Consider the following 57,671-nt stretch of genomic DNA (forward strand, 5'->3'; position numbering starts at 1 on the left):
CTCGTGCCTGGCCTGCACGAACTCGAACTTGTCCCCCGCTCGCGCGAGCCCGCCCAACAGTCCGTTGATGCCATCGCCCGGATAGCCGAAGATACGGCGGACGCCCCATTGGTGCAGGCGCTGCCAGAAGAAATCGGAAACTTTTTCAGCCATGCTTGCATGGTCATACAGGGCGACGGTGCCCGCGGTCTGTCGGACATACTCGATGGATTGCAGCAGGCGGGTGGGGGCGGCTGCCGTTACCCGCGGTCGGTGGTCCCGGTGGTCGCCTGCCCTTTGCAAGGCTCGATGCGCCACTGGAGGCGCATCTTCAGCGTCTCTCCCGTCTCCAGCAGGCGCAGCCCCGGCCGGCCTTCCAGGTGAAAGGCATCGATGGGCTGCGTGATCGGCTCGAAGCAGAAGGCCTGCCCCTCGCGCGGCCGGTACATGAGGCAGTAATGGCGCTCGGCACCGCCGTCCCCGACGAAGTCCGGCATCGTCAGGCTGAGCTGCAGGCCGTGCTCCGGCCATTCGATGCGCGCGTGGCCGCCCCAGCCCGTGTAGGCGTTGTCGACAAAGCTGCCGAAAGCGGATGCGCCTTGCCCCAGGTCCCAGTCCTGCGGAATCTCCCGCGTGTGCCGGGTCGGCAGCGGGTCGCTGCCACAGAGCCAGACGCCTTGGACCGGCGCGACGATGCGCGTGCTGCCCGTCCGCATGAACCAGGGATGCACGCCCAGGCCGTAGGGCAGCGGCGCCTCGCCCAGGTGCCGCACTTCGAGCGTCTGGTCCAGGCCGTCATCGACCAGGTGAAAGTGCTGCGTGGCCAGGTATTCGTACGGGTTGCCGTCGAATCGCCGCGACTGCAGCGTCATCGTCGCGGAATCCTCCGCGTCGCGGTCGAGCTGCCAGCCTTGCAGCCAGCCATCGCCGTGGATCGGGTAGGGCTCGCCCGCGCGATTGGGGCGCACCGGATGAAATGCCCCCGCCGCCTCGAAGCCGCCGCCGCTGATGCGGTTGGACCACGGCACCATGGGAAACGAGGCGAGTCGGTAGAGATCGGGGGTGAGCCCGTCCCATGGCCGCCACAGGTCGAACAGCCCCTCTGGGCGTTCGATCTGCCAGGCAGCAACGCTGCCGCCCAGAGAGGGCACGAGGCCCAGGCGCTGATCACCATGGCGCAGCCAGACGACAGGGTGCACAGTGCCGGCCGTCATGGGCTCAGCCTCCGAAGCGGAAGGCCGGCAGGCCCGGGCTGTCCACCTCCACCGCGAACAGCCCGCCGGCCAGCGGCTCAGCGGCAAGGCGGGCTTCGTCCAGGCCGGTCTTGGCGGACGTGACGTACAGCGTGCGCAACTCGGGTCCTCCGAAGGTGCAGTTGGTGACCTGGCTCACCGGCAGTTCGATGCGCCCCAGCTCCCCGCCGCTCAGTGGATGGTGGCAGCTCACGCAAGCACCGCCCCAATGGGCGATCCAGAGCCGGCCCGCCGCGTCGGTCGTCATGCCGTCGGGCAGGCCGTCGCGGCGCGCGAAGCGCAGCCAGAGCCGGCGATGGGCGAGGCTGCCATGCTCCGGATCGAAGTCATAGGCGTGGATGCCGCCCTGGGCGGTGTCGTTGAAGTACATCGTGCGGCCGTCCAGCGACCAGGTCGGTCCGTTGGTGACTGCGAAGCCGCTGTCATGCTGCGTGCACTGCCCGTCGGGGTCGAAGCGGTACAGCGCCCCGCTCGGCGCCACGCAGTCGAAGTCCATGGTGCCGCCCCAGAACCGGCCGCGCGCATCGCACTTGCCATCGTTGAAGCGGTTGCTGAGGAGCGCCGGCTCGGGCCGGTGCAGCCACTGCGGCCCTGCGTCGGGCATTGTCGGGTCGAAGAAGGCGAAGCCACGACGCAGCGTCACGATCAGGCCCGGCGCGTTCTCGCGTTCGGCCAAGGCCGAGATCTCCTCGTCGAACTCCCACCGGTCCTGCGCGCCGGTGGCGGGATCGAGTCGCCACAGGCGCTTTTCGAGGATGTCCACCCCGTACAGCTTCTGTTCGCGCACCGACCACATCAGCCCTTCGCCGAGGCTTGCCCCCGCGGCGTGGATGCAACGCAGCGCGCTTTCGAAGCGCGGTGCCGGAAAGGTCGAGGAAGGGTTCACGGCGGGTCTCCGATGCAATGCGTCCGGGGCATTCGGTGCCCTTGACGCGCCGCATCGTAGCAAGGCATATTGATAAGAGAAAGAAGGCAAACGCGTATAGATCGATACGAAGTTTGCAATGTCAATTCCACTGGAGACTCTCTTTGACAGCCACCGTTGCACGCGCGCCCGCTTCTTCTTTTTCCACCTACCCCAGCCTCCGCGACAAGGCTGTCTTCGTGACGGGCGGCGGCAGCGGCATCGGCGCCGCGTTGGTCGGCGCCTTCGCGGAACAAGGTGCGCGGGTCGCCTTCGTCGACATCGCGGAGCAAGCCAGTGCTTCACTGGCGGCGCAGATCGCCGAGGCAGGCCATCGCGCACCGTGGTGGAGGTGCTGCGACGTGCGCGACATCGCCGCATTGCAGGCCGCCATCGCCGATGCGGCAGGCGAGCTGGGCGACTTTTCCGTGCTCGTCAACAACGTTGCCAGCGACGACCGCCACACCCTCGAGTCCGTCACGCCCGACTACTACGACGAGCGCATGGCCATCAACGAGCGTCCGGCCTTCTTCGCCATCCAGTCCGTGGTGCCCGGCATGAAGCGCCTGGGGGGCGGCGCGATCGTCAATCTGGGCTCCACCGGGTGGCAAGGCAAGGGCGGCGCGTACCCCTGTTATGCGATCGCCAAGTCTTCGGTCAATGGCCTCACGCGCGGCCTGGCCGTGAACCTCGGGCGCGACCGCATCCGCATCAACACCGTGTCGCCCGGGTGGGTCATGACCGAGCGCCAGGTGCGCCTGTGGCTGGACGCCGAAGGCGAGCAGGCCCTCGCGCGCAACCAGTGCCTGCCGGACCGGCTGCAGCCGCACGACATCGCGCGCATGGTGCTGTTCCTGGCCTCGGATGATGGCGCCATGTGCACCGCGCAGGAGTTCAAGGTCGACGCGGGCTGGGTTTGACGCGGGCCGGATCGCCCATCGAAGTTCAGGCTTCGACCTCCAGCCGCCTTCCATAGACCGTCAGGCTCGCCGCCTTCAGCGCGCGCATCATGACCTTCGCGGCCGGTGAGAGCAGCCGGTCGGTGTGCGTGATGATGCCGAAGGCGTCCATGTGGCAGGGCACCGCCACCGGCAACACGGCGCCCAGGCCGTGCGCGGCGTAGTAGCGCGCCACGTCGGTCGCCAGCACCGCGAGCATGTCCGACTGCTGCAGCATGCGGGTGATGAAGAGCAGCGCCGAGCTCTCGATCACGTTCATCGGCGGCGCCAGTCCTTCTTCCCTGAACATGAGCTCGAAGCGGTGCCGCAGCACGCTGCCTGCGGGCGGCACGATCCAGCCGGCGCTCACCAGGTCGCGCAGCGTGAGGCCGGTCATTCCCAGCAACGGGTGGCCCGTGCGCACCAGCGCCGACACCGGTTCTTCGGTCAGCGGCTCGTAGTGCAGCTTGGCCTTGTCGTGCTCGGCGGACAGCCGCGCCACCAGGATGTCGAGCTTGCCTTGCTCGAAGCGCTCCATCAGCACCCGGCTGGTCTCGATCTCGAGTGCGACGCGGAGGTTCGGCTGGTCGCGCTTGACCAGCGCAATGGCAGGCGGCATCAGGGTCAGGCCCGGCGCGGTGATGGTGCCCACGCTGACCTGACCGAAGCGCCCGGCCTTGAGCGCCACCAACTCATCGTGCGCCTCGTTCAGGCTGGCCAGCGCCATGCGCGCGTGGCGAATCATGCTTTCGCCATACCAGGTCGGCCGCATCCCCCTCGGCAATCGCTCGAAGAGCGGCACCTCCAGCACGTCCTCCAGGTCCTTGAGCAGCTTCGACGCGGCCGGCTGCGTCATGTTCAGCACCTGCGCGGCGCGGTGGATGTTGCCTTCTTCCGCGAGCGCGACCAGCAGCAACAGCTGCCGCGTCTTGAGCCGCGCGCGAATGAACCAGTGCGTGTAGTTCGTCATCGGGTTTTCCTGAATCCTGTTTCGGGTATCGATTCGATCCAAATCTCTATTGGAAAGATATCGGTGCGATTCCTACACTCCGCCCCACTCGTCCATCAGGAGTTCCGACGTTGAAGCGCAGTCCCGAGGTCCAGCTCAGTGCCCGCCATTACATCAATGGCCGCTGGGAGACGGGCGTGACCAGCGGGCAGAGCACCAACCCCTCGGACCTGCGCGAGACGGTGGCCGAGTACGCCCGCGCCGACCGCAGCCAGACCGAGCTGGCGGTTCGCGCCGCGGCCGATGCCTTCCGCGCCTGGAGCATGACCACCCCGCAGCGCCGCGCCGATGCGCTCGACCAGATCGGCAGCGAGATCCTCGCGCGCAAGGACGAGCTGGGCCTGCTGCTGGCGCGCGAGGAGGGCAAGACGCTGCCCGAGGCCGTGGCCGAGGCCGCGCGCGCCGGGCAGATCTTCAAGTTCTTTGCGGGCGAGGCCCTGCGTGTCGGCGGCGAAACCATCGCCTCGCTGCGGCCCGGGGTGCATGTGGATGTCACCCGCGAGCCGGTGGGCGTGGCGGGCCTGATCACGCCCTGGAACTTTCCGCTCGCCATCCCCGCCTGGAAGATCGCGCCGGCGCTCGCCTGCGGCAATGCGGTGGTGTTCAAGCCTTCCGAGCTGGTGCCCGCCTGCGGCTGGGCGCTGGCCGAGATCATCAGCCGCGCCGCGCTGCCTGCTGGCACCTTCAACCTCGTGATGGGCAGCGGCCGCGAGGTCGGCCAGGCGTTGGCCGAGCATCCGCTGGTCGACGCGATCAGCTTCACCGGCTCGGCGCCCACCGGCGAGCGCGTGCTGCAGGCCGCCGCGGCGCGGCGCGCCAAGGTACAGCTCGAAATGGGCGGCAAGAACCCGCTGGTGGTGTTGGCCGACGCGGACCTGGAACTCGCCGTCGACTGCGCGGTGCAGGGCGCCTACTTCTCGACCGGCCAGCGCTGCACGGCCTCGAGCCGCCTCATCGTCGAGGCGCCGGTGCATGACGCGTTCGTCGCGCGGCTCAAGCAGCGCATGGCCGCGCTGAAGGTCGGCCACGCGCTGGAGCCCGGCGTGGACATCGGCCCGGTGGCCGATCGCGCGCAGCTCGAAGCCAACATGGCTGCCATCGGGAGCGCGCGCGAGGAGGGCGCCGAGCACGTCTGCGGCGGCGACCTGCTGCAGCGCCCGAGCGAGGGCCACTACATGAGCCCGGCGCTGTTCCTTGCCCGGCCCAGCCACCGGATCGCCCGCGAGGAAGTCTTCGGCCCGGTGGCCTGCGTGCTGCGGGCCGACGATTCCGAGCATGCCCTCGCACTGGCCAACGACACGCCCTTCGGCCTGTGCGCCGGCATCTGCACCAACTCGCTGCGCCATGCCATGCACTTCCGCCGCCACGCGCGCGTGGGCATGACGATGGTCAACCTGCCGACCGCCGGCGTGGACTACCACGTGCCCTCCGGCGGGCGCAAGGCGTCGAGCTACGGTGCACGGGAGCAGGGGCGCCACGCCGCCGAGTTCTACACCACGGTGAAGACCGGCTACATGCGCGCTTGAGGACCTTTTCAGCCATACCAACCAGGAGACGACAGCATGAAACTGAACCGCCGCACATTGACCACCGCCATCGCCGCGGCCTCCCTGGCCGCGCTCCTGCCGGCCACCGCGCTGGCACAGAAGAAGATCGTCCTGGGCTTCAGCCAGGTCGGCGCCGAAAGCGAATGGCGCACCGCCAACACCGAGTCGATCAAGTCGGCCGCGAAAGAGGCCGGCATCGAGCTCAAATTCTCGGACGCGCAGCAGAAGCAGGAGAACCAGATCAAGGCCATCCGCTCGTTCATCGCGCAGAAAGTGGACGTGATCGCGTTCTCGCCGGTGGTCGAGTCGGGCTGGGAGACGGTGCTGCGCGAGGCCAAGGCCGCCAACATCCCGGTCGTGCTGACCGACCGTTCCGTCAACACCAAGGACGACTCGCTCTACGTGAGCTTCATGGGCTCCGACTTCGTCGAGGAAGGCCGCAAGGCCGGGCGCTGGCTGGTGGAGAAGATGAAGGACCAGAAGGGCGAGGTCAACATCGTCGAGCTGCAGGGCACCGTGGGCTCGGCGCCGGCGATCGACCGCAAGAAGGGCTTCGAGGAAATCATCAAGGCCGACCCCAAGTTCAAGATCATCCGATCGCAGACCGGCGACTTCACGCGCGCCAAGGGCAAGGAGGTCATGGAAGCCTTCCTCAAGGCCGACGGCAAGAAGATCAATGTGCTCTACGCGCACAACGACGACATGGCCATCGGCGCCATCCAGGCGATCGAGGAGGCGGGGCTGAAGCCGGCCAAGGACATCACCATCATCTCCGTCGACGCGGTGAAGGGCGCCTTCGAAGCCATGATGGCGGGCAAGCTGAATGTGTCGGTCGAGTGCAGCCCTCTGCTCGGCCCGCAGCTGATGGCTGCCGTGAAGGACATCAAGGCCGGCAAGGCGCTGTCCAAGCGCATCGTGACCGAGGAAACGATCTTCCCGATGGAAGTCGCGGCCCAGGAATTCCCCAAGCGGAAGTATTGAGCTCGCCCCCAGGTTGGCTCACTTCGTATAGCCGCCCACCCCCCTACCGGGGGCAACACCAGCGGCCCGGCAAAGCCGGTTCCGCGGTGTTCCTGGAATGGGATCGATCAACGTCAGGAGACACAGTTCATGAAACGCAATTTCCTCAAGTCCGCGCTTGCCGCGGCCGCCTTCGCCATCGCCGGTGCGGCCGGCATCCCTTCGCTCGCCCAGGCCCAGGACAAGGGACCTATCGCGATCTCGATGCCGACCAAGTCCTCGGCGCGCTGGATCTCCGACGGATCGAACATGGTCAAGTACTTCAAGGAGAAGGGGTACAAGACCGATCTGCAGTATGCCGACGATGACATTCCCAACCAGCTCGCGCAGATCGAGAACATGGTGACCAAGGGGTCGAAGGTGCTGGTGATCGCGGCCATCGACGGCAGCACGCTCTCGGACGTGCTGCAAAAGGCGGCTGACAAGGGCGTGAAGGTCATCGCCTACGACCGGCTCATCAAGGGCTCGAAGAACGTCGACTACTACGCGACCTTCGACAACTTCCAGGTCGGCGTGCTGCAGGCGCAGTCGATCGAGAAGGCGCTCGACCTGAAGTCCGGCAAGGGGCCCTTCAACATCGAGCTCTTCGGCGGTTCGCCCGACGACAACAACGCCTTCTTCTTCTACAACGGCGCCATGTCGGTGCTGGAGCCGTATATCAAGAGCGGCAAGCTGGTGGTGCGCAGCAAGCAGATGGGGATGGACAAGGTCGGCACGCTGCGCTGGGACGGCGCGGTCGCGCAGGCGCGCATGGACAACCTGCTGTCGGCCTACTACACCAAGGAGCGCGTGGACGCGGTCCTGTCGCCCTACGACGGCCTGTCGATCGGCATCCTTTCCTCGCTCAAGGGCGTGGGCTACGGCACGCCGCAGCAGCCGATGCCGGTGGTGTCGGGCCAGGACGCGGAGGTGCCTTCGGTCAAGTCGATCCTGCGCAAGGAGCAGACTTCGACCGTGTTCAAGGACACGCGCGAGCTGGCCAAGGTCACGGTCGCCATGGTCGACGCCATGCTCGCCGGCAAGACGCCGGAAGTGAACGACACCAAGACCTACAACAACGGCGTGAAGGTGGTGCCCTCGTACCTGCTGAAGCCGGTGAGCGTGGACGCCTCGAACTGGAAGCCGGTGCTGATCGACAGCGGCTACTACAAGGAAAGCCAGGTCAAGTGAGCGTGTGGCAGGACGAGCGGGCCGCCGGGCCCGCAGCTGCGAAGGAGGCCTCTTGAGCGAAGCGATGGAAGTGAGCGAGGCGCCCCCTGCGAAGAACGCCGTTCTTCTGGAGATGCGCGGCATCACCAAGACCTTCCCCGGCGTGAACGCGCTGGACAAGGTCAACCTCGCCGTGCGTCCGGCCGAGATCCATGCGGTGGTGGGCGAGAACGGCGCCGGCAAGTCCACGCTGATGAAGGTGCTCAGCGGCGTCTACCCCTGCGACTCCTATGCCGGCGAGATCCGTTTCGACGGCGAGCCGCGGCGCTTCCGCGGCATCGCCGACAGCGAGGCCCTGGGCATCATCATCATCCACCAGGAGCTGGCGCTGGTGCCGCTGCTGTCCATTGCCGAGAACATCTTCCTCGGCAACGAGACGGCGCGGGGCGGCGTCATCGACTGGAGCGAGGCCTGGCGGCGCACGCGCGAGCTGCTGGCCAAGGTGGGCCTGAACGAGCGGCCGACCACGCTGGTCTCGGACCTGGGCGTGGGCAAGCAGCAGCTGGTCGAGATCGCGAAGGCGCTGTCCAAGCGGGTGCGGCTGCTGATCCTGGACGAGCCCACCGCCAGCCTCAACGAGAGCGACAGCGAAGCGCTGCTGGCGCTGCTGCTGGAGCTCAAGGCACAGGGCATCGCCTCGATCCTGATCTCGCACAAGCTCAACGAGATTGCCAAGGTGGCCGATGCGATCACCGTGCTGCGCGACGGCAGCACGGTGGAGACCATCGACTGCCGGCGCGAACCGATCAGCGAGGACCGCATCATCCGCGGCATGGTCGGGCGCGACATGGCGCACCGCTACCCGCAGCGCACGCCGCGCATCGGCGAGCGCATGCTCGAGGTGCGCGACTGGCGCGTGCACCATGCGCTGCACGCCGACCGCGAGCAGATCAAGGGCGTCGACCTGCACGTATGCCGCGGCGAGATCGTCGGCATTGCGGGCCTGATGGGCGCCGGGCGCACCGAGTTCGCGATGAGCGTGTTCGGCCGCTCCTACGGCCAGCGCATCAGCGGCACGGTGCGCATGCATGGCAAGGAGGTCGATGTCGGCACCATCCGCAAGGCGATCGACCAGGGCATCGCCTACGTCACCGAGGACCGCAAGGGGGCCGGCCTGGTGCTGGAGGAAGACATCCGCACCAACATCAGCCTCGCGAATCTCGAGGCCGTGTCGAGCGCGATGGTGATCGACGAGGGCCGCGAGTACCAGGTGGCGAACGACTACCGCAAGGCGCTGCGCATCCGCAGCGCCGATGTCTACCAGCAGGTGGTGAACCTCTCGGGCGGCAACCAGCAGAAGGTGGTGCTGAGCAAGTGGCTCTTCGCCAACCCGCAGCTGCTGATCCTCGACGAGCCGACGCGCGGCATCGACGTCGGCGCCAAGTACGAGATCTACAGCCTCATCGACCAGCTCGCGAGCGATGGCAAGGGCATCCTGATGATCTCCTCCGAAATGCCGGAGCTGCTCGGGATGTGCGACCGGATCTATGTGATGAACGAGGGACGCTTCGTCGCCGAATACCCGGTGGCCGAAGCGTCGCAGGAGCGCATCATGCGCGCAATCGTGAATTCGGGAGGTGGCGTCCATGGCCAATGAAGCACAGGCGGCGCAGGCCGCGACGGGCGTGGAGAGCGTGGCCGCGAAGGCCTCCATCCATCCTGGATTCCTGAAGAGCAACCTGCGCGAGTACGGCATGCTGATCTCGCTGGTCGCGATCATGGTGCTGTTCCAGGTGCTGACCGACGGCACGCTCTTGCAGCCGCTCAACCTCACGAACCTCGTGCTGCAGAACAGCTACATCGTCATCATGGCGCTGGGCATGCTGCTGGTGATCGTCGCCGGCCACATCGACTTGTCGGTGGGCTCGGTGTGCGGCTTCATCGGCGCGCTGGCCGCGGTGCTGATGGTGGAGTACGAGTGGCATTTCGTCCCCACTTTCCTGGCCTGCCTGGTCGCGGGCGCGGCGGTCGGCGCTGCGCAGGGCTGGTTCGTCGCCTACTTCCGCATTCCTTCCTTCATCGTCACCCTGGCCGGCATGCTGGTGTTCAAGGGCCTGACGCTGGCCTTGCTGGCGGGGCAGTCGGTCGGGCCGTTTCCAGTGGCTTTCCAGCGCCTCAGCTCCGGTTTCATCCCCGAGGCCCTGGCCACCGACGGGCTGCGGATGACCTCGCTGCTTCTGGGCGCGCTCGCTGCAGCGGCGCTGGTGTTCTTCAAGCTGCGTGGGCGTGCCCGGCTGGCGCGCCACGGCATGGAGGCGGAGCCCTTCGCCTTCTTCCTGCTGAAGAACGTGCTCTTCGCCGGGATCATCCTGTTCTTCAGCTGGCTGCTGGCCTCGTACAAGGGGCTGCCCAACGTGCTGATCGTGATGGCGGTGCTGATCGTGGCCTACGACTTCGTGACCACCCGCACCACCGTCGGGCGGCGCATCTATGCACTCGGCGGCAACGAGAAGGCGGCTCGGCTCTCGGGCATCAAGACGCAGCGCCTGGCCTTCCTGGCCTTCGTCAACATGGGCGTGCTGGCCGCGCTCGCGGGGCTGGTGTTCGCCGCGCGACTCAACACCGCCACGCCCAAGGCCGGGCTGGGCTTCGAGCTGGACGTGATCGCGGCCTGCTTCATCGGCGGCGCGTCGGCCTCGGGCGGCGTGGGCAAGGTCATGGGCGCAGTGATCGGCGCCTTCGTGATGGGCGTGATGAACAACGGCATGTCGATCCTCGGCATCGGCATCGACTACCAGCAGGTCATCAAGGGCCTGGTGCTGCTGGCGGCGGTGTTCGTCGACGTGTACAACAAGAACAAGTGAGGCCGTGATGAGCGCAGAGATGCAGCCGGTGCTGGAGCTCTCGGGCATCCACAAGCAGTTTGCCGGCGTCAGCGCGCTGCGCGACGTGCAGCTGCGGCTGCATGCGGGCGAGATCCATGCGCTGATGGGGCAGAACGGCGCGGGCAAGTCCACGTTGATCAAGGTGCTCACGGGCGCGCTGCCCTCGGGCGGCGGCACGATGCGGCTCGATGGGCAGCCGATCCGGCCCGCCTCGCCGCTGGAGGCGCAGAAGCTGGGCATCAGCACCGTCTACCAGGAAGTCAATCTCTGTCCCAACCTCTCGGTGGCCGAGAACGTGTTCGCCGGCCGCTATCCGCGCCGCGGCGCCGTCGAGGGCTTTCGGATCGACTGGTCGGCCGTGCACCGGCGTGCACGCGATCTGCTGGCGCGCATCGGGCTGGAGATCGACGTCGGGCGGCTGCTGTCGAGCTACCCGGTGGCGGTGCAGCAGATGGTGGCGATCGCGCGCGCACTCGGCCTGTCCTCCAAGGTGCTGATCCTCGATGAGCCGACCTCCAGCCTGGACGAGGACGAGGTCCGAAAGCTCTTCGACGTGCTGCGCCGGCTGCGCGGCGAGGGCCTGGCGATCGTGTTCGTCACGCACTTCCTGAACCAGGTGTACGAGGTGTCCGACCGCATCACCGTGCTGCGCAATGGCGCCTGGGTGGGCGAATGGCGCGCGAGCGAGCTGGGCCCGCAGGCGCTGATCGCCGCGATGCTCGGGCGTGAGCTGGCGGCGCAGTCGGCGCGGCCGGCCGCGCTGCCCGTGGTGGCCATCGACACCCCCGCCATGCTGGAAACACAAGGACTCGGCCAATCGGGGCTGCTGCAGCCGGTCGACCTGCGCATCCGCGCCGGCGAGATCGTCGGGCTCGCCGGCTTGCTAGGCGCCGGGCGAACGGAGCTGGCGCGCCTGCTGTTCGGGCTGGAGGCGCCCGATCGGGGGCAGCTGCGCATCGATGGCGAGGTGGTGCGCTTCGCCAGCCCGGCCGACGCGATACGCCAGGGACTCGCGCTGTGCCCCGAGGAGCGCAAGACCGACGGCATCGTGGCCGAGCTGTCCGTGCGCGAGAACATCGCCCTGGCGCTGCAGGCCAGGCTCGGCACCCGGCGCTTCCTCTCGCGCGCGGAGCAGACCGCGCTGGCCGAGCGCTACGTGGCCGCGCTCGGCATCAAGACGGCGAGCGTGGAGACGCCGATCGGCCTGCTCTCCGGCGGCAACCAGCAGAAGGCCATGATCGCGCGCTGGCTTGCCACCGAGCCGCGCCTGCTGATCCTCGACGAGCCGACGCGTGGCATCGACGTCGGGGCCAAGCAGGAGATCATGGACCAGATCCTGCGGCTCGCGCAGGCCGGCATGGCGGTGCTCTTCATCTCGTCGGAGATGAGCGAGGTGGTGCGCGTGGCGCATCGCATCGTGGTGCTGCGAGACCGCCGCAAGGTGGGCGAACTGCCCGCCGGCAGCAGCGAGGACGAAGTATGCGAACTGATCGCGGCCACACCATGAGCCGCACGGCCATGAGCACTGCCTCCTCGTCCGGCTTCGCAGCGATGGCCCTGCGCCATCGGCTCGCCTGGCCGCTGCTCACGCTGGTGCTGCTGCTCGCGCTCAACGCGGCATTCAATCCGGGCTTCCTGCATCTGGAGTGGCGCGACGGGCACCTCTACGGCAGCCTGATCGACATCCTCAACCGCGCGGCGCCGCTGGTGCTGGTCTCCCTGGGCATGACGCTGGTGATCGCGACGCGCGGCATCGACATCTCGGTGGGCGCGGTGGTGGCCATTGCGGCGGCGCTCGCGGCCTGGATGATCGGCGGCGCCGTGTCGGGCAACGTCAGCCGCTTCCCGATGCCGGTGGCCATCGCTTCGGCCATCGGAGTTGCGCTCGTCTGCGGGCTGTGGAACGGACTGCTGGTCGCCCGCGTGGGCATGCAGCCCATCATCGCCACGCTGATCCTCATGGTGGCGGGGCGCGGCATCGCGCAGCTCATCACCGGCGGGCAGATCATCACCATCTACTACCAGCCCTTCTTCTTCCTGGGCAGCGGCTATCTGCTGGGCTTGCCGTTCTCGCTCTTCGTCGTGGCGCTGGTCTTCATCGCGCTCTCCCTTGTTCTCACGCGGACCGCGCTCGGACTGTTCATCCAGGCGGTGGGCATCAACCCCACGGCCGCACGCGTGGCCGGCGTGCAGGCGCGCCGCCTGGTCGTGGGGGCCTACGCTTTCTGCGGCGCGTGCGCGGGCGTCGCGGGCTTGTTGATCAGCTCCAACGTGAAGAGTGCCGACGGCAACAATGCCGGCCAGCTGCTCGAGCTCGATGCCATCCTGGCCGTGACCCTGGGCGGTACCGCGCTCACCGGCGGGCGTTTCAGCCTGGTGGGCAGCGTGATCGGCGCGCTCATCATCCAGACGCTGACCTACGCCATCTACTCATTGGGTGTGCCGCCCGAGATCAACCTGGTGGTGAAGGCGGCGGTGGTGTTCGCGGTGATGCTGCTGCAGTCACCGGAATTCCGCGCCACGGTGGCCAGCCTGGCGCGACGCCCGGCGCTCGAAGGAGCGGATCGATGAGCGCGGTGATGCGAGATCGGCAGCCGTCCGCGGCCGGCGCCGCGAGCGAGGCGGGGCGGCGGGCGCGTTTCAATCCCAAGTACCTGCCGCTGGCCGCCACCATTTCGCTCTTCGTCGCGATGGCGGCGCTCGGCTCGGTGCTCTACGACGGCTTCTTCTCGGCGCAGGTCTTTCTCAACCTGTTGATCGACAACGCCTTCCTGATCGTGGTGGCGGTCGGCATGAGCTTCGTGATCCTGTCCGGCGGCATCGACCTGTCGGTGGGCTCGGTCATCGCATTCACCACGATGGTCTCGGCCTCGCTGGTGGAGAAGCATGGCTGGCCCCCCGCGGCCGTGATCCCGCTGGTGCTGGTGCTGGGCACCGCCTTCGGTGGGCTGATGGGCGTGCTGATCGAGCGCTTCCGGCTGCAGCCCTTCATCGTCACGCTCGCGGGCATGTTCCTGGCACGCGGGCTCTGCTACCTGATCAGCATCGACTCGATCAGCATCACGAACGAGTTCTACGCGTCGGTCTCGCAGCTGCGCATCCCGGTGGGCTTCGGGGCCTCGCTGTCGGTCAGCGCGGTAATCGCGCTGGCCGTGCTGGTGCTCGCCGTGTTCGTCGCGCACTGGACGCCCTTCGGCCGCACCGTCTACGCGATCGGCGGAAGCGAGCATTCGGCCATGCTGATGGGCTTGCCGGTGCGCTCGACGCTGGTGGGCGTGTATGCGCTGTCGGGCTTCTGCTCGGCGCTGGCCGGCGTGATCTTCACCTTCTACATGCTCTCGGGCTATGGGCTGCATGCGATGGGCCTGGAGCTCGACGCCATCGCGGCCGTGGTGATCGGCGGCACGCTGCTGACCGGCGGCGTGGGCTATGGGGCCGGCACGCTGTTCGGCGTGCTCACGCTCGGGATCATCCAGACGCTGATCGCCTTCGACGGCACGCTGAGCTCCTGGTGGACGCGCATCGTCGTGGGCGCCTTGCTCTTCTTCTTCTGCCTGCTGCAGCGCTTCTTCACGGCGCGCGCGCCGCGGCGCTGAGTCCTCCGACAACCGTTCCCAGAAAGCCCGCCCCATGCCGGATGCCCCCAAGAAACTACGTTCCGCCGAATGGTTCGGCCCCGCCGACAAGAACGGCGTCATGTACCGCAGCTGGATGAAGAACCAGGGCATCCCCGACCACGAGTTCGACGGCCGCCCCATCGTCGGCATCTGCAACACCTGGTCGGAGCTCACGCCGTGCAACGCGCACTTCCGCAAGATCGCCGAGCATGTGAAGCGAGGCATCTCGGAGGCTGGCGGCTTTCCGGTGGAGTTCCCGGTGTTTTCCAACGGCGAGTCGAACCTGCGTCCGACCGCGATGTTCACCCGCAACCTCGCGAGCATGGACGTGGAGGAGGCGATCCGCGGCAACCCGATCGATGCGGTGGTGCTGCTCACGGGCTGCGACAAGACCACGCCTGCGCTGCTGATGGGCGCGGCCAGCTGCGACATCCCCGCCATCGTCGTGACCGGCGGGCCCATGCTCAACGGCAAGCTCGAGGGACGCAACATCGGCTCGGGGACGGCCGTCTGGCAACTGCACGAGTCGTTGAAGGCGGGCGAGATCGACCTGCACCACTTCCTCGCGGCCGAAGGGGGCATGTCGCGCTCGGCCGGCACCTGCAACACCATGGGCACGGCCTCGACCATGGCCTGCATGGCGGAGGCGCTGGGCGCCTCGCTGCCGCACAACGCGGCAATCCCGGCGGTGGACGCGCGGCGTTACGTGCTGGCGCAGATGTCCGGCGCGCGCGCCGTCGCGATGGCACGCGAGGGCTTGACGCTGTCGAAGATCCTCACCCGCGAGGCCTTCGAGAATGCCATCCGCGTGAATGCGGCGATCGGCGGCTCCACCAACGCGGTGATCCACCTCAAGGCCATTGCCGGACGCATCGGCGTCGAACTGGCCCTGGAGGACTGGACCCGCATCGGCCGCGGCACGCCCACCATCGTCGACCTGATGCCTTCGGGGCGCTTCCTCATGGAGGAGTTCTATTACGCCGGCGGCCTGCCCGCCGTGCTGCGCCGGCTGGGCGAGGCGGGATTGCTGCCGCACCCCGGCGCGCTCACCGTCAACGGCCACACGCTGTGGGACAACGTGCGCGATGCGCCCAGCTACGACGACGAGGTGATCCGCCCGCTCGACCGGCCGCTGATGGACGACGGCAGCATCCGCATCCTGCGCGGCAACCTGTCGCCGCGCGGCGCGGTGCTCAAGCCCTCCGCCGCGACGCCCGAGCTGCTGCAGCATCGCGGCCGCGCGGTGGTGTTCGAGGACTTCGACCACTACAAGCGCCGCATCGGCGACGAGTCGCTGGAGGTCGACGCGAGCTCGGTGCTGGTGATGAAGAACTGCGGCCCGCGCGGCTACCCCGGCATGGCCGAGGTCGGGAACATGGGCCTGCCGCCCAAGCTGCTGCGCCAGGGCATCAAGGACATGGTGCGCATCTCCGACGCGCGCATGAGCGGCACGGCCTACGGCACCGTGGTGCTGCACGTCGCGCCCGAGGCCGCGGCGGGCGGCCCGCTTGCGGCGGTGCGCGATGGCGACTGGATCGAGCTGGACTGCGAAGGCGGCCGCCTGCACCTGGACATCAGCGACGAGGAACTCGCCGCCCGCCTGGCCGCGCTGGCGGCGCCGGTCGAGGAACCGCCCGCGGCACAGGCGCGGGGCGGCTACCGGCGCCTGTACATCGACCATGTGCTGCAGGCCGACGAGGGCTGCGACTTCGACTTCCTGGTGGGCTGCCGTGGTGCCGAGGTGCCGCGCCACTCGCACTGAACCGCCGTTTCTGCCTGGAGCCTGCATGACCCTGGACAACCCCCGCCATCGCGGCATCTATCCCGTCGCGCCCACCACCTTCACCGAATCGGGCGAGCTCGACCTCGAGAGCCAGAAGCGCTGCATCGACTTCATGATCGACGCCGGCTCGGACGGCATCTGCATCCTGGCGAACTTCTCCGAGCAGTTCCTGCTGTCGGACGAGGAACGCGAGGTGCTCACGCGCACCGTGCTCGCGCATGTCGCGGGCCGGGTGCCGGTGATCGTCACCACCACGCACACCAGCACCCGGGTCTGCGCCGAACGCAGCCGGCGCGCGCAAGACATGGGGGCTGCCATGGTGATGGTGATGCCGCCGTACCACGGCGCGACCTTCCGCTTCATCGAGCCGCAGATCCAGCAGTTCTATGCGCAGCTGTCGGACGCCATCGACATTCCCATCATGATCCAGGACGCACCCGCGAGCGGCACGCCGCTGTCCGCGTCGTTCCTCGCGCGGCTCGCGACGGAGATCGAGCACGTGGCCTACTTCAAGATCGAGACCGCGGGCGCTGCATCGAAGTTGCGCGAGCTGATCCGCCTGGGCGGCCAGGCGATCGAAGGCCCGTGGGACGGCGAAGAGGCGATCACCCTGCTGCCCGACCTGGACGCCGGCGCCACCGGATCGATGACGGGCGGCGGCTATCCGGACGGCATCCGGCCCATCATCGAGGCGCATCGCAACGGCGACCGCGAGCGGGCCTACGCGCTCTACCAGCGCTGGCTGCCGCTGATCAACTTCGAGAACCGGCAGGCCGGCTTCCTGGCTGCCAAGGCGCTGATGAAGGAGGGCGGCGTGATCGCCTGCGAGGCACCGCGCCAGCCATGGCCGGCGCTGCATCCCGAGACGCGCAGGGGGCTGATCGAGACGGCCAGGCGTCTCGACCCCTTGGTGCTGCGCTGGGCGCGTTGACGGCGGAGCGTGGCGCGATAGCATGCGCGCGAAAGGACGCGACGTGACCTATCAGCTTCACTACTGGCCCACCATCCAGGGCCGCGGCGAATTCGTGCGGCTCGCACTCGAGGCGGCCGGCGCCGACTATGTCGACGTCGCGCGAGAGCCGGCAGGCCGGGGCGGCGGCGAGGCGGCGCTGCTGCGGCGGCTCGGCGATGCGGACAATCCGCGGGCGTCCTTCGCGCCGCCTTTCCTGGTCGATGGCGACATCGTGGTCGGCCAGACCGCGGCCATCCTCCTGTACCTGGGCCCGCGCCTCGGGCTGGCAGGCACCGGCGAGCGCGATGCGCTCTGGACGCACCAGTTGCAGCTCACCATGGCAGACGTGGTGGCAGAGGCCCACGACACGCACCACCCGATCTCCACCAGCGCCTACTACGAGGAGCAGCGCGACGCGGCGCAGGCGCGCGCCAAGTACTTTCGCGAGGAGCGCATCCCGAAGTACCTCGACTGGTTCGAGCGGGTGCTGCAACGCAACCCTGCGGGCGACCTGCACCTGGTGGGCGACAGCCTGACCTACGCCGACCTCTCGCTGTTCCAGGTGGTGGCGGGCCTGCGCTATGCCTTTCCGAAGGCGACGGCGCGCGCATTGGCGCGCACCCCGGCCGTGGTGAAGCTGCACGCCAACGTCGCTCGGCGACAGCGGCTGCGCGAGTACCTGCAGAGCTCTCGGCGGATTGCGTTCAACGAGGAGGGCATCTTCAGGTGTTATGCGGAGCTGGATGGTTAGGCAAGGATCTACCCGATCACGATCCGCAAGGCCTGCAAGGATGCGCGGTTTGCCGGTGCGCGCATAGCGCAGACCCATTGCTTCTCGCCGCCGCACACCAGCACTTGCTCACCGCGACTTGTTGCCGTCCACTGGGCAAGACGGCCCACCGCGTTGTTGACGCCCCAGGGCGATGCGCCGAAGCGCCGTTCGCCACGCGCGTTGTTTCCCCAGGGAAAGCGTCTCGCGTCCGGGCCGCGGGCGGCCATCTCCCATTCGTCGGCAGTCGGAAGGCGCAGCGTGAGTCCGGTGGTGGCGCTGAGACGCCGACAGTGCTCAAGCGCCGAGCGGTGATCCCACAAGAATCCCGCTTCAGCATCTGAACGGCCCGGCGCCGCGAGCAAGTCGCGAGCGATGAAGAAACCTTCGCTCGACTGAAGACGGATGGGGTTCGCGACCGGCATCTTCGGCAACTCCTCGCCCAGCCAGTGATCGATCGGCGGGACCCAGCACAATGCAATTCCGCAGCCACGGAGCACGTAACCGTGGTCCGTGGTGTCTATGCCCTCAGGCAATATCCCAGGCGGCGGCACCGCATCGGGCAATGGCGTGCTCAGCGACGCAACGAAGAGGAATGCCTTCTCGTGCCACCGAACCCGCTCGCCAGCGAGGCAGCGCAACAGGTGTTCGCGCATCGCTGCCTTGGTCGTCGGCGGGGATTCAGAGGCCGGCGGAACAGCGACGCCCTCGAGCAACTCGATGGCGCACAGCTGGACGGTGCGCAACATGCGCCGCTCGTCAACATTGACGCCGTCTGCGGTGTCTTCTGGCAATCGTACGCGGGCGACCTCGCCCACCAGGCCATCGGCGCGCAATCGTGCAGCGACCACCAGCGCGGTGACCCGCACTTCCCAATCCGGATCCTCGAACGCGGTTCGAAGCACGGCCTCGATGTGTTCGTTGCTCTGCCGTCGGTCGTGCGCGAGCCAGCGCAGGATCTGCAACTTGTTGTGCGTGCTGCCTGCGAGCAGGAAGATCGCCGACTTGTCGGGGTTGTCTTGCTTCCAATGCCCGACCGCGCGCAAGGCAGCGCCGCCCGGCTGCGCGATCAGGCGCCCGAAGGTGCGCATCGCCTGCCGGGCAATGGTCGGTGTGGTGCCGCTCATGAGGGCGGCCACATCGCCGAGCAGTTCCGGGGCGTCGAGCGCCTCGGCCATGCGAAGGCCGAGCAAGCGGGATTCGACATCCGGGAAACGCAGCAGGTCGCGGGCGTCCTCGACGCCGAGGCAAGGCAGGCTTGACGCAAGGGCCGCGAGCTCATCGTCGGCAAGCGCCCCCGAGACGCGCAGCTGGCGCATGCCCATGGCTGGATCGAAGTGATATTGCAGCCGCGCACCTGCACGCTGGAACTGTGCGGCCTCCGGCTCACCCTCGATCAGCGGCGGGGGCGCCGTGGCATCGGCCGCGAGTTGCCAGCCGCCCGCTTGCAAGCGCGCCGCCATGTCGGCAAAAACCAACCGCCGGTCGACGATCAGGACCTTCATTGGCCCCCGCTGGCGAGCAGCCTGACACGTGCGTGCAGGTCATCCGCCATGTCACCCACCCGGTCGCCACGGGCATTGGCGAGAACGCGCGCGAAGTAGAAGATATCCGGCCACTCGGCTGCATCGGCCGCGAGATGCATCGGGAATCCGGCGAGGTACTCGCCCCAGGCCGGCTCGATCCAGTCTGCAGGTCGGCGGTGTTCGATGACATGGGCAAGGTATCGGATCAATTCGTAGAGATTGAACTCGAAACGCACAACGGGTTGCTCGTACGACACCGGTTCGGCGTCGATCAGTGCGCGCGCCGTGTCGGGATCACCGAAGGCAAGTGCGAGAAGCGCCGCCGAGCGCTGCTCGGTGTCGCTGAGACTCTTGCGTCCCGCAGCCAGCGACTTGAGGGGCGTGGCGTCGAGGCCGGAGGGAGTCTTCGTGCCAACGCCTTCGGCGAGAAGGGCGAAGCTCAGAATCCGCTTTGCGGCCAGAGAATTGCGTCGATCGTTGTCGCTCACCGCGCCCAGTGCACGCCTCAGCATGGGATGCATGAGCTCGACCAGCGGGACGACCTCCGCTTTGCCGCACGCGAGAATGCCGCGCGCAACCACGTCGTCCTCGCCGGCGAAGGCGCTCGGCAGGTCTTCCGCTTCGCGCTGGGCCACGTCGGCAAAGTCTTGCAACTCCTGCTCGACAAGCGCATGAACGGCCGGTGCGTGACGCGCCAACAACTCACGCCATGTGGTATCCGCTGGGCTGATCATGAACCCTCCTTCGGGTCAAACGGCTTCATCTCATTGTTCGCACGATCGTGAATCAGGATGTTCTGCGCGCGCCTCATGGCCCTCGGATTTTGTTCCAGAAGCTTGAGCACGTCACGCTGCATGGCGGCACTCAGACTGCTCAGGTCGAGAATGACCATGCGTTGTCCCTTGGCACCGACGGGCGCGGGTGCGTGGAGCCTTCGCACGACTTCTGCCGCCAGCGTCCGTGCAGTGGTCACGCCCGCCCTTGGCGTGAGCACTTCAAAGAGCGTGCCGGCTTCATCGACGAATTTTCCTTCGCCCCCTGCGTGGGGTTTTACAAGCCCCTTGGAAAACGCCCCCTCCGCCAGCAGCATCGATTGTGCGTGCCGATGCGCAAGCGAGTTCTCCTTCGCGCCCTCGCCGGCAAGTTGCTTGAGGCGCACGGAAGTCTCGCCGATGGCGTCGCGCTTCTGCACCTCCTTCGTGGCGCGTCGGGTGACCGATTCCTCGAGCGGCACATGCACGACTTTGACAAAGCCAGCATTGATGCCGCGTTCGTTCACACTCTCCTCGAGCTTCTGCAAGATGGTGGAGCTCGGATGGTCGCGATGGCCCAGCGGCGTCTCGGGCGTCGTGTGCACCTGGATTTCCACGTTGGGTGATCTCGCATTCACGGCCTTGAGCATCAAGGCGTGGTCCTGGGCCGAAATTCCGAGCTGCTCCGGCGCATTGCTCTTCAACAGCCTGCGCAAGTTGTCCAGATTCTTCTTGAACTGCTCGCCCTTCACCGCGGTGAAGCTTTCGAGACTGAGCCCACTGGGTTGATTCTTCGCCTCGACCACGACCATGGTGGCACTGCCGTCTGCATTGATGCGCAGGAATGCCCCGTCGAAGCCATTGTTCGACGCATTGCGCAAGAGGCCTTCATCGAGTGCCACCCGACGCGTGCCCGCCGCTTGCTCCTGGCGTGCCTTCTGCATCGCCGTGCCGGTTTGGCCGCGTTCATCCGCCATGGCGCCGAAGCGGCCTTCCTCGACCGTGATCTGCGATGCCCTTTCGCCTACGACGCCCATGCCTTGCAGGCCGGATGCCTCCGAGCCGCGCTGGACCCAGATGCCGTTGGGGTGCTCGGTGTGCGGGTCCAGCAGCTGGATCTCTTCGCGAACCCTTTCGATGCGCCCCGCTGCGTCGTGCACGACCACTCGGCGATAGATCCGCCCTTTCTCCTGCCATTCGTGCCCGATCTGATAGACGGCGTGGTGCTGGTCATTGAGAGGGCTGTCCTCGACCAAGGCCAGCTTGCTCGCCTTCATGCCCTCCAGCGTGCGCAAGGGCGCATCGGTGCGCACGCCCGGGACCGCCTCGCCCTTGGCCGCCACGAAGCCGCGGCCGGGCGCCTCGCGCAGCGCGGGCGTGTCGAGCACATGCTGATACGCATCGATCTGCCGGCCGAGGTGATTGACCTCGTCGACCAGGCGGATCTGCGCTTCCGGGCTCAGTCCGCCTTCCGACAACCGCTGCATGCGCTCATGGATGATCCCCGGCAGCTTCTCGAGCTCGAGCTTCGCCTCCCAGCCCGCACTGCCCACGGTCGTCAGGTTGAACCAATCCCTGGCCTGCCTCAGCTTGCCGAGCAGGCCCTGGTAGCGGCGCATGGACTGGATGGTGTGCGCGTGCAGCAGCACGTCGGTGGGCGTGGCGTGCGGGCCGACTTCCACACGTACGCCGTGCCCCGGCCCTCGCGGATCGGGGATGACATGCACCGAGTTGCCCTCGAGCTTCTCGTTGACGCGCACGTCGACACGCTCGGTCATCGCCCTCGGCAACGCCTCGCGCAGGGCCTGCGTCGCAGGATCCACCGCCGGGTCCGGATGGACGGGCGCAGCACCGTCGCCTGCGCCGGCCTCGGCCGCGACGCGCTGCGCCGGCTCGGGCCTCGCCTCCGGACGCGGTGCTTCTTCCGGCTGCACGGCGGGTTCCTTCCGCGGCTCGACCTGCGGCGTGTCGGAGGGCGCCTTGCGCTCGTCAGGCTTCGCGAGTTGCCGCTGTTCGCCGATCAGCCCGCGTTGCTCGATCTCGGCTTGCGCGCGATGCGCCTCGGACGAGCCCAGGAAGTCCTGATGGGTTGCGTTCGGATTCTTCGCGCGATGCTGCTCGCGCGCGTCATTGAGGATGCGATTGGCTTCGGTCAGCCTCCCTTCGGGTGTGCTCAGCCGGATGTGCGATCCCAGTGCGCCGTAGGCGCCGCGCGCGCCATGCATCACCGCACCCATCTGCACGGCGCCCTTCACGCCTTCGTAGGTGCCCCCCGCGAGGTTCAGCAGCGGGTTGCCTTCCCATGTCTTGTCGTTCAGCGCCGTGCCGGTGAACGATGAGGGCAGGGCGCTCACGGCGTTCTCGATGCCCTCGGCCAGCCCCTCGGCGAGGATGCGCAGCGCCTTGCTGTCGCCCTCGGCCATGCGCGCAAGAATGTTCGTGCCCTTCATGCCGCGCGCGAGGAATCCGGACTCCATCTGGTTGAGGCCGGAAGCGACCTTGCCGGCCACCTGCCCGGCGCGGCTCTTCGCGACGCCCTGCATGACCTCGGCGCCGCCGACCTTGCCGAGGAAGCGCATGAAGCGGTTGGGCTGCACCGCGCGTTGCGCCGCCTGCTCGGCTGCCCCGGTCGCGCCGCGCAGGATCTTGCCGCCCATGCCGGCCGTGGCCGCTGCGGTCAGCGCATCCACCACGCCGATCGCGAGATCGACCCCGATGTCTTCGGCACCATACGAGCCGCCCTGGACCAGCGCCTTCGTGCCCATGGTGGTGACGGTCGCGGCGACGGAGGCGATCATGGCAATCATCACCGGCCCCAGCGCGCCCCCGCTCAGGAAGCTCAGCGCCGCGCCGACGGCGACTGCCACGGCAAGGCTCGCCACCTGCGCCGCAAAGTTCGCCACGCTGTCGATGGCGCGGCGGTGGTCCTCGACGCCCTCCTGCACGATCTCGACGCGGTAGTCGAGCTGGTCGCGCAGCAGTTCACGCTCCTCACCCGAGAGATCGCGGCGGTCGAAATCCGCCTTCAGCTCGTCGAGGCGGCTCATCTGCTGCGTCACCCAGTCGGCCTCGTTGCCTGCCGCCGCGCCACCGAGCGCACCGGTGAGTTCGCCGAGCTCGCGATTGACGCGGCGCTGTTCCTGGGCGATGCGCTCCTTGGCGGACTCCGGCGCACCGTGCTCGACCATGTCCATGATGTCGGACTCGTCGCGCCCGCTGAGCTCTCCGCGCAGCATGGCCTCGAAGCTCTCGCCGGGGTGCTCGGCCTCCCAGGCCGCCTTCAAGGTCTCGATCTCGGACTTGGTCATGCTGCCGAGTCGGTTGCGCAGCGCGTCTTCGTCCGTCCCGACGCCCTTGGTGGCGTAGTCGACCTCCTGCAGCGCGGTCAGCCGGCCGCCTTGCTTGTGAAGAGCGCGAGCCTTCTCGAGGTCCACGCCCGACATGTTGGCTTCGATGGTGTACGAGAGCGGATAGAAGTACTTCTTCTGGTAGGCATCGTTCAGCGCCTCCATGCTGATCCTGGAGCGGCGCTGCGCCTCCTCGCCCATCTCGCGGTCCATGTCCCGTTCGAACGCCATGATCCTGCGCGAGAGCTCCTCCTCGGAGATCTTCGGGTTGTGCTTCAGGATCTCGTCGCGCAGGCGGTCGGTGCGCATCTTGCGCGCGGGGCCCTGGTCGAGGCGCGTGTCCTGCAGCGCGCGTTCGTACTGGTTGGTGAGGACCTTGTTGATCGCCTCGTCGCTGGCCCACACGCCCTGGCGCTCGATCTCGATGCGCGCGGCGTCGGCCTTGACCATGTCGTCGTCCGCGAGCGCGTTGGCGAGGTCGCGCTCCGGGCCCGGGTCCATTTCGCTGGAGAATGCCCGCCGCAGCACGCTCGTTCCCTCCAGGCCGGGCTCGTTGTACTGTTCGACGTTCTTGTAGCGCTCGTTGAAATCCTTTTCGATGCGCCCGGTGCGGCGGCGGATCTCCGCCTTCATCTGCTCCGAGCTCCACCCCTCGCGCTGCGCCAGCGCCAGCACTTCGTCGTGCACGCGCTTGTAGGTGGCCTCGATGTCCTCTTCCTGTGTCCCCCAGCCGGTGAGCCCGCCGCGCATGGCATCGTCGATCGCGATCGAGTCCGCGGCTTCCTTGTCGCCGCGCATCAGGGCGCCGGCCTGGTCCTGCTCGTTGCCTTCGTCGAGGTTGTCGATCAGCGCCCGGTCCAGATCCTTGCCATAGCGCCGCTTGTAGGCCGCGCGGATCTGCTCGATCTCTTCCTGGGACCTGCCGCGCAGCAGATCCATGATGGCCTTCTCGTCGGTGTTGATGATGCCGAAGGCGTCGTCCAGCGCCGCCGCGTCGGCGTCGGCGCCTTTCCCCTCGAGGCGCAGCTTGGCCTGGTCCATCTCGTCGGAGTCGAAGGCGGCCTGCATCGCGAAGTCCATGTCGACATGGAACATGGCCCGGTACAAGCGGCGCACCAGTGCGCCCTCGAAGGCCGACAGGCCCTCGAGGCTGCGCAGCATCGCCGACTCGTCGCTGTCGAAATTGTCGAGCTGCGCGTGGATGTCCTGCGCGATCTTCGAGCCCTTGAAGGTGGGGCGCGCGAGGTTGGCGAGTTCCGCCACCTTGGGCAGCTCGCCGTCCGGCTTGGCCAGCAGCTCTGCTTCGAACGCGGGCCTGGCGACTTCGAGGTACTGGTTCGCGAGCCGCTGCCGCAGTGCTGCGGCGGCGATGTCCAGCGGATGGGCTCCGGGCGGCTGCGCAAAGAACTCGGTGACGACCGCGCGCTGTTCCGCGGTGAGCTTCCCGCTCTGCAGCAGCTTCTCCTGGGTGGCGCCGTTCGCGACCGCTTGCTGGATCGCCGCGACGCTGCCCAGGTCCGATGCAATGCCGTTGCGCGTCTCTTCGGTGCGCTGCACGGACCATTGCTCATTGGCCTTCTGGGAGTCACCGAACCAGCGGCTCAGCTTCGCCTTGAAGCGCTCCCACCAGCTCTTGCCCTCGAGGACGCGATCTTCAGCCCAGCTGCGTGCCGCGTCGATGGCCTCGTTGCCGGCCTTTTCCACCGCGGCGCGGTTGTCGCGCGTGTTGTCGCGGGCAGTGGCGAACATCGGTCGCATCGCCTTCTTCAACGCCTCGACGGCGCTGCGCGCATCGGCCCGCACCGCAGCGGCGAAGTCGGCCAGGCGCCGCACGATCTCGGGCTTGCTGCGATCGTGCGCCGGTTGCGGCGGCGCCGGGTACAGCCCCTGGTACTCCTCGCGCTGCGCGAGCGATGTGTAGGCTTCGGAGCGTTCGAGCTGCGCCTGGTCGAGTTCCTTCTCGCGCTTCTCGCCCGCCTTCTGGTAGTAGCTCGTTTCTGTGGTCACGCGGCCGCGAACCCAGCGGATCACGAGGTCGCGGCGTGCATGGATGACCTCCGGATCGCTGCCGCCGCTGGCAGCCTCCTGCCGCTTGATGATTTCCTCGTCGGTCAGCTGGCGCGCGCCCTCGATCGCGTCGAGCGCCTCCTGGCCACCTTGCGAGACGGCCTCGGTGGCCTGGTCGTGGCACTTGACGATGGCCTGCTGCGTATCGGCCGCGTCCTTTTCCAGCTCCTTCCTGCGTTCCTCGACCATGCCGTCCAGCTCGGCACCACCGACGCCCGCCGCTGCGGCGATCTCGTGCAGCTCGGTGTTCATGCGCGGACCCACCTTGTCCGCGAGCGGCCGGCCGATGTCGGGGAACAGCTTCACCAGCCCCCCCTTCGGATAAGCCATGCGCCGCAGCCGGAGCAGCACGTCCGCCGTGCCGGTCGCGAGGGACGCGAGCAGCCGCGCAACCACCTTGGCAACGGGCGTGCCCACGCCGGGAGGCAGCGGCTCGACGCCTTCCGGGCCCTTGTCCACGAGCGGCGCCGGTTCCCCCTCGCCTTCCTTCTTTTCCTTCTGGATGGGCGCGGCCAGCACTCTGCGTGCGTCCTCGAGTGCCTTTCGTTCGGGGTCTTCCTTGGCATCGGGGATCTGTGCCACCTTCTCGGCGCCTTCGGTCACCAGCAGCTGGAACAGCTTGTTGGACACGGCGTGATCGCCAAGCCGCGGCATGTTCCCACCCACCCACATGCCAGGCACCACTTCGTGCGGGCTCGACGCGACCAGCCCGGGGAGTTGCACGGCCGGCAGCCGCTTCTTCGACGCCGCCTCGATCGCCGCCGTCTGCGTGGGAATCGGATCGCTGCGCGGCGGGGGCGGCGGGTCGGGGACTTTCGGGGGTGGCGTGATGTTGGCGGCGGCATCGGCCGGCACCTCCTGCGTCTTGGCGCGGCGGGCCGCGTTGGCCTTGTCGGCCGCGGACGCGATGCGCGCGGGGCCACCCACCACCGCCGACATGTTCCGGTGCGCAAGGCCGGTGCTGGCCGCGGACACGCCGCCCTGCCAGCGCCGCACGATGACTTGCGGGTCGGGCGCGTCGCCATCCGCCTCGGTGCTGTCGCCGCCACCGCGCGCCAGGGTTTCGGCGGGTTGCGGCACGGTCTCGGCGTCGAGCTCGATGACCTCGGATTCCTCGGTCGCAGCTTCCGCGTCTGCTTCCCCGGCCTGCCGTGCGGACTCGTCCTCGAGTTCCTCGGCGCCCGGAGCCGGCGCCTCCTTGCTTGCTTCCGCCCGCACGTCGGGTGAAGCGTCCGTGGCCCTTGCGCCTGCCCGGGTTGCGCCGATCGCAGTCTGCGGCTGCGTCGACGCCGATGCACCTTCGTCCTCCGCGGCCTCGGTGCCGTTCAGCGGCGCAGCGGCGCCCGGGCCCCGCCCGACATCATCCAGCTCGATGACGGAGGAATCGCCGGCCTCTTCGAACGCAGCGGCGGGCTGCGCCTCGACCGCGGGGTCTGCATCCAAATCATCGGGAACGCGCGCCGTGATGGTTTCCGGCGGCATGTACAAGACGCGCATTCCATTGCCCGCCGCCGGCACCGCGATGCGGTACGGCGATGACGCAAGATCGCGGGCCGTGCGCCCGTTGCCCGCCGCGGCCGGCGCGAAAGGGTCCCTGGCCGCCGGCACCCGAAGAGGCGCAGCCGCCGGAGTCCGGCGCGCAGGCTCGGGCTCCCGCCGGGGTTCCAGGCCATGCTGCCGTGCCAGCCCGCCCATGGCGATTCATCGCGGCAGCGATGCCGTCATCACGCCGTCGCGGCGGTGCGGATGCATGGCCTGCGGCGCCGCGCCCCGGAACTTGGCGAGGTCCACGGGGGTCAGGATGCGCGCCTCGCGATGGAACTGCCGTGCGATCGCCGCGCCCAGGTGTTCCTGGGTGATGCAGTCGCCGCCCGCGTCGGCCGCGATCAAGGCCGCCGTGTGGCCCACGGAGACGATGCCGGCGCCCGTGAGGTCGATCTGCGCCAGCGCGCTCAGGTCCACGCCCGGATGCAGCGGCGCATCGGCCGGAAAGGCGCGCGCCCACAGCCGCAGACGCTCCGCCACCTGAGGCCGCGGAAAGTTCAGCAGCACATGAAAGCGCCGGATGAACGCCGGATCGATCTCGTCGTGCAGATTGCTGGCCAGAACCGCCAGCCCGCCGAACGACTCGACCCGCTGCAGCAGGAACCCGACCTCGAGCGCCGCATACCGGTCGCTGCTCTGGTGGATCTCGCCGCGCTTGCCGAAGAGCGTGTCCGCTTCATCGAAGAACAGAATGGCGTGGCAGGCCTCCGCTTCGCGGAACGCGGCGTCGATGTTCTTTTCGGTTTCGCCCACCCACTTCGAAACCAGCTGGGCAAGATCGATCTTGAGCAGCGGCAGGTCGAGCTCGTGCGCGATGACCTCGGCTGCCAGCGTCTTGCCGGTTCCGCTGTCGCCGGTGAACAGCGCCTTCAGTCCACCGCCGCTCATGAGCCGGCCGAACCCCCAGGATTCGTTCACGCGCGGCAAGGAGCGGTAGAAGCGCGGGATCTCCAGCACCTGGTTGCGGATGCTCTCGGGCAGGATGAGATCGTCGGCGCCGCGCCGCGGCGTCACGGCCCGCGCGAAGCGGCCCGCCTTCTTCTGCGCCACCATGCGGCACAGCTCGCCGAGCCGCGCCGGCCGCCTGCCGTCGAGCGCTTCGCCCTGCGTGCGCGCGGCCTGCGCGACGGCCAGCTGCTCGCCCACCGGCATGCGATAGCGCGCCGCAAGATCCTGCGCGGCCGCGGCGTCGATCGTGGGCAACTGCCGCTGCCACTGGCGCGTGCAGGTCTGCAGCGCCGGCGCGTTGAGGACGGCTTCGAGGTATCGGCGCACGGCCAGCAGGCCGGTCGGCCGCCAGGCGTGCTCGCCGCTGACGATGACCGGGACCGCATTGCACTCGAGCTGCGCAGCGACCTGGTCGGCGAGTTGCGGATGCGCTTCGTCCTGCAGCCGTCGTGCGTCCACCCACAACACGCTGCCGGTGTCGGCCGTCAAGGCCAGCGTCTGCGGCAGGTCCATCTCGGGCAGCCAGCGCCGCAGCGGCCGTCCCGCAGCCTGGGCGACGGCCTTCACGGCGTCCTCGACAGGCGCGGCCGGTTCGCCCCAGATGCCGACCAGGTTCGCCTTGCCGCTGCCCATGGCGCCTGCGATCTCCGCAAGCCAAGGGCCTTCGTCGAAGCATTCGGTGGTGAGCGAGGCCGCGATCGACACGCGCGTCGCATCGCAGAACCCATCGCGCCAGTCGCAGCCCGGATCGGTCAGCGGCTGCAACGCGCGCGGGGCGAGCCGGCAGGCGCGGGCGAGCTCGGGGCCGGGCGTGTCGTCGGCCAGCAGCAGCCCGACGCGCCGCAGCGTGCCGTTCGCGCCGAGCGCGCGGCGACGCGCCACCCACTGCGGGTCGGTTTCCGCCGTCAGGGCGCACAGCAGGTCCACGCTCGGAAGCTGGCGCGTCACGTCGTCCTGGACGAAGGCGAAGATGCGCGCATACGCCGGGTGAAGCTCGCACGCGGCGCATGCCAGCAGCGCATCGACATCGGAAGTGTCGAGCGCGAACGCCGCGGCCAGGGCCTCCAGCGGCAACGCGAACCCCAGCGCGGCGGCCCTCGCGCGCAGGCGGGCCTCGCATTCCTCCTCGTCGTCGCGCAGGCGGCGCGCCGCGCCATAGCCCCGGCGCGCCGGGGGCACGCCGATCTGCTCGAGCAGCTGGTCGACATGAGGATCGGTGATGCAGTAGGACTTGAGGTCCGGCCGCGTCAGCGCCGCGTTGAGCCTCTTTTGCTCCTCGACGGCGAGTTGCAGCGCGCGCCGCAGCGGCTGCAGCCGCAGCGCCAGGTGCTCCAGCGCGATCTCTACCGCGGAGGCGCAGGGAGTGGCGGCGTGGTTCATGGTCCGGCGAACTCCACCCGACGGCCCGGCCACCAGGGAATGCCGACGATGTCGCGCAAAAACCCGTGGTTGCCGAGATCCATGAAACGCAGGCCGAGGGCGGGGCGCACCAGCACCCGGCCGTCCTCCACGGCCACGGTGCCGCCGAGATCGGCGAAACGCCGCAACGCCAGCAGGGGCTGGGTCGGCTCGCGCTCGCGCCACAAGGCGTCGGCCAGTTCACCCAGCGCGCTGCACACCGCGAGCGCGATGGAGAACTCGGCCGCATGGCGGTGCGGGCCACGCGCCGGGAGCACCAGGGGCCGCAGGTCCATGAACGCCTCGTGCGTGGCTGCGAGCACCTCCCGCGCGTCATCGAAAACCCGCTGCAGCTGCGCGCCGTGGCGCCGCAGCAGCGGCTCGCTGGTCCAGAGCGCATCGCCGGCACGGAGCCAGCCCGCGCCGCGCAGCGGCGCCCCGAGCGCGACGGCGCGCAGACCGCGATGGCGCAGCGCCTCGGGAAGCTCGGAATCGGCAGCGCCCGGCGCCAGCCACCATAGGCGCCCGGGCAGCAGGTCGGCCAGGCGCAGGACGTCGCCGGCCTGCGCGAACCACCCGAGTGGCTGCGCCGTGGCGATGTCGAGCGCGGCCCATGGCGCTTCCTGGAGTTTCTCGACCAGGATGCCGGGTTGCCTGCCCGACGCGCGATTGCCAGCCCACAGTGATGCGTCGAGCGGCGCGCACGTGGTCGACAGGCCACGCAGGAAGCTGTCCATGCGCGTGTTGTCGGGCGGCTCGTCCAGGCCGCACATCGCAGCCGCCAGCTGGCGCGTGGCGCTACCGCGCTCCCAGCCACGGCGGGGCGGCGGCGCGAGCTTGTAGGCAAGCGCCGCTGCGAAACAAGCCGACTGGTCCAGCAGGTCGCTGCAGACGAGCGCGGCGCGCAGCCCCTCGAAATACTTCCGGCGCGACAGGATCCCGGCCACGATGAATGGCAGGACCGACTCGACTGCCACAGGGGTGCGGCGGCGCTGGCGCTCGGGCGGCGCGCGGGAGCGGATGCCTGGGGGATGCTTCGCCCGCGAAACGGCGTGTGCCGGTGCACCGTCGGCCTGCACGGGTTCCTCGTGCAAGGACGCCGGCGCGGCGGGGTCGTTCGCTGCGAAGGCCGGGTCCGCAACGGTGCCTGGCGCCGGTGCTGCGAGTGCGGCGACCAGGCCCGCAAGCTCGCCGAGCAGCGGGTCAATGGCCGCATCGGGATTGCGCAGCATCGACTCGATTCGACGCACCCGAGGCATCGACCCCGCAACGGCGAGCGCGCCGGTGCCGCCAGCCGCCGCGAGTTCCTGGAGCAGCACGCGCGCCCAGACACCCAAGGTGGCCGCGTCGGCAGTTGCGAACACGCGCGGCAGGTCGCCCGCGCGCTGCCAGGCGATCCAGAGGTCCAGCACGGGGGTCGGCGATGGCGCCTCATCCGCCTCCTGTTGCGTTTTTGCGGGCGCAGGCTCTGCGGCGGGCTCGGGCCTCGAACGCGGAAGGTCCGCCAGGGCAGCCGCAAGCAATGCCTGCACACGCTGCGAGAGCAAGCCGAGGGTGGCCTGGCCGCCATGTTCCGGGTACTGGGAAGGCCAGTCGCGCAGCTCCGACAGCTTCACCGGGATGCGCAGGCGCAGGTGCGCGATCGCGGACTCCGGCGGGCAGTCGGCCAGTTGCTCCGCCAGCGCCTGCATCAGCCACGCCGGCAGGCGCTGCGTCACCTGGTCCACGAACTGGCGTGGGTCCGGGCCCCAGCTCCAGCCGCCATGGCGAATCACGCGAAGGCGGCAGCGGCGGATGCGGATCGCTTCCATGTCAAGGCACGGCCTCTGCGACGATGCGGGTGGCGTATCCCGGCGCAAGGATCACCACGGTGTAGTTGGCCGCACCCAGCACCAGGCCGGCGCTGCCGACCGTGGTGTTGTGCGCGATCGGCACGGCGCGCACCGCCGGTTCGGTGAGTGCACCTCCCGTGACGTGGACAAACACCTGGATGTCGCTGAGCGTCAGCGCCGGCAGGGTGACGCTGACCGTGCTGCCGTTCAGCGCCACCGCCGGCAGGGCAGCCTCGTTCTGTTGCTCGACCTGCAGGTCCTCGGTCACGGCGAACAGCTGCGGGCGGTAGAACAGGCGCGTGTCGTAGTCGACCAGCGCCATCTTGAGCTGCTCCTTGCCGATGAGCACCTGCAGTCCCGCATTGGCAGTGTCGCGCACCACGATGCCATTGGCGGCCAGGTCGTCCAGGGTCATCGGCTTGTCGGGCTGGGCGTTGCGCGTGGCTGCACCCAGCACGTGGCTGGTGGACTTGAAAGCAACGACGTTCATCTTGTTCATCACGTGCCCTCCGCCGGCTTCACGAAGCCCATGACCACGTAGTCGCAGACGCCCGGGAGCACCATCGGCGCGGGCGCGCCGGCCGTCGGCACCCAGCGCACGAGGCACACCACGCGCCGGCCCTCGACGCGCACGTCAAGCGGCTGCATGAGCCAGTAATTTCCTGCCGCGAGCGGCGGCAGCGAAGCCGGTTGCTGGAAGCGCGGTTGAACCTGGATCTGCAGCGAAGCCTCGCCCGCATCGACCTGCGCCTGCGTGATGCCCGCAGGCAGGGGCACGTCGAGGCCGTCGGTGATGACGCCGGACTCGACCTGCACGCCGCCTGCGATGGCGCCCAGGATCTTGCCTTCGGCGATCACGTCGCCCTGGGCCGTGACCGTGAACACCGGCACCACGCTGCCCAGGCTGTTGTGCAGCCCGAACTGCAGCCGGCCGCCGTCGATGTTGTCGATGACCAGCGCCGCCTTGTCGGGGGCCGTGCGCGGCGCCGAACGCAGCACCAGGCGGTCGCCCAGGCCGGTGACGTCGCCGGCACGCACGCCGGCATAGCGGCGCGTGATGTCGTGATCGGTCTCGCGCACGGAAACGAAGCGCACGCCGTTCCAGCTCACGAAGCCGAGAAGGAGGCGCCACGGTTTCTGCCCGCTGCCGACGGGTGCGTCCGGATCCGGAACGACCTGCTGGTCCAGCTCGGCTGCCGATCCCAGCGCGCCGAAGGTGACGTAGAACGACTCGCTGACGCGTGTCTTCGGATTCTCGAGGCACGACGAAGCGCTCTGCGCGGCGGCCCGCCCCTGCTCATCGCGGCCGACCAGGAAGACCGGGTAGAAGTGCTGGGTCGGGTCGTTCGCGCTGTCGGTGATGTTGAGCTGGTCGAAATCGTCCTCGCCGACTCGAACGCTCTCGGTCACGACGATCTCGCGTCCTCCCCCGTCGATGGCCAGGCCGGGGGCTACGGTCACTTCCACATAGGGGCCCGCCGTGTCCGTGCGCGGCGTGCCGACGAGTTCGAGCCCATCGGCGATGCCCCAGCTGTGCAGGTATCGATCGTGGCGGGCACGCGAACCGCGCGCATGCGACACGATGGCGTTGACGTCGGCGGCGCTCAGGATCTGGTTTTCCGAGAACACCGGGCGGGTGACGGGCGTGGTCACGGCGTCTTCTTTCTCTCGAGCGTCGCGAGCCGCTTGCTCAGCGCCTCGTTGCTCAGAACCTGTTCATCGAGCATCTTCTTCAGTTCCCGGATGACCGTGGCCTGCCCGAGCGCGTCCGGCGACAGCCGCTTGTCGATCTCCTTCGTCACGTCCTTGAGCTGCGTATCCACGTGCTTCTGCACCTTCTCGGCGGCGCGTACCGCCTCGGCGCGAACCATTTCGTTGGGCATGTCGGCCTGCCGCTTCGGGGTGAAGGCGTTTCCGATGGCGAGGCTGGCGATGTCGGCGTCCGAGTGGCGCGCGATCATCGAAGCGACCTGTGGATCGCGCGCGGTGAGCAGCGCGAAGTTGCCGCCGATGTTGAGGGACGAACGAACCTCGTCCAGGTCCAGCCCGGTGACACGCAGCAGGCTCGGGAACAGCGCGTTGGAAGCGGCCATGTCGCCGAGCTGCTTGCCCGACTTGAAGAACGCGGCTTGCTTCCTGAGCTCCACGTGCTGCGCCGGCAGCGCGTCAGGGTCGTCCGCCGGTGGCCGGGTCCGGACCTGGAAGCGATGGGCGAAATCGCAGCACAGCCGCTCCAGCGCCTCACCGAAGGTGTGCAGCAGCGGAATCCAATAGCGCTGGTTGTTTTCGGTCAGCAGGAAGGTGCGCTCCAGGTTGCAGATCTCGCACACGTTGCAGTCGTCGATCTGAAGACAGGCGAGCTTGACCGCCGGGTCGTCGCAGGTGGGGCACGGCGGCAGCAACGCGGCACAAACGCAATCGAGCAGATAGCGGATGAAGGCCCGCGCCAGCTTCTCGTAGGCGCGGTAGGTCGCCTCCGTGGTCTCCTCGCCGGTGGGTACCACGATCGCATTGATCTCGGCCTCGAGGCAGCATTGGCCTGTGGGCGGGCACTCGTCCATCTTGCGCAGCAGCCATGACTTGAAACTGGCCAGCGACTCGTGCACCTGGGTGTTGGCCGCGGGCGTGGCGACGCCGTTGTAGGCGTAGACATAGGCCTGCTGCGTCTTGCGCTCGGCCTCCGGCAGATCGGGGTTTGCATACTTTCGGGCCTCGGCGACGATCGAGCGCGCCAAGGTGCGTTCGAACGGGGACGCCAGCAACTCGCCCGACTGCTGGTCGAGCGCGGGCCCCATCTTTTCCAGCGCGTCCCGAACGTTCGCCATCGACTTGTCGAGCCCCTGGTGCGCACCGAGCACCTTCTCGCGCTCCTCGGGGGGCAGCAGGTTGAAGCGTGCGATGGCGGCGCCGACGGCGTGCAGTTCGTCGAGCGCCGTGCGCAGCTTCTGTTCCCGGAGCGGGCTATCCGCGCTGCCGGCCTTCGTCAGGTCTTCGACCGACTTGCTCAGTACCGGGCCGGCGTTGCCGATCTGCGCCGCATCCTCGGCATCGAAGCCTGGAGGCTTCTCGAGCCTGTAGGCCACGACCCCCAGCCGGTTGCGCTGCGCATAGGCCTGCGAGCGTTCGATCTCCGACGCCTTGCGGTCGGCCTCGCGCAGATCGCCGATGCAGCAGTTCAGCCGGTCGGTGAAGGACGGCGGCTCGGGCTCGTCGATAGGGCATCTCAGCTCGAAGGAGAATCCTTCTCGCAGCCGGCTCGGCTGGCAGGTGACCGCGCAGGAATCGTCCTGCGTGTAGGGCGCAACCAGGTCGGTCGGTTCCTCGCAATAGTCGAGGTACAAGCAGTAGCGCCGTCCACGCTCGGGGTCCTTGTCGTGGGCGGGCACGTTCGCCTTGCCGGGTTGCGCCGCAGCAGCACCGGGCGCGGCGCGCGACTGCTTGCTGCGGTCCTTCACGGGCTCGGCGCAAGGATCGCCGCAGTCCTGGCCCTGCATCGAGATCTTGAGCGCGCGCACCATCGCGTTGATGTCGAGCTCGACGGCGCAGGGCACGAGGATCTCGTTGCCGCAGCAATCCACTGCGTACCCCGGCTGGACGATGACCCGCCCGCCGCCGCACGGGTGGCACGTGACGGCAAGGCCGCAGGCGACGCCGCTGCCGACCAGGAAGCGGTTGTGCATGCGCTGCCTGGTGACGACGTAGTTCGTCAGCGCCTGCAGGTCGTCGTCGGTCAGGAGCTGGCCGGCGAAGAAGGACGGCTGGACCAGCACGCCAGGGTTGCACCCGCAGCTGCCGCTTGCCGAACCGCATCCGCCATCGCAGTCGCCGTTGCACGACCCGCCGCAGCCGCAGCCTGCGCCGCCCGGCGCGGCCTGGCCCACCGAGCGGGCTCGCGCATGATGGCCGGTGCGTGCCGTCGCGGCGCCCATGGCGTTGATGCCCTTGCTCCTGGAACTGCCGCCGCCGCAGCCACAGCCCCCGGACCCGTAGTTCTTGCTGTTCATGGAATTTTCTCCTCGGCTAGTCGATGAAGAACCAGCTTTCGAACGTGGCACCCGGCCGCCCATTGCCCGAAGTCCAGGGCTGCGGGCGATCGGCACAGGGTGGACGCGGCGGCGCGTCGCGCGACTCCACGGCGTCCAGGTAGGCCGCCAGTTGCTGCACCAGGCCGCCGACGTGTTCCCCGTCGATGGGCCGGCAGCAGGCGTCGAGAATGAAATTCCCGCGCACCTGGATGAGCACGCGATCGCCGCGATTGAGCGTCTCGCCGCTGTCGTCGCGGAACTTGAAACCGTTCACGAGTCCGTTGTCCGGCTTGTCCACGAAGCTGCCTTCGATCTGCGAGATCACGCCCGCAAGCCCTTTGCCGCCCTGCACGCGCCACAGGTCCACCACGCCGGGCTGCAGCGTCTCGGCGTACACGGGCTTCGAGAAATGGACCTCGATCCCATCGGTGCGCGCCTGGCCGCGCTGGTCGGTGCCGAGCACGGTCTTGGCTCCTGCAGAGTCGTAGTGCGCCCCGTGCACCCAGCTGACGCCGTCGATCACAGCGGGCTGGTAGATGCCGATGTCGCGGCGCGGCCGCCAGTCGATGTCGTCCACGTCGAGCGGGTCGTCGACCGGCCAACCGATGTGCGCCAGCACGACGCACTCGTTCTCGCAGGGCTCGCAGCAGTTGCTGCACCGCGTGTCGGGCGGTTGATGCACGAGGCTGGCGCGGAAGCGGTAACCCTCGCGCACACGGCCGTACCGGCATTTCTGCGGCAGATCGCAGTTGTCCTGGACGATGGGACGCGACGGATAGGTCTGCTGCTCGCAGTAGCAGACCAGGAGCTCGATGACCGGGCGCTCGTCGCCATCGCCGCACTCGGCCTTCTCGATCTCGCGCCGGTCTTCGCGCGACAACAGGCTTCGCAAGTCGACGACCTGGGGCGCACGCACGACGATCTCGCGCCCTTCGCAATCCACCGCCCAGCCGCAATCGACGGTCACGCACACGGGCGGCGGCTTGTGATGGGGGTGGTCGCATCGCCAGCGCTCGTATTCGCGTTTCAAGCCCTCCTGCTCGGCCGCGAGCTTCCGGCGCTCGTCCTCGCCGCCTTGCTCCTGCTCGAGCCGTGCCAGCCTCGATTCGACTTTGCGCAGCTGCCGTGCCACGTCCTGGCGCCGCTTGTCGTCCTCGCCGTCGCACTCTTCCGGCACGGGCACCGGGGTCACACCGAGGCCGCACACGATGCCCATTCCATGGAAGCAGCGCATATGCAGTCGCAGCTTTTCCAGAAAGTACTGCTGCTGCGACTGCAGGTCGGCGACCGTCAGGCTGCGTCCGTAGTAGAACTGCAGCCGCTCGAAGTCGGGCAGTGGCATGCAGAGGCCGTGTTTGTCGGGGTTCGTGGTCATGTGAGTCACTCCATGGTCTGCTTCAGGCACCGAGGCGCGGTGCATCGGCGTCCGCAGCGCGCGACGCGGACAAAACGGTGGCGCGGCCGAGCCGCACGTTGCCGCCACCGCCAAGAACACTGGGCTCGAACGGTGCAAGCGTCGTGTCGATCCCCACGCTCACCTCGCCGCCGAGCAGGAACTGTCCGCGGCTGCCGATCAGCCGGGTGACGGTGTGCGCCGGCTTCTGCGCCTCGATGAGCTGCTGCATGCGCTGGCGCAGGGTCGCGTCCAGCCGCAGCGGCACCAGCACGTCGAATCGGTACGCCACCGAGCTGAACGGATCGAGCTCGACCTGCCCGACGCTGCGCAGCGGCGCGCGCCCCAGGCGCGAGCGATCGAGCCGGAAGCGCCATTGCGAAGGGCCGAACAGGCGCGTGCCGCCGCCCAGCGCCACGGCGCCGAGGGCGCCCCAGGCGCGTTCGTTCCCGGCTTCGCGAATCACGGGATCCACGTCGAACACCAGGCGGATGACCGCGCGCATGCCATCCAGCGTGCCGCGCATGCGGTACAGCTTCGGCGCGGCCTGCAGCAGGCGGCGGCGCCGGGCCGCGTCCCACGCGGGGTCCATCGCGATGTCGAGGAAGCTGCCGAGCCAGGGCAGCACGCCGTCGGGCACGCCGTCGACGTCCAGCAGCGCCGGCATGCGCGCGATCTGTTCATCGACGTCGTCGAGGAAGCTGTCGAACAGGGCCAGGAAGCGTTCCGTGAAGTCCTCGGCCTCGGGGCTGTCGCGAAACACCAGGGGCAGCTGGTCGAGGCTCGTCTGCCGCGGGAAATCGATCCGCATGCGACGGATGCGCGGCGTCTGCCTGCCGTCGCCGGTCATCCGGATGCGCACGAACAGATAGCGCCCTTGGGCCTGCCGGATCAGGAAATCGCGCTGGTCGTCCACGCGCTGCCAGTCGCCCGGGTGCGGGCGCCCGGGTGCGAACGCGGCCCAGATGCCATCGGCGACGCCCTGCGCCGCAGGCAAGGGCGCGTCGCTGGCCGAAACCGAGATCGAGACTGCCGTGCCCGCAGGACGACTGCCCTCCCAGCGCACGCGATGCCAGCGGCAGCGCGGGATGCCGCTGTCGATGGCCAGCGTCAGCAGCTGGCCCTGCGCCACGTACTGCGCGCTCGGTGCGACGGGCGTGAGCGGCGGGTCCAGCTCGCGACCGAACCAGGAAAAGCAGGGTCCGCAGGCCGCCTCCTGCCCCGCGAGGCAGAACCCGCGAGGGCTCGTCACCGTGATGCCGTTGGGCTCGAAGGCGCGCTGCAGCTCGTCCAGGGTCGCCCGCGTGAATGCGGCGTCGAAGCGCGCGGCGACCCACAGGCTGACCTGTGCGCGCCCATCCGCCGGGGCTTCCTCGACCGCGAGCCAGATGCGTTCCTCGCTGTCCACCGCCATGCGATCGACCGGGCCGGGCAGCGCCAGCGGCAGATGCCCGCGTGCAAAGCCCGCGAGATCGAGACACGCGACCCGCTTGTTCGCCGAATCGATGACAAGCCATTCCTGCCAGGGCGCGGAGGTGATCGGCCCAGGGTGCACGAAGGCGACCCGCGTGACCAGCCGGCGGCCGTGGTCGGCGAACAGGAACACCGCGTCCTCCCCCGTGTCGGCAACCGCGACGTGGCGCCCGGCGGTCGCCACCGCCACGGCACAGCCCAGGATGCCCACGGCGCCCGGGTCCGCCTCGGCGAAGCACGGCGAACAGACATCCTTGCGCAGCAGCCGCGACTGCGGTGGGCACGGCGTCACGAGCAACCATTCGCACGGTGCGCAGCCGCGCGCGAGCGCCGCCGGCGCCAGCCATGCGCTCACGTCGTCGGCAGGCACGATGCCACCGGCGCCGCCGATGAAGGCGAGCTGCAGGCCGCTGTCGAGATCGAGCCCGCCGATGCCCTCGACGCTGTCGGCGTCCCAGCCGACGAGCGGGTCGAGCAGCCGGAAGGTCGCCGCCATCGGAAGGCAGCTCATGATCGCACTCCCTCGACCACGCGCAGTTCGTGCGGCAGCGGCCACAAGAGGCTGTTCGGCCGTGGCGTGAAGTCGCTGCAGGCGCCGAGCACCTCGCCGTCGACTGTCAGATTGAGCGTGGACAACGCCACCAGCCCCGGCACATGGGCGATCACGTGCCGCACCAGCGCCGCATACCGGATGACGCCGCCGAACGGCCAGCCGCGCCCGTCTGCGCCGCCGGTGAGCGGATCGAGATAGGCATCCAGTTCGCGCAGGGTCGCGCGCAGCACTTCGCCGAAATCCGCGTTCGCGGCGACGGCCAGCGTCGCGCGCACGCTGACCTCGTGGAAACGCGGCGCGGCCGCGACCACTTCGACGCCGGCCGGGGCCACCTGGGTGGACAGATGCCTGGACACGGCATCGAGGCTGGCCTGGCTCGGATACGGCGGCGTCGATGCCGCCCTCGGCCCCAGCAGGTAGACGCTGACGGTTCCGGGCACGCGCGCGTTCTCCAGCCCCGCGTGCGTGCCGCCCACGGCGTGGGCGCGCGACACGTCGGAGCCCTGCGCCGCGAACGACTCGAGCTCGTAGTCCGCGACCGTCACCGCACGGCCGCGGGCACGCAACTGCTGCGGGCCGAGGCGCGAGGCTTCCGACACCGACATCGCATCGTGCCCGCCGCTGGCAGGCAGCGCGTTGCCGACCTTGGTCACGAACGGGACCGAAGACATGAGGCTGGTGACCTGGTTGGCTGCCACCGCGCCGGCATCGCCGGTGGCCACCTGGTAGCGCTGCGCGACGACGTGGCGAATGCCGCGCGGCAGCAGCATGCCGTGCATGCCGTCGCCGAACTGCAGCTCGCCGGTCGCCTCGTCGAGCTCGAAGACCCGATCGTCGGGACCATAGGCATCGAGGTCCTCGATGTCTCGCCAGGGCTGCGCGCCGGCGCCGGTGCCGGCTTCGGTGCCGATCGCGCCTTCGTCGACCGTGAGCCGCAACGAACCGGGCAGCACCGGGCGCTGGGTCACGCGCATGCGCCGGCCATCGCTGTCCGGCACGTAGTCGAGAACTTCGCCGCGCACGGTGCGCGCGGCGAGCGCCGTCACCGCGTTGAGTTCGATGAACGCCAGCGCCGGCGGGGACGCGAACGCGCCGGCCACGAGCTGCACGCGCAGCCACCGCAGCGGCTTCGGCACCGTCACGCCCGCGGGTATGCCCGTGCGCCAACTGCGAGGGCAGCGCAGTTCCACCAGGCCGCTTTGCAGCAGACCGCGCGACGCGTCCCTGATGACCTCCGCGGCCTCGAAGCGGCCGGCGTCGAAGAAGCTCCAGCGCACGATGGGCTGCGCCACCACCGCATCCACGCCGACACCTCCGTGCACGGCGGCAGGCGGCGGGCCGACGCGCGCCGTGAGATGAAGCATCAAGGTGATGTTCGGCCCCGGCGCCGAAGCGCCCGACAAGCCGATGAGCAGCGCCGCGCCCGGACGCGGCGCGCTCCCGAAGACCAGGTGGCTCGCGGCCGGGTCCGTCCCGGTCAGTGGCACGTCGAAGAAGCGGCTGCCGTCCTGCACGAAGGTCGATGCGATCTTCCCGGGCGCGGCGTAGAGCGCGCTTTCGGTCTCGAAGACGACACGCCCGCCGGAGCCGTCAGCCGCCGGCGCGGAGACCTGGAATCCCGGCGGGATGAGTGCGCTGCCCGGCGCCGCATCCGCCACCGTGAAGGCGAGCGTGGCGCGCGCGGGCCGCGCCGGCATGGCGGCGACGCCGGCGGCGCGCAGGTACTCGCGGAAGGCCTTGTCCGGCATGCGATTGAGCCGCTCGAGCAACGGCTCGGCGAGTTCGCCGTGCAGGCTCAGCAGCGCATCGCCCGCATCGCCGGGCGTGCGGCGCCGCCATTCGGGCGTGAACGCCGCGATGCGCGCTTCGACCGCGGCACGCACGCTGGCGCGGCCGGGCTGCGCGAGCTGTGGCGGATCGAGCGGACCCGTCGGCGTGCGGCTCAGGGCCTCCCGGCCCCACCAGGCGGTGCTCATAAGGCAACCTCCGTGCTCCGCACTGCGGTGCGAGCTTGCTTGGGACGGCCCGGCACGGTGCTCATCGCAGTCCCCCTTGCGCCAGGGGCGCACGCTCGAAGCGCGTCGTCAACTCCGCGAGATAGACCAGCTCGTAAGGCCGGATCGGCACGTCGCGGCAATCTTCGAATTGCTCCGGTTCGTCGAGCGCGATCGCCACGCGGGTGACGGCGACCCCGGCGGGCAGCAGGGCCTGCGCCTGTTGCATCAGGGCGGTCGGCCGCAGCGCGTCGCCGAACGGCCAGCCGCCGCCCTCGTCGCCGCCCACCAGCGGGTCCATGTGGCGCGTCAGCCGCGCGCGGATCGCAGCGGTGAGGCCTGCCTCGTCGAGCACCACACCCTGCATCTCGACCTGGACGAACACGGCCCGATAGCTCGCCGGCCGCACGTAGACCTCGTGCGTAAGCAGCCGGCGGGCCTCGAGGCGCTCGCCCACGGCGCGCAGCGCCCCGGGGTCCACGCGCGGCGCGGGCACGCCGATCTCCGAGCTCGCGGGATCGGTACTGCGCGGCACATCGGGCACGACGAACACCGTGGTCACGCCGCCGAGCGGCTGGCACGGAAAGCCCGGGTTGAGTCCGACGGCCGCGAAGGCACGCGCGATGGCGATGCCCGGTGTGCTCAGCGCCAGCGCTTCATGGTCGCGCGCGGTGACCGCGCGTTCGACACGCTGCAGATCGCGCGCCACGCGTGCATTCGCTTCCGCGAAGCTCTCGGCCGGCAAGCCGCCGACCGCCCGCACGGTGTTGACCGGCGCCAGCGGCGTCGCAGCCGACGACCATGCCTGCGGGGCCACGTTCCCGGCCAGGTCGCCGCCGGCGATATAGCAGAGCCGCGCGCGGGGCTGGGCATCGGCGGCCGCCAGCACCGGGATGCGGCCGGTCAGGCCGTTGCCGAAGCGCAGCAGCTTGCGCGGCCGGTCGACGACGAACACGCGGTCCGCGGGGCCGTGCCGGTACAGGTCGTCGGTGCCCTGCCAGCGGCGCCATTCGCCATCGCCCTCGCGCAGTTCGAGCTGCACCGATTCTTCGATGGGCTCGGAAAGGCTGCGGTCCAGCGCGAGCTGCTGGCCGGGGAGCTTGAGCCAGCCGTCGAGCTGCGGCTCGATGAGCGCGCCATCGGGCCGTACGCTTTGCACCTGGCTCGCCACGGCCACGTTGGGCACCATGCGCACGAGCACCGGCGGCGACGCATAGTCAGCCTCCTTGCAGTCGATGCGCAGCGCGTACGGCACCAGGCCGTCCACGGTAGCGCCGGACGGTGCCCAGTCGGCCGGGATGCGGATGCGCCAGAGCCCGGAGCGCCGCAGGCCACCCGTGCCGTCGACCAGCGCGCCGGCCGGCAGCGCTTTCCAGGCCCCGGTGCCCGTGCTGTATGAGAAGGCCAGCACCGCCGGCGGGCCGACCCGCAACGGGTCCATCGCCCATTGGGCCGAGATGTCGCCCAGCCAGGGATGTGGTCGGGTCGCGTCCGGGGCGATGGCCGGCACGAGCCCGCAGGTGCCTTCCATGACCTGTTCCGCCGGCAACGGCGCATGTCCCTCGCCCGGCGTGCGAGCGAACCACAGCGAATCCGTCGCGCGCGGCGCCCATTCCGGCGCGCAGGCCTCGGGCACATCGAGCTCGATCAGCAACGTGAAGCTGCCATCGCGTTCTGCGGCATCGATGGGGCGCTCCAGCCACAGCGCCACTTCGAAGCTGCCGGGGCCGCCGTCGCTGCCGAGCAAGGGCACCGTGCGCAGGGTATCGAGCTGTGCGCTGCGGTCGCGCCCATCCACCGACAAGGACAGGCGCGGGCGCCGTTCAGGCGAATCGGCCTGCTCGTCATGCACCGGCAGCACATCGAGCGGCTCGAGGGTGGTCATCGGCAGCACGCTGGCACCGAGCGCAGTGGTGAACAGGGTGCCGGCGTCGATGCGCGTGGGCGCTGCATCCTCCGGTGCCGGGAACGCGAGCACCGTGCGAGCCGCCTGCGTCGGCCGCGGCGCATCGTCCATGAGCGCGAGCAAGGCACGCGCCAGCGGCCCATGGACCTGGTCCAGCCAATAGATCCGCTGCTCGAACAGGTAGGCAAACAGCTCCAGCAGAGCGACGCCGGTGTCCGACGGGCCATGCATCGTCCACTGCCCACGCGAGTTGGCGACGATGCGCGCGCGGATCGCATCGACCATGCCCGTCCATGTCAGGTCGTCGAGCTGGAGTGCGGGCAGCGTCATGTCGGCCCCTCGTCGACACCGAGGTAGAACGGGAACACCAGGTTGCCGCGCGAGTTCGCGCCGCGGATGCGGTAGCCGATGCGCACCGCGACGTGGTTCTGCTCCTCGGGATCCAGCTCCGCCGTCGCGAATTCGAGCTCCACGCGCGGCTCGAAGTCGCGGATCGCATTGCGTACCGACAGCTCGAGCAGGCGCAGGTACTGCACGCTGCCCGGGGCGAACACGAGGTCCGGCGCCTCGCAGCCGAAGTCCGGACGCATGGCGCGTTCGCCGAAGGTGGTCATCAGGATGTGCCGCAGCGAATGCTCGATGTGTTCGGCACCCTCGCTGTAGCCGAGCTCGCCCGAGGCATCGGGCAGGATCGGGAAACGCCATCCGCGCCCGAGGAAGTCGGTGCGGCTCATGATGGACATCCTCCGAGGCCATCGACGATCTGCTGAATGGTCTTCACCACGTCGTCGAGCTGGGCGATGCTCTTGTTCAGACCCTCCACATTGGAGGCGCTGCCGATGGCGGGCAGCTTGATCTCGGCCACGCCCGCGATGCTCATGAACGGCGACGCAAGATCCATGATGGCCTGCAGCGGGCCGAGCCCCTCCATCAGGTGGCCCATCGAGGTGATGGCGTTCTGCTGCGCGCACTCGACCGTCGCGACCAGCTCGTCGTTGCCGCTGGCCTTCGCGTCCTTGAGCGTGATCGCCAGCCCGCCCAGAAGATTGCCGATGGTCTTCAGCTGCCCGATGAGGCAGTTCAGGACCTTCAGGATCAGGCACAGCACGTCGCGCACGAAAGGAATCATCCCGGCGGGCGTGAGCATCAGGAAGCAGGGTGCGAGATCGGCGACTGCCTTTCCGATGTCCGCGACGAGCTTGGGCGTCGGCGGCGGGCTGGTGACGGCATCGCTGAGCGGCTTGAGCAGCTTCAGGATCTTCAGCACGCACTCCATGCTCGCCATCATCGGCATGATCTGCATCATCAGGCTGAAGGTCAGCGAGCAGTCATTGGGAATGTTCTGGCCGATGTTGGACAACGAGGTGAGCGCTGCGCCCGACGGCAACTGGATCTTGATCTTCTTCGGCGCAGGCAGGCTGAGGTCGAGGCAGATCGGCGCGCTCAGGGCCTCGCGCAGAGACTCGGGGACCGGGATGTCGAGCTGTGCCACGCGTCACCTAGATGGAATTCATCGATGGCGCGACGATGCGCCCGTTGATGCGGATGGACGCCCCCTCGATCTCGAGCGCACCCAGCGCCTTGATGCGCACCGTGCCGGTGGTCGACATCGAGATGAAGCTGCCGTTCGAGGTCTCGATGATCAAGGCGCCCGCAGCACCCGGCTGCTCCGGGTCGAGCATGCTGATGCGATGTCCGGTGGGCGACTGGATGCGCAGATGGCGCACGTGCGTATCGAGGTCGGTGCCGGTCCCCGGCGGCTGGTCGACGCCGTTGTAGAGGCCGCCGATGATGACGGGCCGCCGCATGTCGCCGTGGATGAAGGCCAGCAGCACCTCGCTGCCCTTCAGTGGCATGAAGAAGGCGCCGTGGTCGGGGCCGGCGAAGAATTGCGCGACGCGGCACCACTCGCTCACCATCTGCGGCTGCCCGGGCGTGGCGCTGCCGTCGAGCCAGGGATAGGTGACGCGCACCTTGCCGTCGTTGCGGACTTCCTCGACCAGGCCTTCGGCCACGCCGAAGAATCGCCGGTCGGTGCGCAGTGCCGTGCGTGCAGTGCTGCTCATTCGGGTCTCCGGTGCAGCATGCGCCGCGCTGCGAAGGTGGTCAGGTACCCGTTGTGGTCGATCTGGTGCTCCACGCTCGTGATGTAGTAGGAGCCATTGAAGCGGCCGAGCCCGCTGAGTTCCAGGTTGTGGCCGGGACGCAGCTCCGGCTTGCCGATGACCTGGCCGCTGGCCGTGACGAAGTCGTAGGCGCGGCGCAGCAGCAGGCTGCGCGCAAGCACGGTGGCCTCCTCCTGGCTGGTGACCGGCGCGTCGACCACCACGTCCTGCTTGCCCGCCTGCGTGCGCTGCGCGATCTGTGGCCCGTTTTCGCCCGAATCGGGTTGTTTCGGCAGGTCGTCGGGGCCGGCCTTGCCGATGATGGGCACCTTGGTGTCGGGATCCCAGCCGTGCACGGTCACGGTCGCGACCTGGTCCGACAGGTTGATGGTGGGCGTGAAGCTCAGCAGGTTCTCGCCCCAGCGGTAAGCGAAGGAGGTCTGGCGGGTCCCTTCGCGTCCGTCCGTGGGTTTCACGAAAAACAGCGTGGCTTCGCCGCTCTTCGAATCCGTGACGATGTGGCAGTCGAAGTCGATGCGCGCCGCGCGCTCCTTGAGGAAGGTCGCATCGTCGGTCATGCGCTGGATCACCTCGTGCTGGATCGGCTCCGACTCGTCCACCACCCAGCGCAGCTTGTTGCGCTCGGCGATGGCCACCGCGATCTCCGAGTCCCGCTTGTCGAGGTACTGGATGGACTCCGACTCGTCGGGCCGCTTGTCTTTGAGCTTGAACATGCCGTCCTGCCCGCTGACGGTCAGGGTGGGCGACCCGGCCTGTGGAAACTTCGGCGCCACGCTGGTGATCTGTCCGTTGATCATCGACAGCAGGTCGTCGGCGTAGCCCATCTTGATGTGCACCTGGCGGCCGATGTCGAAGCGATCGCCATCGCTGTACTTGAACACCTCGCGGGCCTTGCGGAAGCTCGCGATGTTGGCGACTGTCATGTCGAAGCTGGCCATCTGCTGGAGATCCATCTTCACGCTCAGGGTCAGGATGTCGCCGTTGGTTTGCGGCGAGAGTTGCTGGCCATCGATCTCCACGCGGAAGCGCGGCGCGTAGTAGTCCACGTGCGGCAGGCCGGCTTTCAGCGTGGCAGCCATCAGCGCAACCTCGGAATCTGCAGCGTCTGGCCCGGCGTGAGTCGCCGCGGATCCTGGATCCCGTTGCCGGCGGCGATGACGCGCCATTGAGTGGGATCGTTGTAGGCGAGGTTCGCAACGCCGGCCAGCGAGTCGCCGCGCCGCACGACGTGGCTCTTCTCCACATCCGGCGAATGCCGCGGCGTCTCCGCGACCTGCTCCTCCACCGTTCGGTATTCGATCATCGACAAGCCGATCTTGGCGCGCAGCGGCACGCCGGTCGGCGTGAACAGCACGAACGTGACGGCAAGACTTTCGACGACGCCCAGGAACACCTGGCCGTCCCAGACCAGGCGCAGGATGGGCGGGGCGTGGAGCTCGCCGTTGATCTTCATGAGGTTCTGCAGCGGGTCCGTGCGCTTGCGAACATCCTCGAGCGTGTCGGAGGTGTCGAGCAGCAGTTCGGCCGTCAGCTTCTTCGCCGAGCCGCGCACGTACTGCAGCGGCGGCGTTTCCAGCCCGGGGATGGCAATCTCCGCAAAGTTGTTGGACTTCTGCAGCTGGTACTCGGTGGGATTGAACAGGAGCGTGATCGGCGGCACGCCCGTCGGTCGAACCACCTGCAGCACCACCTTCTTCGGGCCCTGCTTCGCGCTCGAGAGAGGTGTCTCGATCATGCGTAGCTCCCGTCGTCGCCGAGGCGCTGGTCGTTGCGCAGCCGTTCCTTCAGCGCCTTCTGCTGCTGTTCGGCGCGCGACCACTGTTCGATGTAGCGCGCGAAGTAACGCGCGAAGACTGCCTCGTCGTCGTCGCCGGCGACGTCGAACTGGACCTCGAGATGTTCGATGGTGATCATCAGCTGAATATCCCCACGACGGTGTCGATGGCCTTCCCGATGTCGAAGGTGCCGCCGGCCAGCGTGAGCCCCTGGTGCACGATCTCCAGGCTCTCGGTGACCACGCCCGACTCCATGGCGTTCATGTCCGGCCCCAGCCACTTGGCCGCCAGGCCGCCTCGAAACTCCCAGGCCATGACGCGCGTGCCCGCGTGGTCCAGCAGCACGATGGAGCCGTCGCGGCGCGCGCCCAGCGACTGCGTGAGGCCGACCCGATACCACTGCCAGAGGATCGGATCGCGCACGAAGCCCTGCTTGAGCGTGATGCGGCTCCAGCTGTGGCGCACCGGGAGTTGATGCACGAATTCGTTGATCCCGCCTTCCGGATAGGCCAAGACCTCGAGGTCGGCGCCCAGGCCGGTGGCGCTCTGGAACGCACCGGCCGCGACCTTCGGCAACAGGCGGGCCTGCCGCGCCGGCAGGTAGGCATCCGCGGCGTCGAGCGTGACGAAGAAGCGGAAGGTGGGCAGCAGGTCGGTCATGGCTCGACCATCTCCAGCCTGCCGTCGCTGCTGAGCGAGATGAGCAGGGTGATGAACTCCATCGGTGTCGCGGGCGCGATCTGGATCTCGCAGATCACGAAGCCACCGTCGACGGAGGCCGGCGGATTGTTGGACTCGTCGCAGACCACGCTGAAGCCCTGGCTCGGACGCTCGCCCTTGAGCGCACCGGCGCGGTAGGCCTGCATGAGCACGGTCGTGACCGCGCGCACCAGCGCGAGCCACACCTCCGGTCCGTTGTTCTCGAACACCAGCGGCTCGGCCGCCCGGCGTATGGCGCGCACCAGGCGGTGGACCAGGCGGCGGTGCGCCAGGTACAGGTTCTCCGGCTCGCGTTCGGGATCGGACAGCGTCCGGCCGCCCCACACCAGCAGGCCGCGGCCGGCCTGGCAGCGCAGCACATTCGCGCCGGTCTCGGTGAGCAGCGCCTGCTCGAGGTTGCTGAAATGATCGGCGACGTCGACGGCGCCGTGCAGCGGCGCGTTGGCCGGCGTGTGGTGTGCCCCGCGCTCGCGGTCGAGCCGGCTGACCACGCCCGCCACATGGCCGACGGCGGAGATGCGCCGCAGCGGCGCGATGACACCGCCGAACGGATCGTCGACATCGACGCGCGGGTGGTAGACCGAGAGCGTGCGCACGCCGCGCTCACCGAGGATGTCGCGCTGCGCGGCAACCCAGCCCGCCACTTCTTCGGTGCGATGCACCTGCGGCGGAGGGCAGGCGATCACCTGGCGATCCATGCGGCTCTCGGCGCCGATGACCGCCGCGGCCAGCACGGCATCCCGGTCCCCGGGCGATGCGGCCATCGACTCGATGTCGGGAAACGCCAGCATCGCAGCCTCGGGTTCGGACAGCATCAGCTCCACCGCTGCCTGGTATTCGGGGCGCCCCGGCGGCTGCTCGCTGCCGCCGCCCAGGCGCAAGGTGGGCCAGGTCTTGCTCAGCGGGCCCACATGTGCGGCGGGCGCGGCGACCCACCCCGGCTCGGGACGCAGGCGGATCAGTGCGGAACGCTGCGCCACGTCGTCGGCCAGGGTGGCCGGCGACAGGCCGCTCAACACCTCCGTGGCGCCGCGGCGCGGACGGATGACCATGTCGACTTCCGGCGTGGCACGCACGCCGAAGCGCCGATAGGACACGACCACTTCGAGGCCGTTGGCCCACGCCCCCGGGCTGCTGGCTTCGATGCGATAGCGCGCCGACGCGAAGCCGCCGCCGGCAGGTGCGCTGGGCAGCCAGGCATGCGTGGTGGCATCGAGCTCCCCCACGATCCAGCCGGCCCACGCGGGCGCCGCGGCGGAGACCGTGCGGACCACGTAGGCAATTTCGCCTTCGTTCTCGAAGTAGCCGCGCAACGCGAGCGGCGTGCTCTCGCGCTCCGTCGGCTCGCCGAAACGCGCGAGGTATTCGACCCAGCCCGCGACACGCACCAGTTCACCCTGCGGCCCGCGCTCGGTCGGACCTGCAAACGCAGCGATGTCGGTTCGCAGCGTATTGGTGTCTTCGGCCGGGCGCGCGAACTGCAGTCGGACGCCGGGGGGTTGCGTGAGCGGAGACTGCATGGCGATCCATCAGGTCTGGCCGTCGATGGACAGGCCTTCGTGGCAGATCTCCACAGTCTCGAACGCAGTCTCGTTGTTGGCCGCGTTGTAGCCGGGGCCCGTGTACTTGCACGGCCAGGCGCGCGTGAAGTTCCAGCGCAGCACCGGGCGGTGATTTTCGTCGTGCATGATGATGCTGCCTTGCGCGCGCCGCACCTGGCCTTTCATCGCGTCGCGGATCCAGTTCCACATCGCGAGGTCGCCGGTCATGCCGCGTTTCAGCGTGATGTTCATGAACTTCTTGAGGCCGGGGATCTTGCGAACGGTGATGTCTTCGTTCCCGTTGCGGTACTCGACGGGGGTCACTTCGGCCTCGAGGCCCGACACCTCGCTGCATCCCGCCTTGACGGCGTTGCCGTCGTCCGAGACGCCGTTGATGATGACCACGAAGTTGTAGCCCCCGTAGGGGTCTTCACGAAAGGTAGGCGGCATGAGCGCTCTCCTCTTGGATCAGGTTCGGGTTCAGGCGGCGACGAGTTCCGTCGTCTTCTGCTGGAAGCGGAAGATCACGAACTCGGCGGGTTTGACCGGCGCGATGCCGACCTCGACGATGAGACGCCCGGCATCGATGTCGGCCGGCGTCATCGTGTCGGGGCCGCAGCGCACGAAGAAGGCCTGCTCTTCGGTGGCGCCGAACAAGGCACCGCTGCGCCAGACGAGCGTGAGGAAGTCCCCGACGACCTGGCGCACGCGAGCCCAGGTGTTCTCGTCGTTGGGCTCGAACACCACCCACTGCGTGCCCTCGTCCACCGATTCCTTGACGTAGTTGAACAGGCGCCGCACGTTCACATAGCGCCACAGCGGATCACCCGACAGCGTGCGTGCGCCCCACACGCGGATGCCACGGCGGTCGGCACGGAAGTCGCGGATCACGTTGATTCCGCGCGGGTTCAGGATGTCGTGGTCGCCGCGCGCGAGCGTGAACTCCAGCGGCTTGCGCGTCGCGTTGATGTCGCGCGTGATGATGTCGCGAACCACTTCGTTGGCCGGCGCCTTGTGCACTCCGCGCTCGCGGTCCGAGCGTGCGTAGATGCCGGCCACGTGGCCGGCCGGCGGCACCAGCACGGTGTCGCGCGTGAACGGGTCGAACACGCGAACCCACGGGTAGTAGATCGCAGCGTACGAGGTGTCGCGCGGCGGGAAGATGTTCTGCACCTGGCCCTGTCCGGCCGGCACGTTGAGGATGGCGAATCGATCGGCCAGCCGTTCGCACTGGGTCACCAGGGTGTTCATCAGCTGCGACTGGTTCGCCGGATTCAGCGAGGGATGCACTTCGTCCGGCACGAACAGCAGCGCAACCTCGTCGATGTTCTCGAGTGCCGCCAGCCCGGTGCGCAGATCCGGTGCCACCGCGGGGTTGCCTTCGTATTCGACCGCGGTCATCGGAGCGACGCCGTCGCTCCCGCCGGCAAGCGGCGCGAATGCGGCGACGGCGGGCGCGGCGGGGGGGAGCGCGGGCGCGGTGAAGCCCGCGTGCACCAGCGTCGAGTTGCTGTTCACACGCATGAGGACGTAGTTGCCGTCCAGCGGGTCTGCGGACAGGTCGTCATAGTCCTCGATGACGTCCGGATCGATGCGCGCCGGATTGCCGATGTTGGCGGGGTCCAGCGGGTCGACGAACGGGTTCGGCGCCGTGCGGAAGTACAGCAGCGTGATGCGAAACCCGACTGCGTTGCCGGCATTGTCGGTGCGCGAGCTGGGGTTGACGCGCGCGAACAGCCGATTGCCCCAGTCACCCGGCCCCAGCGCCTCGACGCGCAGGACCTGGGCGGCAGCCGTTGCCAGGTCCAGCCGTGCGATGGCGGCGTCGTTGCGCGCCACGCGTGCGACGAACAGGCGGACACCGCCGTTCTCGAAGAACCCGCGCGCGGCGAAGGGCGCGAACGAGGTCGCGACGGGAACGACATCGCCATACCAGCGCCTGAACTGCCCCCAGTTGGTGATGAGGCGAGGCGTGGTGGGACCGCGCTCCGTCAAACCGACGATGCCCGCCGTGCTGGTGCCCACGCCTTCGATCGGGCGCGGTCCGCTCGGGACCTCCTCGACGTACACCCCGGGACTCAGGTATTCAGGCATGGTGTATTCCTCTCGCTTCAGGTCAAGGTGAAGATCTGGCCCTGCTGCAGGTCTTGCGGCAGGGCCAGCGTGAGTTGGCCGGTGCGGCCCGTGCGATGGTCGACCGCGTCGAGCAGGACATTGCCGCTGAACGGAGTCCAGCGCAGCGGCAGCGCGAAGACGCCACGGTCGTCGCTCAACACCCGCTCGGCCAGTCCGGCGGCCACTTCGGCATTGGCGATCGGGGCGCCCATCGCGTCGAGCGTCTGTCCACGAACGCTCCGCATGAAGGCGGGGTATGGATACATCGGCGACGGCAGCAGCAGGACCGTGAATGGCAAGGTCGGCAGGACAGCGGGAGCCTGGAGGTCGTCGTAAGGGTGGACATCGAACTCCAAGCCGTCGGCATTGGACAAGTAGTCGGGCCGATAGAAGGTCGACGTGAGTTGCAGGCGATGACGCACGATGGGCGCCGCGGCGACGTTGGCGCTGCGGCCCAGCCCCGGGAACAGGAGATTGCCTGATGGCGTCGGGACCGGGCTGAGCGAAGTCGGTTGCCATTCGCCTGCGCTGTCGCGGTAGCTCAGCAGCGGCGTGACCGGGTGCTGCGCCAAGTCTCCGGTGAACTCGTCGATCAGCCGCACCGCGATCTGGCTGTACAGGACCATGCGCTCCGTGGCGACCGCGACGAAGCTCATGCGCCACTCCCGATCGAAGTGCCGAGCGTTCGCGACACGACCGGTGGACGTGGCGTGACGTCATCCGAGTCGATGCGCACGACGCGCGCGTCGTAGACCACGGAAAGCCGATAGTTGCGCTGCACCGCATGCCAGACGCGTGTGTGCTCTTCGAGTGTCAGCGGAGCCAGCTTGAGCTTGATGGCTTCGTTCGTGCCGGCGAGTCCGCCCAGCAGTTGCGGGCCGGAGAGGATGGCGTCGTCGTGCAGGGTCTGCAGGGCGCGCCCCAGAATCTGGTGTTCGGTTGCGCGATCGCCGCCCCAAGGCGTCATCAGGTATCGCAGGACCAGCGGTACCTGCGGCTTGCGCAAATTCAAGTTGGGCGGCGCGACTTCGCGGAGCGGCGCGCGATTGCGAACGCTTGCGTCCTCGACAACTTCGAACAGGAAGATGGTCATGCGCGCAGGCGCCGTCGAGATGGCACCCTGCAGGTCGTGCACCTGCGCCACCGGCGGGCCCGGCTGAAGCGTGCTGAACGCACGGGTCAACACGGCTTCCAGCGTGAGCGAAACATCTGCAATGACGGATGAACTGGCCACGAGTCGCCTGTCGCAGCAACCGTGCCAACCGAAGGCTTCGTCCGCGTCACAGTGCAGATCGCGATGTGGCCTCTGGAATCGGCCCTCGAAGGTGGATGGCTTTGTCCCAGTTGTGGGCTGAATTCAGCGCAGTCTCGTACAGCGCACGGCACACGGCACACGACACACGACACACGACACACGGCACACGGCACACGACACTCGACGTCGTACGCCGCGCGCACCAGGGTTGGCAAGGGACATCGCCCAGCAATCCCTGGCGCGGGCTTCGTCGATCGAAGCCGCGGCCAGGCGATTCACGCAACGCCGAAGATGAGGTCTAGGGAGGCGCGATGCGGTATTCGCCGGAGTTGATCTCGTGCTTGCGCATGAGTTCGAACAAAGCCCGGCGATTCTTGCCGCACATGCGCGCGGCCGCGGAGACGTTGCCGCTGGTGGCTCGGAGCGCACGCTCGATGTACTGCCGCTCGAACTCGGAGACCAGGCGGGACTTTGCATCGCTCAGGGTGTCGCTCGATTCATCGGGCTTCTCGGCTTCGGGATGGACCTCGGGAGATACCGCCTTGTTGCCGCACAAGCGCGTGAGAAACGGCAAGTCGTCCGGTGCAATCGGACGTCCGAGCTGCAGGCAAGTCAGATAGGAAATGCAGTTCTCCAACTCCCTGATGTTTCCGGGCCACTCGTAACGCTGCATGCGCGAGATGGCCTCGGCACAGAACTCCAGTTCAGGCAACCTGTACGCCTCGGCGCTTCGTGCGGTGAATGCGGCGACCAGTTCCGGGATGTCTTCGGCCCGGTGGCTCAGCGAGGGGATTTCGACCGGAACCACGCGCAGCCGAAAGAACAGATCCATCCTGAAGCGTGCGTCGCTCACCGCCGCTTCGAGGTCGCAGTTGGTGGCGGCGATGACCCGCACATTGGCCTGGCGCAGCCGGCTCTCACCCAGTCGGCGGTACTTTTGATCCTGCAGGAAGCGCAGCAGCTTGGTCTGGCACGGAATGCTCAGCGAGTCGACTTCGTCGAGAAACAGCGTGCCTCCTTCAGCCTCGCTCACCAAGCCTTCACTCAGTGCCGTGGCGCCGGTGAAGGCACCGCCGACATGGCCAAAGAGCGTGTTGTCGATCAGGTCGCTCGACAGACTGCCGCAATTGACAGGTACGAACCGACAGTGGCTGCGCGCGCTCTGTCGATGCACTTGATTGGCGTAGAGTTCCTTGCCTACACCGCTCGGGCCGGTAAGCAGCACTTCCGCATCGGTGGGCGCGATGCGTGAAAGCTTCTCCAGGACTTCCTTGTGGACTCTGCTGGAACCCACCAATTTAGGTATGTCCATGTTGAACCCTCTTTGGCTGGACGGAGCAGGTTCGGAAAGTGGTGGATCGCTCACTCAGCGGGGGCCGACTTTGCGCCGCGGCCGACGGAGTGTCAAGCGGGCCCGAGCCCGGCATCCTTCAACCTGTGGACACCGTTGTTGCGAGTGCCGTGCCGATGTCCTAAACTGAATTGACGGCTTGCTCCTAGGTCTAACTTGCCGCATCGTTAATGAGAGTCAGACCGTGCCGACGCGCAATGGCCGGCGCCGCACCTCGCAAAGGAGACACCATGACCACGTTGGCCGACGAGACGAATGTGGGGGCTGCGTTGCCGTCCGGTGCGTCAGGCGCGAATGCGGCCGCTGCGGCTCATTCGACACCGGCGGACGATCTCGAGGACAAGAAGAAAAAGCTGAAGGCAGATCAGGACCAGATCGCCGAGCTCAACAAGAATGCGACCTCGCTGCAGCAGGAGATCCAGCGCCTCGAAGCGAAGATCGCCGAGGTGGCCCAGGCGAGTCAGGTCTTCAAGGCCGCGTCTGACTCCATGAAGAAGCGGCTCGACAAGATCAGGACAACGGTGGCCCAGAAAATCAGCGTTGCGCAGGCCGTGATCAAGGAAGACCAGCAGCGCATCGACAACATCGTGTCCAAGTTCGATGCCGCCCTGGCGGCTCAAGAGAAAGAGGGACAGGATGCAGCTGATGAAGCCGCCGCGGCAGCCAAGGTCTTGCGCGAGGCTCAGGCGGCGGCGTCTGCAACGCAGCGGTCCTACGAGGCTCTCAAGGGGCGAACACAGGACGTGAATGCGACGCTTGCATCCGTCGAAGAACTATTGGCGCAATCCGTCAAGGCCGAAGGACAGAACGACTATGTGGCGCTCTACTTCTTTGCCTCGGAAGCAAGACAGGCCGTTGATGATGTCACGCTCCAGACGCCTGCCGAATACGCCGCCGACCTGGAGAAGGGGCAGGATGCAGCGGCCGCAGCCAAGGCCAAGGTGGACACGTTGGCAGCCAAGAGCGATGCTGCTGCCAAACGGGCTGCTGACTTGGCCAGCAAGTTGACTGGAGCAAGGGCGTCGAGGCGGGCGGATCTACTCGCGGAGTTGCGAAAGGGCGCCGTGGCGATGCCGGGGGCAGTTCCGAACTCAGGACAAGTTCACGCGTGAGATCCCGGTCCAGAGCCGCTCAGCGCTCGTCTCCTCGCAGCTGCAGCGCAAGCTGGTAGAGCGCGTTCCGTGGGGCCCCGCTGATCTCGGCCGCCAGGCGCACCGCGCTCTTGAGCGGCAGTTCGGCGAGCAGGAGCTGCAGGACGCGCCGCGCTTCGGCGTCATCATCCGCGGCCGCCGGCGCAGGGTGCAGCGCCAGCGCGAACTCGCCGCGCGTGCGGTCGCGGCTGGCCGCAAGCCACGCGGGCAGCTCGGCAGCGGGCACCGTGGCGATCTCCTCGAACTGCTTGGTGAGCTCGCGCCCGACCGTCACGCGCCGCTCGCCGAGCACGGCCAGCGAACGCGCCAGGGCCTCGATGCGATGCGGCGCCTCCAGCAGCACCACGCTGCGCGGCTCGGCGGCGAGCGCCTGCACGGCGGCATCGCGCTCGCCGGGCTTGGCAGGCAGGAAGCCGGCGAAGACGAAAGCGCTCTCACCCTCGCCGCCGGCGACCAGCCCTGCGGCCGACACCAGCGTGGTCACGCTGCTCGCGCCCGGCAGCGGCAGCACGCGCAGGCCAGCTGCCCGCACGGCGGTGGCCAGCCGCGCGCCGGGGTCGCTGACGCCGGGCGTGCCTGCATCGCTGACGTAGGCCACGCGCTCGCCCGCTGCGAGGCGCGAAATGACGGCCTGTGCCGCCTCGGCCTCGTTGTGCTGGTGCAGCGCCAGCAGGCCGGACGCGGGCCGCTCGATGCCGTAGGCGCGCAGCAGGCCCTGGGTATGGCGCGTGTCCTCGCAGGCCACCAAGTCGACCAGTTGCAGCACGTGGAGGGCGCGCAGCGTGATGTCCGCCAGGTTGCCGATCGGCGTGGCGACCACGTATAGCGCGCCTTCGGGATAATGCTGCGCGCCCGCGGCATCGCGCGCGGCCTGCAGGGCTGCGCCGAAGGAGGCAGGGGCGAGGGAGCTCAAGACGTGTTTCTCCAGAACAAGAAGGTGGCCGCGGCCACCACCAAGCAGCGCGGCGATGCGGCCGAGGCGGCGGCGCTCGCGCATCTGCAGTCGGCCGGCCTGGTGCTGGTCGCGCGCAATTATCGAACCCCGGGCCGCGGCGGCGGCGAGGTCGACCTGATCATGCGCGAGCCGCGCGACGGCACGCTGGTCTTCGTCGAGGTGCGCCACCGGGCCGGCGCGAGCCATGGCGGCGCCGCCTCCAGCATCACGGGCGTGAAGCGGCGGCGCATCGTGTTCGCGGCGCGGCACTACCTGAGCCGCCTGCGCGCGCTGCCGCCCTGCCGCTTCGATGTGGTGCTGGTCGAGGCGAACATCGAATGGATCCGCGCCGCCTTCGATGCCGATTGATGTTCCTCGGGAACAGGGAACCCGGCCCGCCCGCCGCACTCAACCGGCAACAGCCTACCTTTTGTTGCGCGACCCCCAGTTATCATCCCGCCCCATGCTCGAGCAACGGATCCAGCAGCACTTCATCGACAGCGCGGACCTCAAATACCAGGCCGGCCCGCTTCTCGGCAAACCGATCTCCCAGGCCATGCAGGCGCTGCTCGCCTGCGTGACCAGCGGCGGCAAGATCCTGGCATGCGGCGCCGGGGTCTCCGGCCTGCTGGCGGCGCAGTTCGCCGCGCAGTTCGTCGGGCGCTTCGAACGCGATCGCCCGGGGCTCGGCGCCATCGCGCTGCCGTTCGATGCCATCGATCCCACCGGCGACACGGCCGAGGTCGGCGACCCCGACCGCTTCGCGCGCCAGGTGCGCGCGCTGGGACAGGGCGGCGACGTGCTGCTGACCCTCAGCGCGAGCGGCCAGTCGGCCGCCGTGCTGGCCGCAGTCGATGCGGCGCACGCGCGCGACATGACTGTGGTGGCGCTGCTGGGCAACGCTGCCGGCGGCGGCGCCAGCAGCAGCAATCCAGGGGGTGCCGTGGGGCGCGCCCTGCGCGAAACCGATGTCCAGATCTGCGTGCCGCACGAGCGCGCGGCGCGCATCCACGAAGTCCACCTGCTCGTGCTGCACTGCCTGTGCGACGGCGTGGATGCCCAGTTACTCGGAGAACAGGAAGGTTCCATATGACGACGACATCCCTCCAGCGCCTCGCGTTGGCCTTGACCGCGGGCGCTGCACTGGCTGCCGGTCTTTCTGCCTGCGTGCCGCTGGTGGTCGGCGGCGCGGCGGTGGTGGGCGCGGGCATGGTGGCGACCGACCGCCGCAGCTCGGGCGCGCAGATCGACGACCAGGGCATCGAGCTGCGCGCAAGCGCGCGCGTGCGCGAGATCGCGAACGACCAGATGTACGTCAGCGTCACCAGCTTCAACCGCCAGGTGCTGCTGACGGGCGCCGTCGGCAGCGAGGCCGACCGCCGCCGCGTCGAGGACGTGGTGCGCCGCGTCGACAACGTGCGCTCGGTGGTCAACGAGCTCACGATCGGCGCGCCGAGCACCTTCCAGGAGCGCTCCAGCGACACCTTGATCGCCGGCAAGATCAAGGCTTCGCTGCTCGACGCCAAGGACGTCTTCGCGAACTCCTTCAAGGTCGTCGTGGAGCGCGGCACGGTCTACCTGATGGGCCTGGCCACGCGGCGCGAGACCGACCGCGCCACTGAAATCGCCCGCGGCGTCTCCGGCGTGCAAAGGGTGGTCCGAGTGGTCGAGATCGTCAGCGAGGCGGACCTGGCCGGCCAGCCGCAGCAGGGCGGCACCGCTGCCGCCCCGGGCGGCTCGCGCTCGAACGTGCCGCTGCCACCGATGGAGCCGCTGCCCCCCGCCGGCTCTTCGCAGCCCTCCGGCGGTGCGATCGCCACCCCCGTCCGCTAGGAGATTCCAGAAACACTGCGGAACCGGCGTTGCCGGGCCGCTGGTGTTGCCCCCGGTGAGGGGGCGAGCTTATTTCAGCCGCGTGATCAGGCTGGACGTATCCCAGCGCCGGCCGCCGGCCTGCTGCACATCGGCATAGAACTGGTCCACCAGCGCGGTCACCGGCAGCCGCGCGCCGTTGCGCTTGGCCTCGTCGAGCACCAGGCCGAGGTCCTTGCGCATCCAATCCACCGCAAAGCCGAACTCGAACTTGCCCTCGACCATGGTCTTGCCACGGTTGTCCATCTGCCAGCTCTGCGCGGCGCC

General features: G+C 68.6%; 47 protein-coding genes (2 of these 47 cut by a window edge). 16 read left to right on the forward strand and 31 right to left on the reverse strand.

Going from position 1 to position 57,671, the window contains the following annotated elements:
* From E5CHR_RS02400 to E5CHR_RS02410, 3 genes are all read right to left on the reverse strand, one after another.
* Nucleotides 1-153 carry the 5' end (the start) of a thiamine pyrophosphate-requiring protein gene (locus tag E5CHR_RS02400; protein WP_162578204.1) on the reverse strand. Its footprint begins 1,653 nt before the window's first position, so only the first 153 of its 1,806 coding nucleotides appear in the window; it begins with the start codon at nt 151-153; its stop codon lies beyond the left edge, outside the window.
* A gap of 86 nt (nt 154-239) precedes the next feature.
* Complete coding sequence (locus tag E5CHR_RS02405; protein WP_162578205.1) at nt 240-1,193, reverse strand: aldose 1-epimerase; 954 nt, start codon at nt 1,191-1,193, stop codon at nt 240-242.
* A gap of 4 nt (nt 1,194-1,197) precedes the next feature.
* Complete coding sequence (locus E5CHR_RS02410; protein ID WP_232061928.1) at nt 1,198-2,118, reverse strand: SMP-30/gluconolactonase/LRE family protein; 921 nt, start codon at nt 2,116-2,118, stop codon at nt 1,198-1,200.
* 143 nt (nt 2,119-2,261) lie between these two features.
* On the opposite strand from E5CHR_RS02410, the gene E5CHR_RS02415 reads away from it, so the two are divergent.
* Complete coding sequence (locus tag E5CHR_RS02415) at nt 2,262-3,056, forward strand: SDR family NAD(P)-dependent oxidoreductase (RefSeq protein WP_232061929.1); 795 nt, start codon at nt 2,262-2,264, stop codon at nt 3,054-3,056.
* Nucleotides 3,057-3,081: 25 nt separating this feature from the next.
* On the opposite strand, the gene E5CHR_RS02420 is transcribed toward E5CHR_RS02415, so the two are convergent.
* Nucleotides 3,082-4,044, reverse strand: coding sequence for a LysR family transcriptional regulator (locus E5CHR_RS02420; protein WP_162578207.1), 963 nt, complete (start codon nt 4,042-4,044; stop codon nt 3,082-3,084).
* 110 nt (nt 4,045-4,154) lie between these two features.
* On the opposite strand from E5CHR_RS02420, the gene E5CHR_RS02425 reads away from it, so the two are divergent.
* The 11 genes from E5CHR_RS02425 to E5CHR_RS02475 all read left to right on the forward strand — a co-directional run bounded on the left by E5CHR_RS02425 (nt 4,155) and on the right by E5CHR_RS02475 (nt 17,787).
* Nucleotides 4,155-5,609: an aldehyde dehydrogenase family protein gene (locus tag E5CHR_RS02425; protein WP_162578208.1), complete on the forward strand. Its 1,455-nt coding sequence runs from the start codon at nt 4,155-4,157 to the stop codon at nt 5,607-5,609.
* Between the two features lie 36 nt (nt 5,610-5,645).
* The gene (locus E5CHR_RS02430; protein WP_162578209.1) at nt 5,646-6,611 is read left to right on the forward strand and encodes an ABC transporter substrate-binding protein; all 966 of its coding nucleotides are present in this window, start codon (nt 5,646-5,648) and stop codon (nt 6,609-6,611) included.
* Between the two features lie 129 nt (nt 6,612-6,740).
* Nucleotides 6,741-7,820, forward strand: coding sequence for a multiple monosaccharide ABC transporter substrate-binding protein (gene chvE / locus E5CHR_RS02435; protein ID WP_162578210.1), 1,080 nt, complete (start codon nt 6,741-6,743; stop codon nt 7,818-7,820).
* Nucleotides 7,821-7,884: 64 nt separating this feature from the next.
* Nucleotides 7,885-9,456 carry a multiple monosaccharide ABC transporter ATP-binding protein gene (mmsA, locus tag E5CHR_RS02440; RefSeq protein WP_162583527.1) on the forward strand — a complete coding sequence of 524 codons (1,572 nt, stop codon included), beginning with the start codon at nt 7,885-7,887 and terminating at the stop codon, nt 9,454-9,456.
* Entirely contained in the window at nt 9,446-10,663 is a 1,218-nt protein-coding gene (gene mmsB, locus E5CHR_RS02445) for a multiple monosaccharide ABC transporter permease (protein ID WP_162578211.1), read from the forward strand. The genes mmsA and mmsB overlap by 11 nt, the downstream gene beginning before the upstream one ends.
* 7 nt (nt 10,664-10,670) lie before the next feature.
* Nucleotides 10,671-12,191: a sugar ABC transporter ATP-binding protein gene (locus E5CHR_RS02450; RefSeq protein WP_162578212.1), complete on the forward strand. Its 1,521-nt coding sequence runs from the start codon at nt 10,671-10,673 to the stop codon at nt 12,189-12,191.
* Between the two features lie 11 nt (nt 12,192-12,202).
* The gene (locus tag E5CHR_RS02455) at nt 12,203-13,255 is read left to right on the forward strand and encodes an ABC transporter permease (RefSeq protein ID WP_162578213.1); all 1,053 of its coding nucleotides are present in this window, start codon (nt 12,203-12,205) and stop codon (nt 13,253-13,255) included.
* Nucleotides 13,252-14,280, forward strand: a complete 1,029-nt coding sequence (yjfF, locus tag E5CHR_RS02460; RefSeq protein ID WP_162578214.1) for a galactofuranose ABC transporter, permease protein YjfF — start codon at nt 13,252-13,254, stop codon at nt 14,278-14,280. Before E5CHR_RS02455 ends, yjfF begins: the two co-directional genes overlap by 4 nt.
* A gap of 34 nt (nt 14,281-14,314) precedes the next feature.
* Nucleotides 14,315-16,063, forward strand: a complete 1,749-nt coding sequence (locus tag E5CHR_RS02465) for an IlvD/Edd family dehydratase (protein WP_162578215.1) — start codon at nt 14,315-14,317, stop codon at nt 16,061-16,063.
* Nucleotides 16,064-16,088: 25 nt separating this feature from the next.
* The gene (locus tag E5CHR_RS02470) at nt 16,089-17,015 is read left to right on the forward strand and encodes a dihydrodipicolinate synthase family protein (RefSeq protein ID WP_162578216.1); all 927 of its coding nucleotides are present in this window, start codon (nt 16,089-16,091) and stop codon (nt 17,013-17,015) included.
* A gap of 43 nt (nt 17,016-17,058) precedes the next feature.
* Nucleotides 17,059-17,787 carry a glutathione S-transferase gene (locus tag E5CHR_RS02475; RefSeq protein WP_162578217.1) on the forward strand — a complete coding sequence of 243 codons (729 nt, stop codon included), beginning with the start codon at nt 17,059-17,061 and terminating at the stop codon, nt 17,785-17,787.
* Between the two features lie 8 nt (nt 17,788-17,795).
* Here E5CHR_RS02475 and E5CHR_RS02480 read toward each other — a convergent pair whose 3' ends face one another.
* From E5CHR_RS02480 to E5CHR_RS02600, 25 genes are all read right to left on the reverse strand, one after another.
* Nucleotides 17,796-19,310, reverse strand: coding sequence for a formylglycine-generating enzyme family protein (locus tag E5CHR_RS02480; protein ID WP_162578218.1), 1,515 nt, complete (start codon nt 19,308-19,310; stop codon nt 17,796-17,798).
* Nucleotides 19,307-20,065, reverse strand: a complete 759-nt coding sequence (locus tag E5CHR_RS02485) for a hypothetical protein (RefSeq protein WP_162578219.1) — start codon at nt 20,063-20,065, stop codon at nt 19,307-19,309. The genes E5CHR_RS02480 and E5CHR_RS02485 overlap by 4 nt, the downstream gene beginning before the upstream one ends.
* Nucleotides 20,062-27,192, reverse strand: coding sequence for a hypothetical protein (locus tag E5CHR_RS02490; protein WP_162578220.1), 7,131 nt, complete (start codon nt 27,190-27,192; stop codon nt 20,062-20,064). Before E5CHR_RS02490 ends, E5CHR_RS02485 begins: the two co-directional genes overlap by 4 nt.
* A 6-nt stretch (nt 27,193-27,198) precedes the next feature.
* Complete coding sequence (locus E5CHR_RS31625; RefSeq protein WP_162578221.1) at nt 27,199-29,370, reverse strand: ATP-binding protein; 2,172 nt, start codon at nt 29,368-29,370, stop codon at nt 27,199-27,201.
* Nucleotides 29,367-31,199: a hypothetical protein gene (locus E5CHR_RS02500; RefSeq protein ID WP_162578222.1), complete on the reverse strand. Its 1,833-nt coding sequence runs from the start codon at nt 31,197-31,199 to the stop codon at nt 29,367-29,369. The genes E5CHR_RS31625 and E5CHR_RS02500 overlap by 4 nt, the downstream gene beginning before the upstream one ends.
* 1 nt (nt 31,200) lies before the next feature.
* A complete protein-coding gene (locus E5CHR_RS02505) occupies nt 31,201-31,719 on the reverse strand; it encodes a hypothetical protein (protein WP_162578223.1) in 519 nt (172 codons plus the stop codon).
* Nucleotides 31,719-32,873 (reverse strand): hypothetical protein, encoded by a 1,155-nt coding sequence (locus E5CHR_RS02510; protein ID WP_162578224.1) that lies wholly within the window; start codon nt 32,871-32,873, stop codon nt 31,719-31,721. The genes E5CHR_RS02505 and E5CHR_RS02510 overlap by 1 nt, the downstream gene beginning before the upstream one ends.
* On the reverse strand, nt 32,870-35,224 hold the full coding sequence (locus E5CHR_RS02515; RefSeq protein ID WP_162578225.1) for a hypothetical protein: 2,355 nt from the start codon (nt 35,222-35,224) through the stop codon (nt 32,870-32,872). Before E5CHR_RS02515 ends, E5CHR_RS02510 begins: the two co-directional genes overlap by 4 nt.
* 16 nt (nt 35,225-35,240) lie before the next feature.
* Nucleotides 35,241-36,620, reverse strand: a complete 1,380-nt coding sequence (locus E5CHR_RS02520; RefSeq protein WP_162578226.1) for a hypothetical protein — start codon at nt 36,618-36,620, stop codon at nt 35,241-35,243.
* A gap of 22 nt (nt 36,621-36,642) precedes the next feature.
* Nucleotides 36,643-38,622, reverse strand: a complete 1,980-nt coding sequence (locus E5CHR_RS02525) for a phage tail protein (protein WP_162578227.1) — start codon at nt 38,620-38,622, stop codon at nt 36,643-36,645.
* Entirely contained in the window at nt 38,619-40,640 is a 2,022-nt protein-coding gene (locus E5CHR_RS02530; RefSeq protein ID WP_162578228.1) for a putative baseplate assembly protein, read from the reverse strand. The genes E5CHR_RS02525 and E5CHR_RS02530 overlap by 4 nt, the downstream gene beginning before the upstream one ends.
* Nucleotides 40,641-40,701: 61 nt before the next feature.
* Nucleotides 40,702-42,894: a putative baseplate assembly protein gene (locus E5CHR_RS02535; RefSeq protein ID WP_162578229.1), complete on the reverse strand. Its 2,193-nt coding sequence runs from the start codon at nt 42,892-42,894 to the stop codon at nt 40,702-40,704.
* Nucleotides 42,891-43,298 carry a GPW/gp25 family protein gene (locus E5CHR_RS02540; RefSeq protein ID WP_162578230.1) on the reverse strand — a complete coding sequence of 136 codons (408 nt, stop codon included), beginning with the start codon at nt 43,296-43,298 and terminating at the stop codon, nt 42,891-42,893. Before E5CHR_RS02540 ends, E5CHR_RS02535 begins: the two co-directional genes overlap by 4 nt.
* Nucleotides 43,295-44,056 carry a hypothetical protein gene (locus E5CHR_RS02545; RefSeq protein WP_162578231.1) on the reverse strand — a complete coding sequence of 254 codons (762 nt, stop codon included), beginning with the start codon at nt 44,054-44,056 and terminating at the stop codon, nt 43,295-43,297. The genes E5CHR_RS02540 and E5CHR_RS02545 overlap by 4 nt, the downstream gene beginning before the upstream one ends.
* Before the next feature lie 7 nt (nt 44,057-44,063).
* Nucleotides 44,064-44,630 (reverse strand): phage baseplate assembly protein V, encoded by a 567-nt coding sequence (locus E5CHR_RS02550; protein ID WP_162578232.1) that lies wholly within the window; start codon nt 44,628-44,630, stop codon nt 44,064-44,066.
* Nucleotides 44,627-45,769, reverse strand: coding sequence for a phage late control D family protein (locus E5CHR_RS02555; protein ID WP_162578233.1), 1,143 nt, complete (start codon nt 45,767-45,769; stop codon nt 44,627-44,629). The genes E5CHR_RS02550 and E5CHR_RS02555 overlap by 4 nt, the downstream gene beginning before the upstream one ends.
* On the reverse strand, nt 45,769-46,425 hold the full coding sequence (locus tag E5CHR_RS02560) for a CIS tube protein (protein WP_162578234.1): 657 nt from the start codon (nt 46,423-46,425) through the stop codon (nt 45,769-45,771). The genes E5CHR_RS02555 and E5CHR_RS02560 overlap by 1 nt, the downstream gene beginning before the upstream one ends.
* Complete coding sequence (locus E5CHR_RS02565; RefSeq protein WP_162578235.1) at nt 46,422-46,604, reverse strand: putative phage tail protein; 183 nt, start codon at nt 46,602-46,604, stop codon at nt 46,422-46,424. The genes E5CHR_RS02560 and E5CHR_RS02565 overlap by 4 nt, the downstream gene beginning before the upstream one ends.
* A complete protein-coding gene (locus E5CHR_RS02570) occupies nt 46,604-47,125 on the reverse strand; it encodes a phage tail protein (RefSeq protein ID WP_162578236.1) in 522 nt (173 codons plus the stop codon). The genes E5CHR_RS02565 and E5CHR_RS02570 overlap by 1 nt, the downstream gene beginning before the upstream one ends.
* Entirely contained in the window at nt 47,122-48,705 is a 1,584-nt protein-coding gene (locus E5CHR_RS02575; RefSeq protein ID WP_162578237.1) for a phage tail sheath subtilisin-like domain-containing protein, read from the reverse strand. The genes E5CHR_RS02570 and E5CHR_RS02575 overlap by 4 nt, the downstream gene beginning before the upstream one ends.
* Nucleotides 48,706-48,714: 9 nt before the next feature.
* Nucleotides 48,715-49,176 (reverse strand): phage tail protein, encoded by a 462-nt coding sequence (locus tag E5CHR_RS02580; protein WP_162578238.1) that lies wholly within the window; start codon nt 49,174-49,176, stop codon nt 48,715-48,717.
* Between the two features lie 30 nt (nt 49,177-49,206).
* A complete protein-coding gene (locus tag E5CHR_RS02585) occupies nt 49,207-50,820 on the reverse strand; it encodes a phage tail sheath family protein (protein WP_162578239.1) in 1,614 nt (537 codons plus the stop codon).
* A 17-nt stretch (nt 50,821-50,837) separates the two neighbouring features.
* Nucleotides 50,838-51,497 (reverse strand): carboxypeptidase-like regulatory domain-containing protein, encoded by a 660-nt coding sequence (locus E5CHR_RS02590; RefSeq protein ID WP_162578240.1) that lies wholly within the window; start codon nt 51,495-51,497, stop codon nt 50,838-50,840.
* Nucleotides 51,494-52,075, reverse strand: coding sequence for a DUF4255 domain-containing protein (locus E5CHR_RS02595; RefSeq protein ID WP_162578241.1), 582 nt, complete (start codon nt 52,073-52,075; stop codon nt 51,494-51,496). The genes E5CHR_RS02590 and E5CHR_RS02595 overlap by 4 nt, the downstream gene beginning before the upstream one ends.
* A gap of 319 nt (nt 52,076-52,394) precedes the next feature.
* Nucleotides 52,395-53,408 (reverse strand): sigma 54-interacting transcriptional regulator, encoded by a 1,014-nt coding sequence (locus E5CHR_RS02600; RefSeq protein ID WP_162578242.1) that lies wholly within the window; start codon nt 53,406-53,408, stop codon nt 52,395-52,397.
* Nucleotides 53,409-53,677: 269 nt separating this feature from the next.
* On the opposite strand from E5CHR_RS02600, the gene E5CHR_RS02605 reads away from it, so the two are divergent.
* A complete protein-coding gene (locus E5CHR_RS02605; protein ID WP_162578243.1) occupies nt 53,678-54,559 on the forward strand; it encodes a hypothetical protein in 882 nt (293 codons plus the stop codon).
* Nucleotides 54,560-54,578: 19 nt separating this feature from the next.
* Here E5CHR_RS02605 and rsmI read toward each other — a convergent pair whose 3' ends face one another.
* Nucleotides 54,579-55,511 carry a 16S rRNA (cytidine(1402)-2'-O)-methyltransferase gene (gene rsmI, locus E5CHR_RS02610; RefSeq protein WP_174255682.1) on the reverse strand — a complete coding sequence of 311 codons (933 nt, stop codon included), beginning with the start codon at nt 55,509-55,511 and terminating at the stop codon, nt 54,579-54,581.
* A gap of 24 nt (nt 55,512-55,535) precedes the next feature.
* Between rsmI and E5CHR_RS02615 the strand changes: the two genes are divergently transcribed.
* The 3 genes from E5CHR_RS02615 to E5CHR_RS02625 all read left to right on the forward strand — a co-directional run bounded on the left by E5CHR_RS02615 (nt 55,536) and on the right by E5CHR_RS02625 (nt 57,365).
* Complete coding sequence (locus E5CHR_RS02615; protein ID WP_162578245.1) at nt 55,536-55,901, forward strand: YraN family protein; 366 nt, start codon at nt 55,536-55,538, stop codon at nt 55,899-55,901.
* A 94-nt stretch (nt 55,902-55,995) separates the two neighbouring features.
* Nucleotides 55,996-56,625, forward strand: coding sequence for an SIS domain-containing protein (locus tag E5CHR_RS02620; protein ID WP_162578246.1), 630 nt, complete (start codon nt 55,996-55,998; stop codon nt 56,623-56,625).
* On the forward strand, nt 56,622-57,365 hold the full coding sequence (locus E5CHR_RS02625) for a BON domain-containing protein (protein WP_162578247.1): 744 nt from the start codon (nt 56,622-56,624) through the stop codon (nt 57,363-57,365). The genes E5CHR_RS02620 and E5CHR_RS02625 overlap by 4 nt, the downstream gene beginning before the upstream one ends.
* Before the next feature lie 69 nt (nt 57,366-57,434).
* Here the strand turns inward: E5CHR_RS02625 and E5CHR_RS02630 are convergent, their stop codons facing one another.
* Nucleotides 57,435-57,671 carry the 3' portion of an NAD(P)-dependent oxidoreductase gene (locus tag E5CHR_RS02630; RefSeq protein WP_162578248.1) on the reverse strand. Its footprint extends 684 nt past the window's final position, so the window shows 237 of its 921 coding nt (coding positions 685-921); its start codon lies off the right edge, out of view; it ends in the stop codon at nt 57,435-57,437.

Source organism: Variovorax sp. PBS-H4 (assembly GCF_901827205.1).
Classification (GTDB): domain Bacteria; phylum Pseudomonadota; class Gammaproteobacteria; order Burkholderiales; family Burkholderiaceae_C; genus Variovorax.

Bases quoted from the DNA above. Each gene is read 5' to 3' on its own strand.
- E5CHR_RS02405 (WP_162578205.1), bottom strand. From the start codon at position 1,193: ATGACGGCCGGCACTGTGCACCCTGTCGTCTGGCTGCGCCATGGTGAT.
- E5CHR_RS02420 (WP_162578207.1), bottom strand. From the start codon at position 4,044: ATGACGAACTACACGCACTGGTTCATTCGCGCGCGGCTCAAGACGCGG.
- E5CHR_RS02430 (WP_162578209.1), top strand. From the start codon at position 5,646: ATGAAACTGAACCGCCGCACATTGACCACCGCCATCGCCGCGGCCTCC.
- chvE (WP_162578210.1), top strand. From the start codon at position 6,741: ATGAAACGCAATTTCCTCAAGTCCGCGCTTGCCGCGGCCGCCTTCGCC.
- mmsA (WP_162583527.1), top strand. From the start codon at position 7,885: ATGGAAGTGAGCGAGGCGCCCCCTGCGAAGAACGCCGTTCTTCTGGAG.
- mmsB (WP_162578211.1), top strand. From the start codon at position 9,446: ATGGCCAATGAAGCACAGGCGGCGCAGGCCGCGACGGGCGTGGAGAGC.
- E5CHR_RS02450 (WP_162578212.1), top strand. From the start codon at position 10,671: ATGAGCGCAGAGATGCAGCCGGTGCTGGAGCTCTCGGGCATCCACAAG.
- E5CHR_RS02455 (WP_162578213.1), top strand. From the start codon at position 12,203: ATGAGCACTGCCTCCTCGTCCGGCTTCGCAGCGATGGCCCTGCGCCAT.
- yjfF (WP_162578214.1), top strand. From the start codon at position 13,252: ATGAGCGCGGTGATGCGAGATCGGCAGCCGTCCGCGGCCGGCGCCGCG.
- E5CHR_RS02465 (WP_162578215.1), top strand. From the start codon at position 14,315: ATGCCGGATGCCCCCAAGAAACTACGTTCCGCCGAATGGTTCGGCCCC.
- E5CHR_RS02470 (WP_162578216.1), top strand. From the start codon at position 16,089: ATGACCCTGGACAACCCCCGCCATCGCGGCATCTATCCCGTCGCGCCC.
- E5CHR_RS02480 (WP_162578218.1), bottom strand. From the start codon at position 19,310: ATGAAGGTCCTGATCGTCGACCGGCGGTTGGTTTTTGCCGACATGGCG.
- E5CHR_RS02485 (WP_162578219.1), bottom strand. From the start codon at position 20,065: ATGATCAGCCCAGCGGATACCACATGGCGTGAGTTGTTGGCGCGTCAC.
- E5CHR_RS02490 (WP_162578220.1), bottom strand. From the start codon at position 27,192: ATGGGCGGGCTGGCACGGCAGCATGGCCTGGAACCCCGGCGGGAGCCC.
- E5CHR_RS31625 (WP_162578221.1), bottom strand. From the start codon at position 29,370: ATGAACCACGCCGCCACTCCCTGCGCCTCCGCGGTAGAGATCGCGCTG.
- E5CHR_RS02500 (WP_162578222.1), bottom strand. From the start codon at position 31,199: ATGGAAGCGATCCGCATCCGCCGCTGCCGCCTTCGCGTGATTCGCCAT.
- E5CHR_RS02505 (WP_162578223.1), bottom strand. From the start codon at position 31,719: ATGAACAAGATGAACGTCGTTGCTTTCAAGTCCACCAGCCACGTGCTG.
- E5CHR_RS02515 (WP_162578225.1), bottom strand. From the start codon at position 35,224: ATGAACAGCAAGAACTACGGGTCCGGGGGCTGTGGCTGCGGCGGCGGC.
- E5CHR_RS02520 (WP_162578226.1), bottom strand. From the start codon at position 36,620: ATGACCACGAACCCCGACAAACACGGCCTCTGCATGCCACTGCCCGAC.
- E5CHR_RS02525 (WP_162578227.1), bottom strand. From the start codon at position 38,622: ATGAGCTGCCTTCCGATGGCGGCGACCTTCCGGCTGCTCGACCCGCTC.
- E5CHR_RS02530 (WP_162578228.1), bottom strand. From the start codon at position 40,640: ATGAGCACCGCCTGGTGGGGCCGGGAGGCCCTGAGCCGCACGCCGACG.
- E5CHR_RS02535 (WP_162578229.1), bottom strand. From the start codon at position 42,894: ATGACGCTGCCCGCACTCCAGCTCGACGACCTGACATGGACGGGCATG.
- E5CHR_RS02540 (WP_162578230.1), bottom strand. From the start codon at position 43,298: ATGAGCCGCACCGACTTCCTCGGGCGCGGATGGCGTTTCCCGATCCTG.
- E5CHR_RS02550 (WP_162578232.1), bottom strand. From the start codon at position 44,630: ATGAGCAGCACTGCACGCACGGCACTGCGCACCGACCGGCGATTCTTC.
- E5CHR_RS02555 (WP_162578233.1), bottom strand. From the start codon at position 45,769: ATGGCTGCCACGCTGAAAGCCGGCCTGCCGCACGTGGACTACTACGCG.
- E5CHR_RS02560 (WP_162578234.1), bottom strand. From the start codon at position 46,425: ATGATCGAGACACCTCTCTCGAGCGCGAAGCAGGGCCCGAAGAAGGTG.
- E5CHR_RS02565 (WP_162578235.1), bottom strand. From the start codon at position 46,604: ATGATCACCATCGAACATCTCGAGGTCCAGTTCGACGTCGCCGGCGAC.
- E5CHR_RS02570 (WP_162578236.1), bottom strand. From the start codon at position 47,125: ATGACCGACCTGCTGCCCACCTTCCGCTTCTTCGTCACGCTCGACGCC.
- E5CHR_RS02575 (WP_162578237.1), bottom strand. From the start codon at position 48,705: ATGCAGTCTCCGCTCACGCAACCCCCCGGCGTCCGACTGCAGTTCGCG.
- E5CHR_RS02580 (WP_162578238.1), bottom strand. From the start codon at position 49,176: ATGCCGCCTACCTTTCGTGAAGACCCCTACGGGGGCTACAACTTCGTG.
- E5CHR_RS02585 (WP_162578239.1), bottom strand. From the start codon at position 50,820: ATGCCTGAATACCTGAGTCCCGGGGTGTACGTCGAGGAGGTCCCGAGC.
- E5CHR_RS02590 (WP_162578240.1), bottom strand. From the start codon at position 51,497: ATGAGCTTCGTCGCGGTCGCCACGGAGCGCATGGTCCTGTACAGCCAG.
- E5CHR_RS02600 (WP_162578242.1), bottom strand. From the start codon at position 53,408: ATGGACATACCTAAATTGGTGGGTTCCAGCAGAGTCCACAAGGAAGTC.
- E5CHR_RS02605 (WP_162578243.1), top strand. From the start codon at position 53,678: ATGACCACGTTGGCCGACGAGACGAATGTGGGGGCTGCGTTGCCGTCC.
- E5CHR_RS02620 (WP_162578246.1), top strand. From the start codon at position 55,996: ATGCTCGAGCAACGGATCCAGCAGCACTTCATCGACAGCGCGGACCTC.
- E5CHR_RS02625 (WP_162578247.1), top strand. From the start codon at position 56,622: ATGACGACGACATCCCTCCAGCGCCTCGCGTTGGCCTTGACCGCGGGC.